A 57,671-nucleotide genomic window follows, 5' to 3' on the forward strand; every position below is an offset into this window, starting at 1 on the left:
CAAACAAACCCGTTAGACCAGCCGCTGTACCCGCTGCTTTCTTAGGCGCAAGTTCCAGTGCATACAAACCGATCAGCATTACAGGACCATAGATAAGGAAACCAATCGCAACCAGTGCCAGCATATCAACCGTTGGGTTACCTGCTGGATTCAGCCAATATACCAACACAGCGACTGTCACTAGAACCATGAACAAGATACCTGCAGGTGCACGTCGGCCTTTGAATAACTTATCTGAAATCCAACCACACAATAAGGTGCCAGGGATACCTGCCCACTCATACAAGAAGTAAGCCCAAGATGATTTATCTACAGAGAAGTCTTTTGCTTCTTTTAAGTAAACTGGAGCCCAATCGAGTACGCCATAGCGGATAAGGTAAACAAACGCATTGGCAATAGCGATTGACCACAACAGTTTGTTAGAGAAAACGTACTTAAAGAAGATCTCTTTCGCCGTCATTTCTTTCTCATGAGACGTATCGTAGTCGTCTGGGTAATCGTCTTTATGTTCTTCAATCGGTGGTAAGCCGCAAGATTGAGGTGTATCTCTTACAGTAAACCAAACAAAGACAGCAACGAGAGTGGCAAAAAATGCAGGAACATAAAAAGCGGTTCGCCAATCGTCGTTAAAAGCCCACAGCCCCAACAAGAACATTGGGCCAATCAAACCGCCACCCACGTTGTGAGCAACGTTCCATACTGACACTATCTCACCACGTTCTTTTCGTGACCACCAGTGGACCATGGTTCGTCCACAAGCTGGCCAACCCATACCTTGGAACCAACCATTCAAGAACAGCAGGATAAACATCGCAGTGATGCTGCCTGTTGCCCAAGGCATAAAGCCAAAGCAGAACATCACCAGTGCCGACATTAACAAGCCACCGCTGAGGAAGTAACGAGGGTTAGAACGGTCAGAAACACTGCCCATTAAGAACTTAGATAAGCCGTAAGCGATAGATACCGCCGCTAATGCAACCCCTAGTTCTCCACGGCTAAAACCTTGTTCAATGAGATAAGGCATCGCCAAACTAAAGTTTTTACGGACTAAGTAGTACCCCGCATAGCCAACGAAGATGCCAAGAAACAGCTGCCATCGTAGTCGTGTGTAGGTGCTATCGATCTTATCTGATGACAAGCGATCGATATGCGCCATAGGTTTGAATATTCCAAACATAGGAACCTCATAATTATTGGGCGAAGGAAGAATTTAAATGCTCGAACGAAAAAAATTTAGCGCTCATTCGAAATCAAGGGAATTGTATGTGCTTCAGGATTAATTTCTGTGATAGAGGTAGTTATTAACAAAAAATAACTTTAAATACAGCATATTAGTTTCATTTAATTAGACTGCGCTTCATATTTTTGTTTGTATCTGTTTAATTAAACATCAGAACTTTCGAGTACGAATAAATCCAAAAAGAGCGAGCGAACATAAATCAACCAACAACAACTTTGTTATTACTGCGAATGCATAGTGAATAACAACAATTTTGGTTGAATCTGTGGAGTTATGAAGGTGGTTTGGGCTATTGGTTAAAGAAGTTCGCTAAAATCAATGCAAACAAAAAGGGTCTAGATTTCTCTAGACCCTTTTAGGTAATAACGCTTGGTGGCTTGATGTTGGCTAATTAAGCAAACATTAGCTAATTACTCGAAGTATTAGCTAGCCACACGACGTGATTATGCGTCGATGTATTAGCTAGCCACACGACATGATTATGCGTCGATGTAAAAAGCTTCTACAGTGCCTTTTAGAGTAATAAGCATTGGCTGACCAAAACGATCTAGCGCTTTTGGAGAAGGGATCTTAACCCAACCTTCGCTGATGCAGTATTCTTCAACATCAGTACGCTCTTTACCATTTAGACGAATGCCGATTGGGTATTCGAAACACTCAGCAACGTGGTGTGGGCTGCGTGGGTTGCCTGCAAGATGATCTGGTAAAGCTGGTCTTGAATTAGTATCGCTCATGTTCATTACCTGTATGTACGTAAATAAAAAAAGTGCGTCATTCTAGTCAATATAGGCTTTGTGCTCAACAACTGCTGCAATAAATCGTCTTGATCGTTTTAATCAACAACTAGTTGTTTGATTTAAAGGCGATATCGGCATGAGTTTCAACGAAAATTTAACAGGTTTATGCATTATGGATGAAAGGGAGAAATTCATTACTCGAACGGCAGATAAACTAATATCAGGCTTTTATTCCGAGCTTATCGATTAAGCTCAATACTCATCACTTTATGGTTCGGTTCTGATTCCATATTTACGATTGACCAACCTAGCCCTTGGTAGAGACCCATGATATTGGTGTACGCGTAGAGTTGAGTTTGCACTGCAGAAGAAACCTGTCTGACACCACGATTAATCAGTTCACTGGCAATGCCTTGACCGCGCCATTGAGGGTCGACAAACACAGCGTTGATCCACACTACATCACGAACTTGGTGAGGTTCTTGAAAATAGGAATACGCCAAGCCACCAATGACCACATTATCGCGAAGTACTGTTATTACTGGAGGGAGTTGTACGTTTTCTTTATATGTATCTTTAAACTTGAAATCAGACCATTCACTTTGAAATAAGCCCTCTAACTCATGCCAATAAGGTGAGTTTTCATCGCAATTTCTAAAGATTACTTTCTGCATTTTTCCGTCCTTTTAAAGAGAGTAATTCGGCTATCCTAGCCTTGTTTAATCTAAGTGTAGGTAAAGCTACTCTTCTTCGTCGTAATCGTCTGCTGGGTCTTGATTAATTTCTTCGCCGCATCCTAGGCATTCACCTTGCAGATCCGTAGGCATCACAATAATCAAACCACAATGAGGGCAAAGATCGCCTTGTTGAAACATCCTGTATTCCTTCTACTTAATGGCTATTGCTTAGGATATTTTTGCTTACTCGCTTCTAGCCAGTCGTGAATCACTTGGCGAGCGGATTCCGACGGAGGTGCATTTCGTTTTCCGCAGATTTGGTCTATTTCAAAAGGAAATGCTTTGCTCGGGACGCGGCGTAAACCTATGGTTAAACGCTGAGGCTTGAGCATGCGGAACACCACATAACGATCGCTCATGATTCGGTTGTGATACACGCCAATACAGTGCTTCTGCTCGATGCCTTCGTGTTCAAGGTCGTAATAATCCGTGAGCGGATGAATGTTGTCATTGCCAAGTAAAGGAACGGGATAAGGGATGTCTTTATCCATTGGGCAGTTACCCTCCAAGCGTCGTAATTGGCGTTGCTCCGTCCAGCGGTCATGGAGTTGCTCAAACATCGCAAAAGAGTTCTGACTGGTAATCGCGCGCAGTGGATCATCCATCTCCAAATCTTGCCCTAACAATATCGCATCTTGGAACATCGCCATCTTCGACGGTGCATTAAGTCTACCCTCTTCCACCATTGCAATCCCTAATCGGCTGCCAGTTAGAAATGGATGAACTTGGTCCAAACGCAGGGCTGTGTATCCAACTTTTGAGTAATGCTTAAACTTAAGGACTCGTCTTTGCAGCGGTTCGAGAATACGAACAATGTGGTCGAGTTCATCACCAACATTGTAATGAAGCTCTAGCTTGTCGATGAATTTGAGTGTCGCCTTGCTGCCGTCTAAGCCCAACTTGGTAAGGATCTTCTTCTGCCCTAAGCGACTTAGTGCCAGTGCTTTCTTGTTGTCGACACTGTATTTCATGCAGATCAAAGCCAAAATAACAGGCCTTAATTCAAGCAATTGCGCGGCTTCATAAGTATTCGCAGCAAGCCACAACATCTGGTATTGGTATTCTGGAAAGTCGTCGGTGATTTCACGATAACGCGCAGGTAATGAATTTAGCCAACGACCATTCACGTCAAACTGTTCAACAAGGTTGAGGCTCAGCCCAATGCCTCCATCAAGCGGTCGTCTACCATCTTCAAACACATGAAAGCCGACGAGCTTTTGAGACCAGTCTCGGATCTCAATATCGTAGTCGAAACCTAATGTTCGAGTGGGAATGGTTAGTAGTGCTGTCATTGATGCCTCTTCGTTATTGGCGCATTGAACTATCAAGCCTATCTAACAGCATAAGCTAGCGCTTCAACCACTATATCAACCTTTTGTAAATTTCTTACCAATCAAAGCGATATAAATACGATAGTGCTTAGAAGAACATTGAATGATGATTTTACGGAATATGAGATCTCTTCGATATCATTTGCGTCCACAGAAACTATGCTTGTTACATAACTCACAACAAGAGGCTTTAATTATGGATTACCGACATATTCTGGTCGCACTTGAACTGTCTGACGACACCAAGATTCTCATTGATAGAGCGACCTTCTTCGCTGATAAACTGGAGGCTGGCATTTCATTTGTTTATATCGATGGTACGCATGGAGAAATTTATCCAGAGCTCGTTGATATTCAGGGAAATGACGGTGATTTACCCATCAATGAAGATGCCGTTAAGCATTTGAAAGAGTTTGAAGCCTACGCCAAACACCCAATCAAGCACATTTTCGTGGGAACGGGTGATTTGAACGATAAGCTCAAAAATGCCATCGAAGCAAACGGCGTTGACCTATTGCTGTGCGGCCATCACCATGATTTTTGGCATAAGCTCATCTCCCATTCTAAACAGATCATCGATACTTCCCCTATCGATATTCTCGTTGTTCCTATGGAATAGAAGCTCCAGTTCGACACTCAAAAATAACCGGCTTTGCCAACCTCTATCGGTATTATTGGTTGGCTTGATATCCTCTTCAACACACTCATCCTGACCGAAATCTCCTATTTCCCACTTAGAGTAATCATTTGTGATCTTGTCAGCCTATCAACTCGTAAGCGTCTAATAATTAACAAATCACGTCATTTCGATTTGAATCAACGTACTGAAATGTACGACCCAGACCATGCCTTCATCAATCATTGGACAGGCGGTAACGCAGTCACAACAAGCCTCACAAACCAGGACGCATTATGAAATTTAAAACGGTACGACTTGTATTAGGTGACCAACTCAACATTGAGCATTCATGGTTTAGACAGGTTAACGATGACGTCATTTACATCATTGCTGAGCTAAAACAAGAAACAGATTATGTTGCCTCTCACGTTCAAAAAGTGGCCGCGTTTTTCTGTGCGATGGGTTACTTCGCTAACGAACTCAAAGAACAAGGTCATCAAGTACTACACCTTACTCTTGACGACACAACGCAATTTGAAAACCTAGACACACTTTTAAAGCACTATGTACACGAATTCGGCGCAGAGAAATTCGAATATCAAAGGCCAGATGAATATCGCCTCTTAGAGCAGATGAACAAGCTCAAGCTGACCAATGCGACCAAAGGTTGTTGTGATACAGAACACTTCCTCTTTCCATTCGAGGAGATAGAACAACAGTTTCCAAAAGACAAACACATCATGATGGAACACTTCTATCGCCGAATGAGAAAACGTTTCGACATTTTGCTAGAAGACGGAAAGCCCGTTGGCGGAAAATGGAATTACGACGCGAACAATCGAAATAAGCTCAAGAAACAAGACATCGAAAACCTACCTCAGCCGCTGATGTTTACCAATGATATAACCGACATTTTGCAACGTATCGAACGTCACCAAGTACAAACCATTGGTCAAGTCGGTAACCAGTTACTATGGCCGGTGAACCGCGCACAAAGCTTGTCTCTACTCGCTCATTTCTGCCAAGTCTGCTTGCCGTTATTTGGGCTGTTTCAAGATGCGATGACGACAGAGCACGACTCTAAATGGAGCTTGTATCATAGCCGTATATCGTTCTCGCTGAACAGTAAACTGCTGAGCCCTAAAGAAGTGATTGATGCAGCACTGTCGGCCTACCAAGCATCCTGTCTTCGAGACAGCTCACCAGATAAGCCAAGCATCGATATTGCACAGGTCGAAGGATTTGTACGCCAAATACTGGGGTGGCGAGAGTACATACGCGCCGTCTATTGGGCAAACATGCCTGCTTACGCCAACAAAAACCATTACTCAGCACATAATAACCTGCCCCATTACTTTTGGGACGGACAAACCAAGATGAACTGCATGAAGCATGCGATTGACCAGTCTCTTGAGTTTGCTTACGCGCACCACATCCAAAGGTTAATGATCACTGGCAACTTCTGTTTAATCACGGGTATAGACCCTGACCAAGTCGATAGTTGGTACCTCGGTATTTACGTCGACGCGATTGAGTGGGTTGAAATGCCAAATACGCGAGGTATGGCACTGTTTGCGGATGGCGGGATCGTAGGAACCAAACCATACTCTGCCAGCGGTTCCTATATCAACCGCATGAGTGACTACTGCAAAGGCTGTCACTACAAGATAAAAGAACGCAGCGGCGAGCAATCTTGCCCTTTCAATAGCTTGTATTGGCGCTTTATGGACCAGCACCGCGATGCGTTAAACCGCAACCCACGTATGGGCATGTTATATCGCTCTTGGGACAACATGGATGAGCAATCACAACAAGCGATTCTCGATACTGCTGAACAACGAATCACAAACTTGGAGAACTTATAATGGTGGAGCAACTCAGATTACACATATTGGTGGTCGGTGGGAGCGGCGGTATTGGTTTCGCTGTGGTTAAACACCTATTATCTGAGCTCTCTCGGTTTGATTTTCTTGATGTGCATGTAGACGCGACTTACCACTCTCAACAGCCGGAACTAGAAAACAATCGCTTGAGCTGGCACAAAGTCGACGCCACCGACGAAGCTGATATTAAGCGCTTGAGTTCTGAGTTTGAACAACTTGATTGGCTGATCAACTGCGTGGGTATGCTCCACACTCCAGATCTTGGACCGGAAAAGAACTTGTCGTCCATCGACCCTGAGTTTTTCCTCAAAAACATCTCTGTGAATACCCTGCCCAGCTTGTTATTAGCAAAACACTTCACGCCGATACTTAAAGCGAGCGACAATCCAAAGTTTGCTGTGGTATCCGCAAAGGTTGGCAGTATTTCAGACAACAGATTAGGCGGTTGGTATAGCTACCGCTCATCGAAAGCAGCCCTAAATATGTTCATCAAAACCATGTCGATCGAATGGCAACGCACCATTAAGAAAGGCACCGTGTTGGCTCTGCACCCGGGCACGACAGACACAGCTCTGTCGAAGCCTTTTCAGACCAATGTCCCTGAAGGTAAGTTGTTTGAGTCAAGCTATGTCGCCCATCAGTTGGTCGATATTATTCGCACTGCCACACCGGATAACAGTGGGCACTTCTACGCTTACGATGGTGAACAGTTAAATTGGTAGTTGATACGAGTGTCCGTCTTTCATTAGTGCTAAAAAAGAAAACCCAACAGAGTTGAAGCTCCATTGGGTTTTTATTTAGAAAGAACGCCTCTGTTTTAAAAGGCGTTTGGTTGATATCTAGCTAAAGATCAAAACTGATCATCACGATTATTCAGCCCAATTGAACTTAGTATCGTCAACACCTTCTTTCTCTTCTTTAGCTCGCTCGCGTCGATGTTGTTCTTCAATTCGCGCAGCGTCTATCTCTTGCATGATGGCTTCGATATCAGCCAAGTCGTCGGTTTCCGTAAACTCACCCGTCAGTTTGCTGTCTGGCTTCAAGTCGCCTTTCTCGTACAGCGCCCACATTTCCTTGGCATACTCGGTTTTTGCCAGTTCAGGAGCAAACTGAGCGTAATAGTCACGGATGTTATTGATGTCACGAGCCAGCATCCACTCAGCGTTGTTGTTAGCCGAAGCGTCAACCGCTTGTGGTAGGTCGATAATTACTGGACCGTACTCATCCACCAATACGTTGAACTCAGACAAGTCACCATGGATCAAACCAACACACAGCATTTTAACTACGTAAGTCATCATCACGGCGTGGTCTTCGATCGCTTGCTCTGCTGACATCACCACATCGTTCAAGCGTGGTGCAACGTAACCCTCATCGTCAGTGACCAGCTCCATAAGCAGTACGCCATCAAAGCAACCATAAGGGACAGGCACACGAACACCCGCTTCTGCCAGTTTATATAAGGCATCCACTTCAGCACTTTGCCAAACCTTTTCTTGTTGTTCACGACCAAAGCCAGAGCCTTTTTCCATCGCTCGAGCGCGGCGGCTATTTCGGACTTTTCGGCCTTCACGATACGCCGTTGCTTTTTTAAAGCTGCGCTGGCTTATTTCCTTATATACCTTGGCACAACGGATCGTATCGCCGCAGCGCACAATGTACACCGATGCTTCTTTGCCACTCATTAATTGGCTTGTCACCTCGTCGACTAAACCATCGTCAACTAAGGGCTGTATTCTTTTAGGTATCTTCATGCCGCCTTTATACATTAGTTGTCTTACAGATAGAAATCTTAACTTAAGAAATGAATGACGAAACTATTAACGTGTTCTAAAAACGAACAGAAATTACGCCAAAGTTGGCTTATGACGACGACAACGTTCAGAACAGTAGATCACGTCATCCCAACAGCGCTGCCATTTTTTACGCCATGCGAAAGGCTTTTGGCAAACAGGACATATCTTAGTCGGTAAATGGGGTTTCTTGTGCATGGCCGTTCCCTTCTTGAAGCATCCACTTCCTGCGTTTACTAGAGATTCCCTATTACGCTCGTACCTCGCTTTAGAGAATGACGAAGGCAATACGAACAAAGCCTAGTTCTCTATGACGTTCGTTCCTGACTTTAAGGAGTGACTGCGTAGTGATTTGTGACTACTCCCGACTCCGTCATCCTCGAGAAGGAGGAACGACTGAGTCGGGGATCTGCTTCATCTAGCTCTGTTTCTATTTCTGCGCAGATAAATTTAGCAAGAACCAAAGTAACAACCTAAGCGACAACCTTGTACTGCTTCTCCATCTCACTCACACCTAAGCCAGAGTGTTTTGTCACTTTAAGCTGAACGGGCACTCGCTCTTTCAGTGCTTCAACGTGGCTAATGACACCGATCATCTTGCCTGATGCATTCAAGTTATCTAACGCGTTAAGGGCAATGTCCAATGTGTCACTATCCAACGTGCCGAAACCTTCATCTAAGAACAGAGAATCAATACTGGTTTTGTAGCTCACAAGATCAGATAGCGCTAATGCCAACGCCAAGCTCACCAAGAAGCTTTCGCCACCTGATAAAGTCTTTGTATCACGCATCACATCGCCCTGCCATGTGTCGAGCACTTGCAGTTCTAAACCATCGTCGGCTTTACGTTTAAGCTCGTAACGACCATGCAAACGTTGTAGCTGCTTGTTCGCAAGGTACACCAAGTTTTCCAATGTTAAACCTTGGGCAAACTTACGGAACTTGTCGCCGTTCTTAGAGCCAATAAGTGAGTTCAAACGAGAGATATCATCAAACTCGACTTGTTGCTCATCAATTTGCTTAAACAGATCTTGCTGATTACTGCGGTTCTGGCTATCCGTTTCAAGATTGGCAGAAATTGCACCGATCTTGGTCGCATGGCTTTGCTGTGCGTTTTGACACTCAGTAGTCGCTTCTTCAACTTGCTGTTGGTCTTGCTCTTGCCATGCTTTCGCATTTTCGTGATTTAGTAGATCCACTTGTGTCGCTTTGGCGGCGTTCAACCTAGCTTGCGCACTGACAATCGCTTCGTCTAAAGACTTCTTCAGGCTTTGAAGTTGAGTTCTAACCTCTTCATCTAACAACGCTGCTTCAAAATTAGCCTCATCTTCGAACGGGCTAGTTTTCAGCGCTTCTAACCAAGCATTCGACGCTTGTGTGTAGCTCGATTGCTTACTGACTAACTCGTCCGAGAAACCAGTGTGTTTGGTTTGCTCGGTTCGATGTTCAAGTTCGCTGCGGTTAAGCACTAACTGCGCGGCATCAAATGCATTTACTGCTTCAGTGACTCTTTGCTTCATCGCATTGCTGGTGGCTTGAATGTCTTTGTCACCAAACAACTCTGTTCTTTCAGCCGTTACACGAGTGAGTTCTGACACTAAAGACTCACTCTGTTGCGTCAGTGTCGCGAGCTCTTTCTCAACACTGCTTAGCTTGTCGTCTAACGTTTTCAATTCGGCATTTTGAGTAATCAGTTGCTTCTCAATATCGTCCTGTTGCTGTTTGGTTTGCTGCCATGTGCTTGATGCTTGCGATTTCGCAGTAAACCAATCATCGATATGCTCAAGTTCAGGTGCTTCGATAGAAGTTTGAACAATGCTCTCTTTCAAAGCGTTCCATTGCTGGCCTTTCGCTTGAGCTATTTGAGTCACTTGCTCGTTTGCGACTTGGTTTTGCTTATTCAAATCAGCTAAGCGTTGCTCAGCTAACTCTAAATTAGACTGCGCTTTATCAGCTTCGACACTCGCAGACAGGCGTTTTTTTTCAACTTCAGAAAAATGTGCTTTGGCATCAACTAACGCTTTGAGCTGCTGAATGGTGTAATTTAATTGCTGCTCACACTGCTCGGTGAAATAAACCACTGCCGCTTCATCACCTAAATCATCATTGGTTAGCAGCGCTAGTTCCGGATCTGCATCGTCGAAGCCAATTAAGCTCTGTTGAAGCTTGCCGACAACGCCTTGCCAATTCAGCTGAGCTTGTTGAATATCCGCTTGCGCACGTTGAATATCATCGTTCAACGCTGCAATCATAGGGGCAAGAGAATCTAACTGCTGACGATGCTCTTGGCCTTCTTTTTTGATAGCCGTTAGCTCTAGGTTTTCTCTATCTTTTTGAGCAACCAAATTTGCAATATCTTGAGACTGTTCAATCGCATGGTCTGTTGAACCACACAGTGGGCATTCAGACCCAGATTCTAGAGCTGCACGATATTTTGCTAATTCACCTTCTTGATCAATCAATCGCGTTAATCGCTCAAGCGAAGTCTCTTTCTCTTTATATCGCTCCACCAACACTTCACGCTCTTTCGAAAGCTTGTCGACCAACTGGGTGTTGGTTTGATGTGCCTGTGTTTTCACGTGCAGCTGTTGTTGGGCATTTAGAAAACCACGGTTGATCTCAAGTAATGAGTGCGTATTGCGGTTCCAAAACTCCAACAGATCTTTTTGCGAATTCAACACTTGCTCGCTGGTGTTGCCTTGCAATGCTTCCCACTGTTGCTTTGCACTACTCTCGAGAACAACCAATTCAGCTAAAGTTTTATCTTGCGTTGCTTTAGCATCTTGCGCGGATTTGATGATCGTTTGCTGTGCATCAACTGCAGACAAAGCTTGCTTCGCTGAATTCAACTGCTCTGAATGCTGGCGCTCTAGAGTACGAACTTGCTCGACCTTTGCTTGCCACTGACCTAGGTATTTTTCCAGATGTTGGTCAGCTTGATGCGTATTTAGGTACTCAGTGCTGAGTTTATCTTGTTGCTTCAGTGCATCTGTTTTTTGGACTAAAACAATCTGTTGATTACGCTGCTGCGTATGTTGCTCGTTAAGCGTATTCTCTGCACTAACGGCCGCAGTTTGCTTATCTTTGAGTACGGCAATTTGGTTATCGAGCGGACGGACAAGATCGATGATCTTATCTTGATCTTGTTGCTCACTTTTTACCTGTTCGACAATCACACCGCTTTGAGTCAGTTTAGTTTGCGCGTCTTGCATTTCTGCATCACGAACGGCAAGTAACTTGGTGCTGTTATCTAGGTGAGCTTGAGTAGTGTTCACCTCTTGTTCGCAACGCTTTAAATCTTTGTGTACTGGACGCAGCTTTTCAGCCGGCTCACTGTTTGCCAAGCGCTCTAGTGACGGTTGGTTACGGTCTAGTTCATCTTGAGCGGTTTTCAGATCGAGCTCACTGGCCGCAATAGTTTGCTCAGCTTTGGTCACGTCTTTCCACCAGCTAAGATGCACTTGCCACTCTTTTAATTGCTCGGCTAAACGCTTCTGCTCTACTTCTAGCGTTTCACGCTCTGCGGTCAGCTCTTTGATTTGCTCTTCAGACAGTAAGCTCACACCTTCAGCTTTTGCTTTAAGTTGATTAAGCGACTCTTCACTCGACTTAAAATGATCGTAGATACGCTCTGAAATCAGGCTATAAACTTCGGTTCCCGTCAGCTCTTCAAGTAGCTCTGCACGGTCGTTAGCATTGGCATTTAAGAACGCCGCAAACTCACCCTGAGACAACATGATGGATTTAGTGAAGCGTGAAAAATCGAGACCTGTTACCTGTTCTACCAACTTGGTTTTCTTAGTCAGCATGGTCTCTAAGACTTTGTCAGTATCCGCATCCGCAAATTCACACGTTGGCGTTTGTAATGCGCCATCGTGTTTTCCGCGCGCTCGCTTTTGGTGGAAGTTAGAGCGATACGTTTTGCCCTGCACTTCAAACTCCAGCTCAGCAAAACACTCACCCGTGCCACGCGTCATTAATTCGTTGTTGCCTTTAGCGATGCTTTTCAAACGCGGTGTGCGATGGAAAAGTGCCAAGCAAATCGCATCAAGAATGGTGGTTTTACCCGCCCCAGTTGGACCAGTAATTGCGAACAGACCGTTTTCTGCAAACGGCGATTGGGTAAAATCGAGCTTCCAGCGCCCTTTCAAAGAGTTCAGGTTTTCAAATTCTAGGCTTAAAATCTTCATACGATTACTCTTCTACTTTATTGGGCGCTTGAGCGCTTTCAGACACTTCGACCATCACTTGTTTGAACTTCACCGTCATGCGCTCTAAACGCGCTTTTTCAGAATCGGTTTCAAACTCTTCTAAGGCAATACGCTTCGTAAACACGTCCATCGGGCTCAGTTCAGATAAGGTCTCTGCCGACTCTTGCTCTAATGCTTGATTACGACGCTCTCTTGCTCGGCGCAGTTGAAGTACTTCCACATTCAATCCTTCGGTCAGTGCGCGCATACGTTCTTGTAGATCCGACAAGTAATCTTGCGCTTGCACTTCTATCGATAACCATACGCTTTGGTCGCTATCTAAACCTATGTATTGGTTAAGCTGAGATTCGATCTCGCTCAAGTCGCCTTTGATTTCAGCTAGAGGTTGGAATGTGGGAACAGGCAGTTGAGAAATGGTGCGCTCACCTTCAACAAACTCAACCACACACACTTGTTTTTGAGACTTAAGTTCATCAAAACTTAGTGGGATTGGAGAGCCTGAATAACGAATGTATTCACGCTTTGCCACCACTTGTGGGCGGTGGATATGACCAAGTGCAATATAGTCTGCGTCTGGGAAGCCATCAGCGGCAAAACCATCAAGGTTACCGACATAAATGTCACGCACCGAATCCGATTGTTGAACCCCCATCGCCGTTAAATGACCTGTGGCGATGATCGGTATGTGTTCGCTGTTTTCAAACGTCGCACGTTTTTTTACAGCGGCATCATAAACACTTTGGTAGTGCTGTTTGATTGCATCGCCGAGTTGTTTTTGGCGCTCAACGCCTGTGACACCCGCCTGACTGGTCAACACATCGCGAGGGCGAATAAAAGGAATGGCACAAACCAGCGCTTCTACATCGCCGTTCTTGCCTTTTAGTTCGACAACCTGAGTCGCATGATCTTCATTGGTATTAGGAATCACGTCTGCGCCCATGTATTTGAGCAGCTGTTGTGTCTCTTTTAGCACAGACACCGAATCGTGATTTCCACCTAACAACACCAGTTGACAGTCGATCTTGTTCGAGTCGACCACGAACTTGTTATACATCTCACGAGCGTAACTCGGCGGTGTGCTGGTATCGAAAATATCGCCAGCAACAATGATCGCGTCGATGTCGTGCTCTGTAACTTGCTCAAGTAACCATTGTAAGAACCGTTCATGTTCATTCTTACGGCTTTTATTGTAGAAGTTTTGGCCAAGGTGCCAATCGGACGTGTGAAGAATCTTCATTGCTGCTCACTGGAAGTCTGTAATACCTTTAATCTACCAAAATAGTCGAGATAATTCCCTTTTATAAGCTTGTGAAAACCAACTAATTTCAGGCTTTGGACCAACTCCGCCCATAGCGTGACCAATCGTTATTTTTGACATAAAAAAACCGCTCAACGTTAGAGCGGTTATAGGTGTCCATGACATTAGCTGTAAGTTATTTCACAGAGGTCATTAAAAATTGTATGAAGCACCCAGTGTTACTGTGCTAAATGCGACATCTTTGCTGCTTAGACGAACTTTATTGCCATTGATATAAGCGTAGTTTTCTATGTTCACAGCATCTGCTTGCGAGATCAGGCGAAGTGTTAAGTTCTCCACTGGGTTGTATTCCACACCAACACCAAAATGGAAACCAGCACCAGAATCGTCACCGTAAAAAGCACTGTTGCTAGAGTTCAAATCTACGTAGCTCAGACCTGCGGTTACAAACGGACGAATTGAATTATCAAATGTGTAACCTACGTTTGCTGCAACAGAAAGAGAAGTTGGTGAAAGCAGCTTAGTACCAAACTTTTCGTAGTCAGCGTAATCCGTGTAACCAAGTTCAATACCAACAATGCGGTTAAATTGGTAACCACCGTAAAGGCTGTACCCCATGCTTTCAGCATCTAAATTGCCGCCGCCATCAGTGTCTGAATCTTGATACACACCAAGGCCGGCGCCAATGTATGGACCGCCCTCGATACCAGCAGCAAATGTAGGAAGTGAAACTAAGCCAACTAGGCCCAATAGAAATGATGATTTAAGCATGAAAATACCCTTTTTTTGTCTGTCCTACAGCAACGTTGACCAACAGCCAATAGTTTCCGACACTATTCCGCCTGTTGCGTTACTGTTTAAAATAAATTAAATAACCAGCTCCTAATGAATAATAAAACACTGTTCATTTACGGAGCGAATGAGAAAGTACCACAAGATTTTTAGGTCATCAAACGAAAAATCATAGATATTTAGTTAAGTCTTATTTATGAGATAGATGTATTTCCTGAGAAGTAACGAGTACTAAAATACGTATAAACCTGATAGTAAATCTGAGCATTATCAATATTAAGTTCATTATAATCATGCCGTTACCGTACTAACTAAATTGTTACTCGTTCTCAAAAACAACCTGAATCTTCACGCCTAAACATAAAAGCCCATCCTACTCCTCTCTTTTTCCAATAAAAGATATAAAGAGAAGAATGAGTTTAATTTTGGGAGGGTATTTATTTAGAACAGCCTGCTATTAAAATATATTTCAATTTAATTCATATTATTAACGAGCTTCAGCGAGACTAGCCAAATAGTTATTCGTTAAATAAAAGCCGCTGAACTTCTCAATAAAGTCCGCAGGAACGGTTTTATCGGTCAAGCCAGATTCAATCAGCGCCACTTGCCACTTCTGTACTTTCGGGAAGCCTTCAAGCATATCAAAACCAGAGCCCTCTTTAATTACTGACGCTCGGTGCAACAGTGGTAGCCAAGCGATGTCGACGTTAGAGATGTAATCGCCTTTGAAGAAGTCGCTGTCACCCAGCTTGTTCTCGGCCTTTTGGAAGGATTTTTGAAGATTCGCTAAACGTGTCTCAAAGGTTTCTTTGTCTTTACTGCCCATCGTTCCACATTGCGGCATGTAATGTTTGCTTGCCTGATAAGACCAAGCGCGATCTAGTGCTTTTTGCTCTGCAGACACCTCTTCTATCGGCGAATATTTATCGTCTAAGTATTCAACAATTGCATCTGACTCAAACAGAACTGTGTCATTTTCTGTAATCAATACTGGCACTTGTCCGTTTGGCGAAATATCTAGGAACCATTGAGGTTTATTATTTAGCTCAATGTATTCAATTTCAAATGGGACATTTTTCATTACTAAAGCACCCATTACACGTTGAACAAATGGGCAGTTTTTAAAGCTAACAAGTTTAATCATGGTTGACTCCGAATTAGGTCATTAATTTGTATTTGTACCCCTAAGACGAACGCCAAAACCGAAAGACGAAAAATAATTCTATTTTTTTGGAAATAATTAAATGCGGAGATAATTAAAGGCAGTCACTTTAAGTCGTCACTTTCGGTAGGAACTTTAGATAATATGTTTGAATGCCTAATTACGAGCGGCTAAACGATCAAAGATATTGCAATAGACGCCATGATCATGCCTACGACAAATTCCAACACCTTCCACGCTCTCGGGTTCTTAAACATTGGAGCCAAGAAGCGTGCGCCATATCCAAGTGAAAAGAAGAACACAAACGACGCCGATACTGCACCAGCGCCAAACAACATTTGATTAGGTTGATATTGCGTTGAGATAGAACCCAGCAATACCACAGTATCCAAATACACATGCGGATTAAGCCAAGTAAACGCCAAACACATCGCAATCGCTTTGGTTAACGAGTCTTTGGTTTCAGCAGTGGCTTCTAAGGCGTGTGTTTCAGTAAATGCTGAACGGAAGCTTAAGAATGAGTAGACACCCAAAAAGATAGCGCCGCCATAACGAGCGAGCTGCTCAATTTGTGGGAACTGTTTAACGATTGCGCCAAAGCCTGTAACGCCGAAGCTAATTAGTAAGGCATCAGAAATGGCACATACAGCACAAACTGCCAATACGTGTTGATTCTTAAGCCCTTGCTTTAAAACAAACGCATTTTGAGAGCCAATCGCAAGAATCAGCGAAAGGCCAAGGGAGAAACCTGCAAAGTAAGTCGACATCTAAAGCTAGTCTCTTAACGCAACTCAATACTCATAAACTGGCTGTGCGGGTCTAACACATAATCAGCAAAGGGTTCACAGTATCCGAAGCCAAACTTTTCATACAGGTTACGCGCAGCCTTAAAGTAGTCTTCTGAGCCGGTCTCTAAACTGATTGTTTGATACTGGCGGGCGGTTGCTGTATCCAATACGTGCTGTAAAAGTTGGCTCGCAACACCTGACTTTCGAGCAAACTGTGAGGTTCTCATCGATTTGAGTTCAGCGTGTTGGGTATTTAGCTCTTTAATGGCAACACACCCAAGTAGTTGGCTGTCTTTCCAAGCACTGAAAAAAGTAATCTCTGGTGACTTGAGCCCATCTAGATCCAGTGCATGAACGCTTTCGGCTGGCGAAGTGGCGTACATATCAGCGAGGTGCTCTTCAAGTAATTCAATGACTTCCCCACCCGACAAGTCATCCACCTTAATTTCTATTGAAGCACTGCTTTCCAATGCTGTTCTATTTTCCATTGAACCCTGTGCATTTATTGCTGATGTCATTGTTTCAACTCTCCTTGTTTAGTTCGCTTATTTAGCTTGAGTGATTTGGTTTTTATCAACAGCCCACTTTCCTGAATTGTTTCCTTTTCAAGAACTCGGTTTGAATCAGTAAAATTACTGATTAATCATAAAATTATAAATGTCACACTGGGTTTACCTAGATACCATATTTTTCCTATCTCGTCTCGTGATAAAAGCGTTCCGCAAAGCCCGTATGGTCGCTGCATTGAGGGAGCAACACCTGTTTTAGTTAACGAATAAGTAGTCAGGGCAAAGTGAATAGCGATGACACGCGTACTGATGTTGTTGGCAGCTTAAACATCCCTTTAAACGGTCTCATTTAAAACGACCATAAGTTAGAAAATAAAACGCTTTCATTGATCGAATATTTGATTGCGATTTTCCAATTTCGGTATATGATGCGCCACCCTAATTTTTCAGCTTATGCTGCAGGCAAATATGTCCGCCAACGCACTCTATACCGACCTATCCGGTTACTATGATTTAATGTGTGTAGATATTGACTACCAAGCGCAAAGTAACTGCGTACGTAGACTCCATCAAATCTTTGGAAATGAAGGAAAAACACACCTCGACTTAGCTTGTGGCACTGGCCCACACGTTCGTCATTTTATTGATTTCGGTTACCAAAGCGGTGGCCTAGATCTTAACAAGCCGATGTTAGATATCGCAGAAGTTCGCTGCCCGGAAGCCAAGTTCTCAGTACAAAACATGAGTAACTTTGAGGTCACGGAACCACTCGATCTTATCACTTGCTTCCTGTATTCCATCCATTACAACGATGGCCTTGAGAAGCTTAAAGAGTGTATTGAAAGTGTGCATCGTGCGTTAAAGCCAGAAGGTATTTTCTGTTTTAACGTGGTTGATAAAGACAAGATCAGCAACGACCTGTTTGTTAGACACACAACAAACCAAGACAAAGACGATTTCACGTTCCGTTCTGGTTGGTATTACTCTGGTCAGGGTGATAAGCTTAGCATCGAAAAGACGACTGCTGGTGAAACTCAAGTGTGGAATGATGAACACCCAATGGTGGCATTCTCGTTTAAAGAGTTAATCGAGATATTGAAGCCCTACTTCGAGGTTAATATCTTCGAGCACGATTACGACAAGCTGATTCCTTGGGATACTCAGTCCGGTAATGCGCTGATCACATGTGTCAAAATCTAGATTAATAGATAAACGGCAAATTAAACCAAATCTATAGATCAAAAAAGAACCCACACTCGCCATTCTCCTTTTAGAGCATCAGCCAGTGTGGGTTCTTTTGTATCAAGCTATCAGTTACTGAACTCTAAATTAGAAGTCCGCTGTCATACCTACGTAGTAAGTACGTGGCTCTTCAACATAGCCCATGCTCTCTAGCTCTTGTGATACAGCTTCGTCAGTTAAGTTCGTGATACCTGCACGTAGTCGTACTGAAGCATTCACGTTGTAGATAGCACCTAGGTTCAGCGTTGTGTAAGCGTCTTGAGTTAGATCGCTTTCGATCTGACGTTCACCACGGTAACGCGCACTCACGAAGGTACTTAGATCGTAAGTTGGGCTCCAGTTCAGTTTAACTAAACCCGAATGCTTGTAACGCTCAAGTAATTCGTCACCAGTAGACTTATCTTCAGTGTCTAAGAATGTGTAATTACCAGACACACCCCATTCATCAGTAATTTGGAATTGGCCTGTAAGCTCAGCACCTTGAACTACAGCCTCTGATACGTTTGTATAAGTACGCTTACCATTCACATAGCCAGTTGAGCTTGAACTATCAGCGCAACCTTTACCCGATTCAAACACTCCGCCGTTCTCACAATAGGTTTCATCACGATCAATTAGGTCGTTGATTTCATTTCGGAATAAGGCACCTTCAACATTCCAACGAGGTTGGCTATAAATCGCAGCGATCTCATAGTTCAAGCTGGTTTCGGGCTTAAGATCTTCATTACCATGTAAATCACATACGCCTTTACAGCTATTAACTGTGTAGTCTGTCTGATTTTGAGTCAATGTTGGTGCTTTAAATGCTTTACCCACACCACCCTTGATGATCAGGTCATTCGTTGTTTGATGAACCAAGTACACACGTGGGCTGAACTCTTCACCGTACAGTTCATGCTTATCTAAACGACCACCAATGGTTGCCGTTAGTTGATCCGTCATTAACCATTGGTCTTGAACAAATAACGCACCTTGATAAGCTTCAGATGTACCATTGACTAAGTTTTCTTTGTTGGTTAATTCACTCAACTGGTAGTCCATACCAAACGTTACGGTGTGACTATCACCAAGATAAGTGGTCGCCGAAGCTTCAACAATTTGAGTCAGCTCTTCGATGTCACTGCTATAGTTAGTATCTGAGTCCGCAGCATCATTATCTGTCACATTTTCACGTGAATAACGTACTTGCGTGTCACCCCAGCTCCAAAAACCACTATGTGTGATCGCTTGGCTCTGACGTACAACACGTGTGTCAGACTCAATCACAGATGATACGTTTTCCGCAGATGACTCACGTTCGTCGTCACTGTAACCAAAATCGAAATCAATGGTTTGGTTGTCTGTTGCATTCCATGTCAGGCTCGCGAGTAAGCTTAATGTCTCTCTTTCTTCTAACGCAGTAATGTCTGAACGATCGTAACCAGAGCTATGCGTACCAGAATAGGGTTGCCAAGCATCACGGCTAGTTTGGTTAACAGATAGGCGAGCAAACAACTCGTCTTCAATCAACGCACCAGATGTCGTGAAGCCCATCGAATACTCTTCCCCTCCATCACCATCAAGTGGAGATGAAGTGTCCATGCTCAGTGTAGAGCTCCAATCGTTTTCTGGAGCCTTAGTGATGATGTTGATTGTACCGCCCATACCATCTGAACCGTAAAGTGCAGACATTGGGCCACGGATTATTTCAACACGTTCGATCGAATCAGCAGGAATCGTTGATAGGTCAAAGTCGTTACCACGGATGATGGCACTTGCAGAGCTTAAACGACGACCGTTCACCATGATAAGAGTGTAATCTGAATCCATACCACGAATAGAGATCATCTGACGGCCAGCACGTGTGCTATCAAAATCAGACTCAACACTCGTTGATTCGGCAACGATGTCTGCCAAGGTAATACCAGGGCTGTCTTCAATGTCTTGCGCGGTGATAACCGACATTGAAGCTGGCGCTTGTTTTAGTGCCATCTCGGTACGAGTTGCCGTAACAACCATTTGCTCATCTGTTGCTTGCGCTTCTTCTTGCGCCAACACGTTAGCTGAAAGTGAGGTACAAATAACAGCGACTGCGATCGAAAGGGGTTTACGAACCAAAAGAGGTTTGCGAATCAAAAGAGATCTCTCAGACATGATATTCATTCTTATATGTGATTGGTAATGATAATGGTTTGCATTAAACAACCAACTACCACTCTTATCAACGAAAGTTTCATACCAAAAATCGATTCTCGTTATTCACCATTCAAATAATGAAAGAGATCTATATCCAACTCGATAGGTATTCGTAATTTTCATTCACCCTGCAGATGGATTATGTATAAAGCTCTTTGAATATATTGCGAACCCAGCGACACATCGGGTCGTTATGAAAGCGCTTATGCCAGTATAAGTAGACGTCTTCTGATGGGTGGCGCAACGCTTTAGGCACGCGTTTACAAACAAGATCTCTTTGCGTAGCGGCTTGTTGAGCAAAAGGTGTCGGTAAATGAAAGATGATGTCGGTTGCTTCTGCCATATCCGGCGCGACGTTAAAATTGGAAAGCTGAATTGGAATGGACAGCTGGCGCTGCTTATCAATCAAGCCAAGATCTTTAAATCGACTTTCGATCGAGAGCTTCTTATCCCCTTGCAGTGAGATTTGACCAAGTTGGCTATTCAACAAGTCATCAACCGTGATCTCTTTGTCCGCCAAAGGATGTTTTTTACTCATCAGCAAACGGTAATCGCGGCTAATCACGAACATTCGATACAAATTTTGCTCTGAACTTAACGGCTCGTGGGTCGACAACACAAAGTGCGCATCACCGGATAACAGAGGCTCAAAGTGTCGTTTAGGAATCGAGTCGATATCAACAGTCATGTTTGGCGCTTGTTGACGTATCTCCGCAACTACCTTGGGCAGCAAGTGCGCGACATTAGGCACTAAACCAAAGAAGCGAACCGTACTGTCACTGCTTTGCGGTTCGAATACATCGCCATGTACCAGCTTTTCTAAACGTGTCAGTACCGAATTGAGATCTTGCTTAATGGCTTCTGCTTTTGGCGTTAACTCATAGCCATAAGCCGCTCGCACCAACAAATCATCGTTAAATACAGTGCGCAGTTTTTGCAGCGAACGACTCACCGTAGGTTGGCTCATATCCAACGCTAAGGCTGTGTTTGAGACGTGCTTTTCTTCGAGAAGATGTTTGAGGATGACTAAGAGATTGAGGTCGACTTGAGCAAGATTCATTATGCAAATATTAACAATATATAAAATTCAATGTGCGCATAGTGCTATTTCTTAACATGTAATACAATTGATAATCACTCCTATTTTGATCTAGAGCAATATGCAGAGCAGAGTTTAAGGTTAAGTGGGTTTTAAAGCTCTAAGTCAGAACTGTTTAAACATAAAAAAGAGAGGTACAATGGCCTCTCTTTGATCGTCTACTTTATATTGCTAGCGTTGAGCTATCAGACTACAGCTTTGTCCAAGCATCTTGCCAGTATTGGCTATCTGCTGGAGCGTAAGACGCGCTTGCACACCATGCCGTGTATGGCCAAGGCTTACATTCGTACAAGCCATTATCGCTGCCGACCACAATGTCACCCGCTGCGTAGTTGGTGCCCGCTTCATATGGAGGATAATCACCTGGAGGAGGTGTTGTACCACCACCGTCTTTAACAGCGAACGAATCGTTTACCATCACCATTTCACCGTCAGATGCTTTACCGACCACTTCAAGTCCATATTGCCCTTCCGCTACATCGTATAAGTCGATGGTAATGGCGCGGCTGTCCGTTACGTTAACCTTAGTTTGCTCAACCACAGTACCTGCACTGTTGATCACCGTAGCGGTAACATCTAACGCTTCATTTGATGTCAGTGTTAGATCTAAACGAACATTGCCGTTATCTGGCGCATATTCTGATTGAAGCCCTGAAACAGCAAGCTCTAAGTCATCGCCCGGATCTGGGTTACCACCACAAGAAGAATCTGAAACTTTTCTCCAAACGCCCCACTCACCTGTCGTTCCAGGTTCTTCGCCGCGAGTGTACCACCCTGCTCCCCACGTTGAACCGTCATGAGATACTTGGTCACCTTCAACATAAACGGTGTCGGCATCCCATGCAGCAGCACAGTTAGAACCATCAGTTACAGATACCTTACGGTCAGCGGTTACAGTTTGGTTCGCGCTGTCTGTTACGCTATACACAAGTGTGTAGTTGCCGATTTCATTTACATCGACACTGCCAGTGTGTGTGATGGTGCTTGTCAGGTCGCCATCTTCTGCATCATTCGCCGTCACGCCTGCCATTGCATCAAACGCAGTTCCCAACACAACAGTCGTGTCAGACACACCATTAAATACTGGCTTCTGGCTGTAAACCTCTACCGTTCTCGCTTTAGTGGCTTCGTTGTTATCGCTGTCTTTCACTCGGTAAGTCAAAACGTAAGTGCCAATAACACTGGTTTCAACGTAACCTTCAACATCGATTGATGACGTTAGATCGCCGTCTTCTTTGTCTGTTGCCGTCACGCCATCCATAGGATCAAACGTTGTGCCGTGAAGAACACGCGTATTTTCGACACCTTTAAGAACGGGCTCGCCCTCGACTGGTGGTGGCGTTACCTGACCGTGTACAAACGGGCCGTAGTCTTTAATGAACTGCTCGTTGTATTGTTGGCCGTTTTTGTTGGTGCCCATGTCCCAGTTAATAGACCAAGTCATTACACCACGTAGCGGTTGACCTTGCGCCGTTAGGCTATCAAATGCGTCGTATAAATCTTGTGGCTCTTGTACAAAACCGGTTGCTGCAGCATCGATGCTTGAAGGAATACCAAACACCAGCTTGTCATGTGGGATCTTGTGGAAACCACGCGTTCCGTTGATAAGAGAATCAGAAATGTAGTAGATGAACTCTTCTTTTAACGCATCGTTGTTTTGAGCAATCCAACCCACGCCTTCAACCCAGATACCATCGCCACCTTGGTTGTAGAATTGTGGGTTAATCCAGTCGTAATAGCCTTCTAGATTATCGATATAAGGAACGTACTTACCGCCTGTCGTGAGATACGGGAACTCAGGCGCCATAGTAATAAGGAAGTTTTTACCTTCAGCACGGTAGTGGTCTTTTACCAACTTAAGAGCATCAGGAATCACGGTTTGATTGTTTGCTGCGGTTACGGCTGCTTGTTCAAGGTCGATATCTAGGCCATCGAAACCGTAACGCTCAGTTAGACGGATAATCTCATCAGCAAAGGCTCTTTCATCACCGGTTTCTAGCTCTACGTGTGCATCCGCACCACCTAAAGCCAACAGCACAGAGCGACCTTGCTTGTTGAGTTCCGAGATTTGGTCAATAAATTGTTCTTCTGAAAGCCCAATGGTTGGGTCCAGTTTAAAAGTTGGGATTCGACCATCAGCCACATCGTAGACCTTCATGAATGACACATTCACGATGTTGTACATTGGGTTCACTTCATCCAGCGTCACACATGGCGCATTACCACCTTGGTAGCCGCCACCGTCACACCAGTTATGCCAATAGCCAACCACCACGCCAGAGTCTGGATTCGTCATATCTGAACCATTCGCATAAACAGCGCCAGACATTGCCGCCATGCCGAGCGATACTGCTAATTGTAGAGCTTTACGTTTCAACATTAGTCCCACTTCCTTACTTAACAGCTGTGCCAATCACAACCGAACCAATTCATTGTAATCATGAATATTTATAGAAAAGTAATGGAATTTTTAGGAAAAGATGACCTTTGATTTAACTTGTGATTTTAAGTCACAGATTGAATATCAGAATCAATATGACTTTGACTTTTCATTCAAATTGAAATGCTAAAAACTGTTATTTTCGGTCAAATACATTGACCATGAAAATACTTAATCAATCTTAATTCACTAAGATAATTAACCAAAAATATAAAAAATCACCGATAGGAAAAAATAAACTTTAAATCGGCAAAAATCACCCCAAATACGCCGTAATTACTGACCTAAGACCAGATACCATTGCGAGTGATATCACTAAAACAGCCTGGATATAGCCATCATACATGTGCTAGCAATACACACGTATAACGGAATATAGGAGCAAGAATTTGTAGGATTTTGAATGTATACGTCGGGAGTTTTTCAGTTAACCGTCAGTGCCAGATGAATAATATGCATCCAATAGTGAAATAAAATTCACCTTATCAAGTTCATTAAGTTGATTAATTCCAGCCGCTGCTTTTCTTCCTCCGCCAGTCGCAAAACTTGAGCAAATTTCGTCTGCACCCGTTCTATTTGATAATGGCGCACGTAAGCTCACCGTGTAAGACTCGCCGTCTTGGTTTTTCGTTAATACTGCTAGCGCTCGGTTTGGATCTTGATTAACGATTTCATTACCAAATACGCCACTGATGCGCCTTGCCCAAGTCTCGCCTGGTAGTTCAAACACACGTGCGACTTCACTTTCATAAACAGGAGCAAGGTTTGATAACTGCTGGCAATCATTTTGATAAGCAGCTCGCAGTCGATAAAACACAGAGTCTTTATCATCCAAAAGATCAAACGGATTCGGGTATTGATAAAGGGTTTTGTAGAGCTCAGCTGGCGTGAAATGCAAATCACTCAGTGACGAACCGTAACCGTTGTAGTTAACCAAGGTACCTAGCTCTTCTAGAAACTCTTTTTGAGATTGAGCGAATCCATTTTCATCCGCTAGCCGCGCCGCCACCGTTTTTAGATTGTCGCCAAAGGCAGCTGCGATTGCCCAAGCCACATGCGCACCATTCAGCTTCTGGTTAATCAGCAAGCTCGTGCAGCTCTCTGGCGCGGTATCAATCAGAGTATCTAAATGACTAGAAGTTGGGACATCCCCTGTTCGGTGGTGATCGCAATAAAATACATTGATGTTTGCGTCTAGCAGTGAGTGCAGTGCAGGCAGGTTTTTCTCCATCGATACATCTAAAACGGTAACGGAAGAAACATCACCTTGCTTACCCGGCTCCATAGTTTGAGTAACAACTTGAGAGACCAACTTAATATCACGCTTAACACCAGTAATGAGCACGCTCTCTCTTGGCTCACTTAATCGCAGCTGTAACAACGCGATTATGCCATCTGCGTCTCCGTTGAATACGTCGTAGTGCATGTTGTTCCTTTTACTCTCAATCAGATTAGGCTTGAAGTTTATATCTGTATTTTTACAAGCACCGTTGTTTATTATCAATATCAACTTGTTAGGTGATATAACTCTATTGAACATAGCGGTTATTCACGGCTTGTGCTATTGATCAAAAACTCAAGATTATACGAAATACGCTTAATCTCACTTCAAAACTATGAGCGCGTTCCTTGTATGGCTTTTGAAAGTTTAATATCGAAGTTGATAACCTTTTGTTCATGTACATAAAAGTGACCACAACGAACCGTTACGCTTTGATACAATTAGAGTTGGATTAGTTAGGTTTTTACTCGAATTGACATTTATAAGCGTTTAAAATGACTTTCGAGTTAGCGAAAACTTTCAATTCAAACCACAGATCCAAAGGTACACTGCATTTCCATGATCAACTTCGAACCCAAACGCCCTTATCAAACCCTCGGTCTTATCTTGAGAAAAGAACTATCTGATGGTCTTTACCCGATTGGAAGTCGTTTACCGCCCGAGCGAGATATTGCTGAGCGTCTATCCGTGAGCAGAGCTGTGGTTAGAGAAGCAATCATCATGCTGGAACTTGAGGGACTCGTTGAAGTAAAGAAAGGCTCGGGAGTGTACATCGTTAACTTACCGACTACATCAACAGTGGCACAAAATGAAGATGTAGGTCCTTTTGAAATGCTTCAAGCAAGACAGTTATTGGAAAGCAGTATTGCTGAGTTTGCTGCAACACAAGCAACCCCTGCTGATATCGAAAAAATGCGTGAAGCTCTAGAAATTGAGCGCCGCGAAATTGAAAACAATGTCCAAAATCCGGTTGGTGACAGAATGTTCCATCAGTGTATTGCCGAAGCGACACAGAATTCTGTGCTGGTCGATATTCTAAAGGAATCGTGGGAACGTCGTGAGTCTAGCCCTATGTGGAAGATACTGCATACACATATCGAGATCCAAGACTATAGGAAAGAGTGGCTAGATGATCATGCTGCTATTTTGCTAGCAATGAGACGCAAGAACCCAATCGAAGCCAAGCAAGCGATGTGGCAACATCTAGAACATGTGAAGATTAGGCTTTTAGAGCTTTCTGATTTTACCGACCCTAATTTTGATGGTTATCTGTTTAACTCCATTCCCGCTATCGCGACATCAAAAGACAATCTTTAGAAAATTGGTGACATAAAATACTTATGTCACCTGATTTTTACGGAGTGATCTCCTCACCAGTTTCTACATTGAGCTTAAAAGACTGGCCCGCATGGGCAAGTATCAAAGTATTTTCGTCAGTTAACACGTAATCTATTGGTTGTTTTAAGCAACTCATAACCACTTGATGTTGCTGCTGTTCTTCTATGAACCATTCTAGATGTTTAATATCTTTCTGAGCGTCAGATTCAACATTCCCTTTGAAACCATCACCGTCATCAATTTCACTTGTTAACTTAACTACACAAGAAGGATCACTCATCATTCCAAGATAATAAGTTTCTTGTTCATGGTACAAATCAACACTCCCCCCCTTAATAACAACTTCGAGCGGGGTATGGGCTCGCCATTGCATCGATTTGGGTTCAGATAGCCTAATGTTGTCGACAATAACGACCCCGTTATCTGCAACTTGTATTATTGTTCGCACAAACGACTCACAACTCTCATAAGCATTCGCGAGATCTAGAACGACACATTGAAACTCATTGCTATCAATTCGAGTGATTACTGTTGCTTGAGCTGTTGCGCAATCTATCTTCTGACCTTCAGTCGCGTTGGTAACGCTATCGTCTAAATTGACACCACCAAATAAGGGTAAATTATGCGCCTGCGTAGTTCGAGTCCATAAACTATGATGTTTGCTACCAAACCTATAGCCATAACTGCCACTCGGAGTAAGAACATTAACGCCATCATCGACTAGTGCAACATTCCCTTGATCAGCATGGCGATGAGAACTATTACCAAACTTACTTGCTCGGTAGTACACCGACATTTTACTATGGGCAGTTTTACCTAACCCTGCGTATGAATAGTAAATGTTGTTCGACGCAGGGCTCACACACAGAGCAGTCTCGTCAGAAACAAACGCCTCATTTGAAGTCATTAACGTATTAGAAACGGTTGAATGTTGACCCGATTTTTCAAATTGTAACTGCGGATACGTCGGTACTATATCTAATAAATGGAGCTTGTAAGTCTCAATATTGGACTCTAACTTCTTGGACTCTAATATCGACTTCGTACAACCATACCGTGGTGCATATATTCTGAGTGGATTTTGCGCAAAGAAACCAGGCCACTCTTTACCTTCTCTCTTGCACCAGAAGCCATCACCAAAGGGATGAATTCGATCGTTATTCGCCACAAAGTCCAAAGCAAACTTAACGTAATTCTTATAAAACGGGTGATTATAGAAAGAAAAGCCACTTAAACGCTCAACCGACAAGAAAAACGGATGGTGCCACTTGGTATAGGAAGAAGAATAAAAAGGCCCCTCAACCCAACTGCCATCTTTTCCGCCATAGAAAGGCAACACACCTCGGTAAATCATTAAGGCGTAATTAAGCCAACGTTCACAAGTTTTAAGTTCAAACTCTTTGTGTAACACAAGGGCAGCAACGCCTAAGTAAGCAGGCAAACGCGATGTATGTGAATGTCCCGGGTACTGTTTAAACTTATCTTGCTCTAAGCGCTCTTCCATTTGATAGGCATATCGAATTAAGAGCGGCCTGACGAATGAACACTCGTCGGTCGTCAGCAATGGAGACAACCAATGATAGGCAAGATACAAATTTCGCGTCATTGACAGGCCAATTTCATCTCCCCACGTACAAGGCCTTAACAGTGACGCCGGGCCTTCAGGGCTCCACTCGGATAAGCGCAATAAAATTTGGCATGCCTTATGTCCTGCCACCTCATCACCCCACACCTTATATAGTAATGTTAGTGCGATAAGATCGCGATCAATCCAACGTCTTACGTTAGCGATAGCTGTACGCTTCCCTTCTTCATTACCACGGCGATAATGATTAGAATATAAAATGTCATCTATATCAGTTAGTTCAACACTATTGCGTAACTTGTCTCTTGCACTTAATGAAGCATTGCTGACTGCGTCAATATCTTCATCGAGATACATCATAAACTGGTCTTTATTAGTACACAGTGAGAATAGTGACATAGCGTCCGGTGCCAAGTAGTTTTCTGACTCCGTCGTGATTTCAAAAACAATCCAATCAGATTTTGCTAGAGTATTGAGGCAAGTCACTCTCCAGCGATAGCTACCTTGAGGTAACTGAAATGTCGGTTGTAAAGGAGACTGCACCGATTTCCAATCCCATTTTTGCTCACCGTCTTTGTCTTCAAGTTCGATGTTATATGCAGAACCATAATCTCCTTGAGGCCAATTGAAACTTGGGGGATTGACTGAGGAAATTTCGTTACAAGGCGACAAAAAAATTTGGAAATCATGCGTTCTTTCTAGTTGTAGCATGTGTTACTCCTCTATTTCGACCAATGATATTGCCCTGTCTCTGCATCAATATGACCAATTTGCTTCGCTGGGGTCCCTGCAAAAATCGAATATGGGGGCACATCGGATGTCACTACCGAATTAGCACAAATCAATGAACATTTACCGATGCTCACTCCTGGAGTGACAACAACACCAGATGTCAACCAAACACCCTTTGCGATTGTGACCTTTCCGCTTTCCAAATCACTACGACCACTAAAGCTCTCTGAAGTCGGGTCAAATAAATGATTAGACGCAACGACAGAAACATGTGGCCCTACCAAAACGTCTTCACCAACCTCCACATCACCATTAATGTAGCTGTATAGGCCTATATAACTTCGTGTTCCGATTTGGTTTTCACCAATGCGAACGATAGCTCCTGGAGCAACTCGAACATTATTGTTGGTGAAGCCTAAGATTTGAGCTCTCGACTCGTCATCATGTTTATTATTACTTTGTGTTGTATATAGGGTGAATTTTCTAAATTCCTCATCCGAAAGTTCACCGCCAAATTTTTGTTGAACCGACATATCATCACCTATAAATAAAGGGAAGTAACAGTAACGACTTCCCTTATTGATTATCAATATTTTCACTGACACTAAATAAGCTAATCCGATAATATCCCTGGGTTAGCTTAATTTAAAAACCCAATATCGAATTGAAAACACATTAATTAAAATTAGACCGAGTCAATGCATACTCGACACCACGAATCTCAGCTAAGCCTTTTAAACGGCCTATGCAAGAATACCCTGGGTTTGTTTTTTTATTTAAGTCGTCAATAATTTGGTGACCATGATCAGGCCGCATTGGAATTAAATCACTTTGTCCATTATTAGTACGACGATTTTCTTCTTTAAGAAGTGCAAATATCACTTCATACATATCAACATCACCATTGAGATGAGCTGCTTCATGGAAGTTGCCGGGTTCTTCTTCGCGCTTTGTTGAACGCAGATGCGTGAAATAAATTCGATCACCAAAAGTTTCAATCATCTTCACAAGATCGTTATCGTCTCGCACGCCATAAGACCCGGTACACATAGTAATACCGTTCATTTTGCTCGGTACACGATGCGTCAAGAATTCGATATCTTCAATCGTAGATACCACTCGCGGTAAACCAAGAATTGGCCGTGGTGGATCATCAGGGTGAATGGCCAACTTCACGCCGTACTCTTCACACACTGGGGTAATTTCGTTTAGGAAGTAAACTAAATTTTCACGTAACTTATTGCCGTCAATGTGTTGGTACTGATCCAGTTGCTCTCTAAACTGCTGAAGAGTATAGCCTTCTTCCGCACCTGGTAGACCAGCGATGATATTCGATGTTAGCTGTGCAATTTTGTCATCAGGCATGTTAGAAAAACGAGTTCGAGCAAGTGCAATGTCTTCTTTTGAATACTCTTCATGTGCACCTTCTCGTTCTAGTATGCATAGCTCAAAAACAGCAAAGTCAATATGGTCAAACCTTAATGCTTTTGAGCCATCTGGGAGTACATACTCTAAATCTGTTCTCGTCCAATCAAGAACTGGCATAAAGTTATAGCAAACTGTATCAACTCCGCATTCAGATAAATTGATAATAGATTGCTTATAGTGCTCTATCCATTGAATGAAATTTCCAGTTTGAGTCTTGATCTCTTCATGAACAGGGATACTTTCGACAACTTCCCATGTAAGTGAATTTTCTTCTATTAACTTTTTACGTTTTAGTATTTCTTCTTTAGACCATATTTCACCATTCTTAATATGATGTAATGCCGTTACGATTCCTGTTGCCCCAGCCTGACGAATATCATTAAGCGTTACAATATCATTTGGACCATACCATCGCCAAGTTTGCTTCATAAGTTATTACCTATTATTAATTTTTTTGATGAAGCCTTATTAAGGCTTCATCTGATATTTTATTTAATTAGACAGTGTAAGCTTTTAGTTTTACATCATTTAACTTACCAGCTCGTAGTAATAGCCAAGATATAAACCCGACAATCGCTGCCATTAATACAAATAACATTCTTCCCCACATAGGGTTTGGTATCAGCGTTAATAGGAGAAGCGCTGCACTTGTCGCCAATAACACTCGACCAAGTAAAATGTACTGTTGTCTATCAGCTTCGAAGCTTTGAGGCGAATCTTCTACAATTACTGGAGTTTCTGCATTACTAAAGAACTCTGCGATTTCTTCAGCACGCTTACCTGTTGGCTCTTTATAGAAAAGTTGAGTCAGCAAGAAGAAACCACCTGTGATAATAATGTGCCCTGTTACGCCCATGGTTATCGATTTCATTTCAGCGAATTCACGACTAGACAATGGTTCAGATAAATTAAACAGGCTTTCGATCATTGGTGCATTTGTTGAAGCAATAACGGCTGAAACACAAGCGCCTACGGTAATGGTTGCCCAACATGACCAATCTGGAGTCTTCTTGATAAAGAAACAAAGCAGTGACGGAATAAGCACAGGGAACGCGACAAGCGTACTCACCATCATAAGTGCATCAAATAGACCAAAATCTTGCAGTTTGCTCATGAACAAGCCACAAACAATAATCAACAAGCCGAATACCACGGTAGAAACTTTACTTGCAAACAAGATCGATTTATCTGATTTGTCTTTTGCCATGTAAGGTTCATAAACGTTTTTAATGAATATGCCGGCATTTCTATTTAATGCAGAGTCCATTGACGACATGGTTGCAGCAAACATAGCTGACATCATCAAGCCAACCATCCCAACGGGCATCTCGTTACGAACGAAGACAAAATAAGTGGCATTAGAAATATCTTTGCCTAGAACATCGAGGCCCCATGTAGACATATCTGGGTAATTTCCGCTTACATACCAAGCAGGAAGGAACCAAATGAAAGGTCCAAACGCCATTAGACAACACGCTAGGATTGCAGCTTTACGTGCATTATTAGTATCTTTTGCTGCAATATAGCGGTAAGAATCAATCATATTGTTTGTACTGAAGAACTGTTTGATGAAAATACAGATAAACCAGCCAACAAATAAGTAGGTATAGCTATACCCTTCTCCAACAAACCCTTGATCAGGCAAACCCGCTTCTAGGATTGGTGCTACACCACCAGATTTGTATATCGCTACGATTGTCGCTATGAAGGTAACAACAGTAATGATGATCATCTGTATAAAGTCTGATGCAACTACAGCCCAACTTCCGCCGACCAGAGACATAAGAAGTACAACCATACCCGCAGCAACTATCGTTGTTTCAATTGGGATATTAAATACCGCACTTGCAAAGATCGCTAATGCATTCAGCCATAGCGCAGCCTGAAGTACACTCGACGGTACCGTCGCCCACGTTACAACTTGCTCGCTAACAGGACCAAAACGTTTGCGAATGCCTTGGATTGGACTGATAACTCGCATCTGTCGAGCTCTTGCAGCAAAGAATAAGTAGTTACAAAAGTAACCAAGAGCATTCGCAAAAAAGATAACAGAGATGGATAAGCCAACATCAAGAGCTTTTCCCATTACGCCAGTAAACGTCATAGCACTCAGTGCTTGAAGAAATGCTGTGGACCCAACCATCCACCACAACATTTTGCCTCCCCCCCTAAAGTAATCACTTGTCGATGACGTTGCTGATCGAAACATCCAACCTACTCCGAGGAGGAAAACGAAGTAGCCTATAACTATAAGTATATCGATATTCATAATGATCCCTAACCGTGATATTTAAAAACTAAACACCTTTCGCTTTCTTTTATATCGCCCCTAGATATTGGCTGTCAAAATTGGTCTACCAATTGGTTGACACTTCTCACAAAAAAATAAATCTTTGATGATATGCCGTTTAAATAATACAAATGAATGTTACTCTCTAATGGTAATTTTTATAGCCGTCTGATTTTAAAAATTGGAGTGAGAGTGCGGAAATATGAATAAAAATGTTTTAAATCAATACTTAAAAGAAGAACAGAGAATTGTTCACATTGGCTTAGGGGCTTTTCATCGAGCTCATCAAGCTTTATATACAAGCGAATTGTTAGACAATAAAAAGTCTAACTGGACGATCTGTTCCATTAACTTATTTGGTTCACAATCGCTTATTCAGCAGTTAAGAGAGCAAGGTCATTGCTACACTGTTTTGGAGAGAGGTGCGACAAGCGAACAAATAAAAATATCAAAGGCAATCACTCAATCCTTACATCCAGATCTAGACGGTCAGTCGACTATCATCGAAAAAATTGCGAATCCAAACGTTCGTATAGTCTCAATGACTATCACAGAAAAAGGCTATTGCATTGAACCAAGTACTGGCTCTCTTGATGTTAACAATCGTCTCATCCAGCTCGATCTCGACTCACCTTCTCGTCCAGTGTCCGCCATCGGTTATATCGTTGAAGGTTTAAGACTCAGAAAAGAAAGGAATATTAACGCGTTCACCGTATTGTCTTGCGACAATATTCAAAACAATGGAGAAGTAGCGAAGTCGGCTATTCTTAGTTTTGCAAAATTGGTCGACTTGGAGTTGTATTCTTGGATAGAGGCTAATGTCACATTCCCAAACACTATGGTAGACCGTATTGTTCCAGCGGCGAGTAAAGAAAGCTTATCTTATATAGAAACAGCTATCGGCTACTCGGATCCATGTGCCATCGCTTGTGAACCTTTTCGACAATGGGTAATAGAAGATAAGTTTGCAATTGGTCGACCAAATTGGGATGAAGTGGGCGCGCAATTTGTCGATGATGTCATACCTTTTGAAGAGATGAAGCTACGCATGCTAAATGGTAGTCACTCACTTCTTGCGTACTTGGGATACTTGAGTGGTTATAAGTATGTGTCAGAAGCGATTTCAGACCCATATTTTAAGAAGGTGATTCTAGACTTCATGATGAATGAGCAAACGCCTTCATTGTCGTTACCAAAGGAAACTGACATTGCAGCTTACGCAGATTCGCTGATTGAACGTTTCTCTAACCCAAATTTAAAACACCTTACCTCTCAGATAGCAATGGACGGAAGTCAGAAATTACCACCACGATTTTGTGAATCTCTCAAATATAACCGTGAAAATGCTGTTCAAACAACTTGGTTAGAGTTGGGCATTGCAGGGTGGATGGCTTATGTGATTGGCATGGATGACAACGGCGATGCTATCGAGGTTCATGATCCAATGGCTGGCGTGTTCAAGCAAATCAAACAAGAAAGTAAAACGCCTCGTGAAGCTGTCATTTCTTTATTAAGCATTGATGGTATTTTTGAATCTAGCCTTCTTGCAGATGCCGAATTCGTAAATAAGATAGTCGACCTTTTCGAATGTATTCAAGAGGTTGGTGCAATGCAAACTTTACATAACTTAACAAAAACACTGAACTTAAAGGGCTAGGCATGGAATACAAAAATAAGTTGATTCGATTTGGTCAGAACCGCGTTTGGCGCTCTTACAGTGGTGGTAAGGTTTTAGACCAAATTAATAACGAAAGCGTTCCGGTCGACTCTCATTTTCCTGAAGACTGGATTGCATCGGTCACTAAAGCCGTTAACCCAGGTCGAGAAACAATCAGTGAAGGTCAATCAACTGCGATTATCGGCGATCACTCACTCGATTTCGCCGAATTATTAGATCTAGATCCTGAGTATTTTTTAGGTAAAGAGCACTTCAGTAGATTCGGTCCTAACCCTATGGTTTTGATTAAGTTTCTAGACTCTTCAATTCGCTTACATTTCCAAGCACACCCAACCAGAGAGTTTGCCCAAAAGCACCTAGATTCAAATTCAGGCAAGGCTGAAGCCTACTATATTTTACAAGTTCGTGAGGAGATTGATGATCCTTATATTTATCTCGGATTTCAGACGCCTCCGACTAAAGAAACGTTGAAAGAGATCATTGTTGAACAAGACATTAACCGACTGAAAACTTGCTTCGAAAAAATCAAAGTATCTCCTGGTGAGTGTTACTTTATTCCAGGAGGAATGCCTCACGCGATTGGCGAAGGCATTCTAATGATTGAGATAATGGAACCATCGGACTGGGCTGTTCGATTTGAGTTTGAACGAGCTGGTTATACACTTCCTGAAGAAGCTCGCTACATGAAGCGAGATTTGGACTTTTGCCTTGATGTTTTTGACTATTCAGAGAAGTCGGTTGAAGCTGTGGCAACTCAGAACAAAAAGACACCTCAACTATTAACAGCTTATGCTGACGGATCGGTAAAAGAGTCTCTCATTGACGACAAAACAACCGACAGATATCGAGTTTGTCGCACAAAAGTCATTAGCAGCATCACCAAATCTGAGAACGACTTTTATGTCGGTGTTATTGCTGCTGGCAGTTGTACGATTAAATTAGACGAAGAAATTTTAGTACTCAATAAGTACGATAAATTTTTCTGCCCGGCTGGCATTGAAAATATCACGATAGAAACAGACGATGGCGTCGAGATTATTGAATGCTACCCACCATTAACGAATTAATCCTGAGTTAACGTATTGAAATGGAACCAATAAAACTTTATTACGACGCCTTTATCTTTGATATGGATGGAACATTAGTAAACTCCGAGCCGCTCAAAGGCCAAGCATTAGCGCTGACCTGTAAAGACTATGGTTCCATCGTTGACCACCGTATTTATCAAAATGTAATGGGTATGAAATGGGAAAATGTCGTTCAGTATTTTTTCAAAGTTGGAGAAATCGAACCAGAGAGACAAGAGTTTAACGATAAATTTAAGGAACATTATCAATTACTCCTTTCACAAAGATTATCTATCAATAAAGGTGTCGTTGGCCTCCTACAGCAACTAAAATCTTCTGGGAAGCGATGTGCGGTTGTAACTTCTGCGCAACAGTGGATGGCTAACCAAATACTGGAAGCTTGTAAACTTGAGCACTTGTTTGATCTTGTCATCGCTAAAGAGCATGTTTCAATGCACAAGCCAGATCCGGAAGCTTATTTGTTGGCGCTATCTAGATTAAATGTAACCGCAAGTAAAACCATTATCTTTGAAGACTCGGCTCCAGGACTTCAGGCTGGTTTAGCTAGTGGTTGTGAAGTCATTGCATTTCAACATTCTTTCAACATAAACAATGATTTTTCAGGTGCGTTAAAAATCATTGATGATTTCTCACTTGTCAGTTAAGACCAAAATGCTCACCCTAAGTTTATTTGACTTATTGTATGACATATATCACAGCAACTTGTACCCAAATGATATTAAAATAGAAATCCCCCACTCAAAGATAAAGAGACGAATGAACACTACCACCACTCTTGTTTATGACACTTTGAAAAGCCTTGCTGCTCACGCTCCTGAGCAACATGCCGAGATTCGCCAGCGTTTATATGAGCAGTTGAGCCTGCCATTTAACAAGCAGCTCTCGTTATACGCGAATGTGCTTGGTCCTATCAGCTCAGGTAAGTTAGCGGGATGCGACAATATTGATAAAGCGGTTGAACTGGCACTGGATGTGCTGGAAGGCCGAAATAAGTAGTCCCCCCCTTTAATACGTAATATAACGGCCCAGATCTTCCCCCAGATCGGGCCGTTTTTTTATTCTCGTCATTTATCTATTTGAATTTCAGGCACAAAAAAGGCGTAGATGATCCACGCCTTTTGTTTTAGTAAGTTCTATGTTGTTTATGAAGTCTTGAACTGCGCGACCGCTTGGTCCATATCGTTCGCTTGCTCTGCTACCTTGTCCACTTCAACTAAGCAATGCTGCGCCGAAGCGTTATTGTCGTTCGAGATAGTGTTCAGCTCAGTAATTGAGTCACTCACTTGCGCCATTACTGCGCCCTGCTCTTCAATCGCTGAAGCAATACGTTCTGAATTACCTTGGATGCTTTCCATGTCGCTCAAGATAAGTTGCAAGCTCGCATCCAGCTCTTCCGAATCTTTCAGCGTTAGTTGACCTTGTTGATTACACTCGCCAATCTCTGCCATCGACGCCTGCATCTGGCTTTGAATTGCACTCACCACGGAAGTTATCTCTGTGGTCGATTGATGCGTTCTGCTTGCTAGTGCGCGTACTTCATCGGCAACTACCGCAAAGCCACGACCTTGTTCACCCGCACGTGCTGCTTCAATTGCTGCGTTCAATGCCAATAGGTTAGTTTGTTCTGCAATGCCTTGGATGATGTTTACTGCATCGCCGATCTGGTCAACATGATGGTTCAGTGAACTGATCGAATCTTGGCTGCTTGAAAGACGTTCAGACAACTGGGTGATGTTGCTGATGGTTTCAACCACCACTTCACGGCCTTTATCGGCATTCACTTTCGCTTGATGTACACCTTCAGCGGCAACCGATGTGCTTTCAGAGATCTCGCCAATGGTGAGTACCATCTCTTGAACTGACATTGTCATTGTAGATGTGTGATTTGCTTGAACTTCAAACTGTTTGATTACTGACTCTAGCTCATCATGCATGTTCGATGTGCTTTGTGTCAGTTGCAGTGACTTAGATTGAGAGGCAGCGATAAGCCCTTCCAGTTGATCCAACAGTTGGTTGAAGTATTGGCCTAGCGTGCTGAGTTCGTCTTTACCATCTAGGTGAGAGCGAATAGACACGTCGTTTGAGTTAACGATATTACGGATAACCGAAAGCAGTGACTCAATTTTGCCAATGATAGAACGGACGATTAACCAGCTGAACAGAATGATCGACACAAGTAGTGTGACGCAAAGGATGTTGTTGATCAGCGATAGTTTGTCCATCTCTTGCTGCGTTTGTTGGTCTAGCACCGCCGAGAATTCTTTAAACTGAGTCTCGATAACGTGCGAACCAGAACGCGCTTCGCCTAGCAGGCCTTCGTTATGCTTCAAACCGATCACGCGCTTTTGCTCAACCACTTGGCGAGCAGCGTCTATCAAAGCAGCTGAGCTACTCATATTTGAAGTTATAGAAAGAACACTCGGGTCAAACTCCCCCTTCTCAATTAAGTCATTGAACAGGTAAAGCTCGATTTTTTGTTCCGCACTGGCTGTCGCGCTGATGTTATCGAGCAAAACATGAAACTCGCCTAGCATACCTTTGTCACGTGATAGCCCATAGACTTCGCTCGCTTTTACTAGGTTAACAAAGCTGGTGTGGTAAGTTTCGATGTCTTCACGTAGGTGTGTGCTGTTGGCTAAGCCTAAATCACTGAGCACTGTATCTAGCTCAGATTCAGACGCTAAGAATTTGTTGTAGTTTACGTCGAACTTGGCGAGGTACTTCATATCACTACGTAATAGGAAATCTTTCTCGTTACGGCGAAGATTGAGTAGTCGCACTTCAAGTTCTTTGGTGATTTGTTTGGCTTCGCTCATTTGAGCGGTGGTGTCTGCAAATTGCGATGTGGTAAACAACAATGAAATCATGCCGAAGATGGAGAACATCCCCAACGAATAGAGCTTTTTCTTTATATTCATATACGTGGCTCGTCTTTACTAAATTAACTATGAGTATCTAATTGATCGCATCGAAGCATGGAATACAACTCGTGCGACCTGGTTATTGTTATGGTTATGGTTTTTGTATCAGTAATGAGCACCAAATCTAGCGACTGTTCAGCCCACCAGCAGTGACATTCTCAATGGTATTCAAACAGAGAATGAATCTTTTCACTAAAGATAAAAGCATCAATAACACAAATTGAATACATGTACATTAGTTGAATGATAAAAGTGAGAGACAGCTATTTGACGGAACATAAATAGCCTGAACACCATGGTATACAAGGCATTGAATTAAAAGACTTTGACGCACATTTGGATGCATTATTTATGATGACATTTTTTTGGCTATCCAGAAGAGCACGAGCGAAGCGCAATATTGGAGGTTTTGACTTGGTTTTTAAACAGTGAATCCGTCTATTGATGATTGTACAGTAGAGCGTAAACGGCGAAAAAAATGGACCTACTCAATTCGAGTCAGGTCCATCTTTTGATTTTCTAGTCAATCGCTTTGCAGCTAAAGAGTTAGGTGCGAATTCAAGGCTGGCTAAAACGCTTTTACCATCTTGGTTAGGCACTTCAATAACACCGCTTTCTCGTCTTCTTCGATATCTTGCGTCAGCTCATTAACCAAATTCAAGTGAAGCTGATTGTGGTGAACGTGTATCTTCTGCCCTTCATCCGTCAAGGCAACCACAATCGCACGACGATCTGTTGGGTGTTCATGGCGCTCAATCAATTCAGCTTTAACCAACTTTTCTATTTGAACAGTAAGTGTACCCGTGGTAATACCCAACTTTTCAGCGAGCTCTTTCATTCTTAACGCACCATGCATACCAAGTACTTCAATGGTGTGTACTTGAGCCAGGGAATAACCCGTCTCTTTGACAACAGACTGCTCCCACGAAGACATTTTATCGTAGAACTCAGTCAGTATTTGGTTAAGCTGTTCTATATTTCGCATGGTCGTTTGAATGCACTTCAAGAGTTAGATGATTAATCTTATCAAACTTGGCGAGCATTTGTTTATATTCAGAGACGGTTTTATCACTGTTTGATTCAAGAGTAATCGCTGCTGAATAGTGATGCCCACTCACCTTCCACATATGGAAATCGGTGACCGACGCATAAGGCGTTAAGGTTTTGGTCACTGAGTCACGATAATCTTGGTCGATATTCTCATCCAGCAGGATTGGGCTGGTTTGTTTCATAAGGTTCATCGTCCACTTAGCAATCACGAATGCGCCAACCATTCCCATTGCTGCATCTAACCAGTTCCAACCGTAAAACTTACCAAATAGCAGCGCAACAATCGCAAGCAGCGAAGTTAGAGTATCCGCCAACACATGCATGTAGGCTGCGCGTAGGTTGTGATCATGATGGTGTCCGTGATGCTCGCCATGTTTATGACCATGGTCGCTGTCGTGCTCATGGCTATGTGAATGACCGTGATTCTTACTATGATTGTGGCCATGCTCGTGTCCGTGATCATGATGGTGATCGCCAAGTAAAAACATACTCACCACATTCACAGTTAAACCAATACAAGCAACGATGATCGCTTCATTGAACTGAATCGCTTGTGGGTTAAACAAACGATGTACTGACTCCACCAGCATCAACAATGCCACAATCCCCAATGCAATCGCGCTGGTGTAGCCCCCTAGCACACTGACTTTACCGGTACCGAAAGAGAAACGTTCGCTCTCGGCATGTTTCTTCGCATAACGGTATGCAAATAAGGTGATACCAAACGCTGCGGCGTGCGTCCCCATGTGCCAACCATCGGCAAGCAATGCCATCGAGCCGTAAATAGTACCTGCAACAATTTCGACAACCATGGTAACGACGGTCAATAACAGGACATAGAACGTGCGTTTCTCACCTTGACTGTTATGTGAAGAAAAGTTGTGTTGGTGACGTGTTGGAAAACTCAAAATGGCGTCCTTAGCTTGTGTTTGTGGTTAGATGATCGTTGCAAATAAAAGCCCTTTGATTGACAAGTAATTTGACAATCAAAGTAATTATTTGAAATTTAGTTTGATTATCAAACTTTGTCAACGATGAATTTTGAAACTCTGATTTGTGGGACGAATAGTTGATGGTGAGCGCTAGTTTGTTCCAAAGATTATTGATTCAGTAAAAACGAGGCTTTCCAGGGACAAAAAAGCCCACTCGAGGTGGGCTGATTGAGTCAAACTCAATGATTGTATTTATTTGTTTTGCAATGAAATAATCTCATCATTCACCCAACCTAACAGCTGCTTGGTTGCTTTCGACAAGACTTGGTTCTGCCGAACAATATAACCAAGACTGGTGCTCGAGAAGTTGGTCAATGGTGTCACTTTCGAATGCAGGTGCTGCTTGGTTGATACCGCAAACTCCGGGACAATAGCCACACCAAATCCCGCTTCTGCCCAGTCGATTTGAGCATCGACACTCCCTACTTCCATCACCCTATAATTAGGTAGATTAAGGCTTGGTAAACCTTCATCAATAAAGTCACGCGTTCTCGTATCATGACCTAGTAGAATCAAAGTGAGCTCTGCATCAGAGTCTCGGATATCAAACCCATCGCCAAGCGCACACCAAGAAAGCTCTTGCAGCTTAGTGAAATACAAAGACTCGTTGTGCTGCTCTTTGGCGATAACAAAACCAATATCCGCTTGAGCATTTTTAACTAAATTCGATGCCTGAGATGACGTGGTATTCAAGAGCGTAAGGTCAATACCGGGATACTGCGCTTTGAACTTCTGGAACGGACGAATTAGCAAAAATCGAGAAATGATGTCACTTACGGCAATGGTTAACGTCCCTATTTTAAGGTCGTTAATGGCATTGAGATCGGCCTGACAAATCTGCAGTTCGAGTAGCGTTCTTTGGCTTGTTTCCAATAGCCGTTCACCCGCTTGAGTCAATTGAAAAGGGCTTCTCTCTATCAACTTTATGCGTGTTTGTTGTTCCAGTTGTTTTAGGTGCAAACTCACATTGGGTTGTGTCATGTGCAGTGCATTGGCCGCTTTCCCAAAATGCTTGTACTCCGCAAGCGTCACAAACGTCTTCAACAAATTAATATCGAGCATCATGTCCTCTCTCTCGTGTCACTAATATCATTCCCTAAAAGTAAAGAATGCCCAATCGTCATTCCCTACAGTGAGGAACGAACGTGATAGGGAATCTCGTTTGTAGCTTAAGACTTTAAGGATATATGAAATCCTTATCAAGATAATAAAGATAATTAATTTCTCTTATCCACCTTGTAGGCCTAACATGATTCCTCAATCAGTTAGGAGAAAAATTATGCCATCTATCGTTGTTGTGGGCGCAAACTGGGGTGATGAAGGCAAAGGCCGCATCGTCGATTTTTTAGCAGACCAAGCTTCTGCTAGCATTCGTTTCCAAGGCGGAAACAATGCAGGTCATACTGTGGTAAATGACTTCGGTACATTCAAACTGCACCAACTGCCTAGTGGTATTTTTAATCCTAATTGTACGGCGGTTCTTGGCCCTGGCATGGTGATCAGCCCTGCTGCGCTAACTGAAGAGATTGCAGAAGTTCAAGAGGCTGGCATCAAAGTGAAAATGGCGATCTCAGATCGTGCGACACTGTGTCTCCCTTTACATGCTCTTGAAGATACGCTTGAAGAAGAGCGTTTGGGCGATGGCGCTTACGGCTCTACACGTCAAGGCATTGCACCAGCGTACGGCGATCGTGTAATGAAGAAAGGCATTCTTGTCGGTTGGCTGAATCAACCTGAAATTTTAGAGCAGCGTATTCAATTCCTACTTGATTGGAAGATGCCTCAGCTTAAAGCGCTCTACCCTCAATGTGACTTCTCCCAGACTGCTTCTGAAATGACAGAATGGCTACTTGAAGTAACTAAAGCGTGGCGCCCGTTCATCTGCAACGTAACTGAGCCGCTTAAAGCGCTGCAATCACAAGACGCAAACCTACTGTTTGAAGCTCAGTTAGGCGCAGGTCGCGACCTTGTCTACGGTGAATACCCTTGGACAACATCTTCGAATGTAACCGCAGCTTATGCTGGCATTGGTAGCGGTTTACCTGCACTTCGTCCTGAACGTGTTATCGCTGTTGCTAAATCATTCAGCTCGTCTGTTGGTACTGGCACGCTAGTAACTGCAATGGAAGAACAAGACAGCTTCCGCGAAAGCTCTAACGAATACGGCGCAACTACGGGTCGACCACGTGATATGGGTTACTTTGATGCAGTGGCAACTCGCAACGGTGTTGACCTACAAGCTGCAACGGAAATCGCACTGACTAAGATTGATTGCCTGTCTGGTTTGTCTGAACTTAAAATCTGTACCGCTTACTCAGGTGAACATACTGAGAACCCGATTTGGCCACAAACGGCTGAGCTAAAGCCCGTATATGAAGATATGGCTGGCTGGGATGAAGACATCACGGGTTGCCGCACGTTTGAGAGCCTTCCTCAAGCAGCGCAAGATTACGTTACTCGTATCGAAGAGCTGATGGGTGTGCCAATCGTGATGGTATCGGTAGGTCCTGAGCGCGAGCAAATGATCATTCGAGCTTAGCTTAGAAGACGACAAGATCTACATCAAAGCCCACATTCAGTGGACTTTTTTGATTGTTCATAAAGAACGAGATAACACAAGGAATTACAGACAAAAAAAAGCCCACACTAGGTGGGCTTTTTTGCTTGTTCATAAAGAACGAATTTGGTGCCGCTACTGGACTCGACTATCCAATATATCAAATTGATTAGTATGGGAATTATAAAAATAGAATTTAAAAATGTTACTTCTGGTGTTACTTTAGTAAAGATTGACTATAGTTGACAGGCCCAACAACTTCATTCCCACGCAACCAAAAAGACAAAGCCTCACCGATTTAAAGGTAAACCTAAGAATTAACCAAAACAGAAAACCTTGCAAAGCCAGTAAATAAAAAATTCATTCACTTTGTAGGGCTACTAAATCACAAACCCACTGTATGCTCCATGCTTTGTGTCCAGGACGCTTTGAAAGCTGAGTCCCCCGCAAATAGCTTATAAAGCTCAAGCTCGTCCTTACGCCTCGCAAGCATGACCTCTTTTAGCATTTTCTCAAATGCTAAAGCCCGATTATGAGGATCGGGATTATCTTGATATTTTGCCTTAAAGTCTGGGTGTGACTTTACGCTTTCAGCAATGTTGATGAATTTTATCTTTTGCTCTTCAGGAGTGGCGCTCCAGCCCTGGAACCAACGCTCATTAAAGTTACGAATAATGTCATCAAGAGGATCTCTCTCCTCTTCAACGCCATGAGCTCCTCGAGGGTTAGGATTCTGTGGTTCTAGTTCTGTTCCTGCTTCATCTAATTCAATAGAATGGTTGAGCTTAACGCGCTGTAAACCATATGAGCTCAGATCAATAGAGTTAAGCAAAGCATCTAAGGCTTCAGAATCAGGATCTTTCACAATAAGCTTCGGAATAAGGAACTTGAGGAACCAGAAAAGCTTCTCCCATACAACCACTTCATACGGCATGATAGATGCCATCTGACCATAGATTTTTACAAATTGCTTAGCCTTAATTTTGAAGTCAACTTTAGCATCGTCTTCTAGGTCTAACTCAACGTTGAAGCGGTTTGCGGCAACATCAATAATTGGACTAAGCGTTTGAGCATCTTCATTATTAAAGTAGCGCTCAATAAAGCTTTCTACTTCATACCACTCATACACACCAACATCATCCATTGCATCTTTAAGTTCATGCAATACATTGACATCCGTAGCTTCAGATAAAGTAGTTGATGTGTAGAAAGGATCAAATGAAGTTTTAATATCATCAGTGCTATTAAAGAAATCCAAAACAAAAAGGTCTTCTGTTTTTTTACCTAGATTAGGCGCTGAACGGTTCAAGCGAGACAACGCTTGTACACACAAAACTCCGGCAAGCTTTTTATCTACGTACATAGAGCACAATTTTGGTTGATCAAAACCTGTCAGATATTTGTTTGCAACGACTAACAAACGATAATCATCGGTATCAAATTTGTCCTTGGTTTGACTCTCTGCAAACCCATTCATCTCAGCTTCAGTGTACTCAATACCATCTACTTCTTTCGTTCCTGAGAATGCAATAGCAACCTTAAAAGGGTTACCTTGTTCATTTAAAACACGAGTAATTGCTTTATAGTAACGAATAGCTGCTTCAATATTTTGAGTTACCACCATCCCTTTTCCTTTACCTCGTAACTTCTTAGCGTTCACGACTTGAGGAATAAAATGGTCTAGCATTATTTCGGCTTTAGTATTAATGGTTTGCTGACTCGACTCTAGATATGCACGTAGGCGTTTTTGAGCTTTTTTTGAATCAAACTCTGGGTTTTCTTGGATTGATTTCTCAATCTCGTAGTAGCTTTTATAAGTTGTGTAATTAGCTATAACATCCAGTATGAAACCTTCTTCAATAGCCTGCTTCATTGAATACAAGTCAATCGGTACATAAGTACCATCTTCTTGTCTTTGCCCAAATTTTTCTAACGTGCTATTTTTCGGCGTCGCAGTAAAAGCAAAATAGGAGGCATTACCACGCATCTTTCTAGACCGCATGGCCTGAAGAACCTTGTCTTGCGCGTCCTCAGCTTCTTCAACCTCAGACTTACCCATCGCTTTGTTCATGTTGTCATGCGCTGAGCCAGACTGAGAGCTATGAGCTTCATCAATAATTACCGCAAAGCGTTTATCACTTAAATCGCCAATACCATCGATAATAAATGGAAATTTCTGAATGGTCGTAATTATGATTTTCTTACCATTCTCTAAAGCTGACTTGAGCTCTGATGACTTTAATGCCGGAGCGACGATGTTTTTAACTTCAGAAAACTCTTTAATATTATCTCGTAACTGTTTATCCAAAAGACGCCTGTCTGTAACGACAATCACTGAGTCAAATAGTGGCTGTTCGACACCTTTGCTACCGGGAAGATCGGCTTTCACTGGATAGGCTTCTATCAGTTGGTAAGCTGCCCAAGTAATCGAGTTAGACTTACCAGAACCTGCAGAGTGCTGAATTAAGTAGGTTTGTCCTACACCATTAGTTGCTGCATGATCTATTAGCTTCTTAACGACTTGCATTTGGTGGTAACGAGGAAAGAATAACGTACGCTTTCTCAAGTCGTCTTTAATGCCGCCATCCAATCGCACAAAGTGCTGAATGATATTGGCCAAGCTTTTTTTGGTGAATACATCTTCCCATAAATAAGATGTTTTGTGCCCACCATTTCCAAACAAAGAACTATTAGGAGGGTTACCTTGTCCATGGTTATGACCTTTGTTGAAAGGAAGGAAAAAAGTGCTTTTCCCTGCTAGCTTAGTGGTCATATAGACTTCATCGGTATCTACAGCCATGTGAACTAAGCAACGACCAAACTGTAATAAGGGCTGAGCTATATCTCGATCATTACGATACTGTTTTTGGCCATGATAACGTGCTGTTTGACCTGTCCAGGGGTTTTTCAACTCAAGCGTTATTAATGGAATGCCATTAATAAAAAGCACCATGTCGATCTCTTGGAGTGGGTTAGCTGTTGAGTATCTAACTTGACGGGTAGAACTAAAAATATTCGCATCAAAGTTTTGTTTAATCTTTTCACTACTACTTGCTAAAGGGGCTGGAAATAACAAGCTAAAGTGTGCATCATCTACACTTAAACCCTTCTTCAACAAGTATAAAACGCCATGTTTTTTGATTAGACGGTCAAAACGTTCAAGTACTTTTCGCTCCCAGTCATTAGGGCTATTTCGTTTGAGCTTTTCCAACTCATCTTCTTGTGTTTCTTTTAAAAACTGCCAGAAAAAACGGAGATCCAAAGCATACTGCATATCAAAGTCGGTGGCGTAGCCAAGCTTATATAATTGGCTATAATAATCTGGTATTGACTCGTTCACACCAGACTTAATATCTTCTAAACAAACACCTGTTAAATGCTTTTCAATTGCAGCTTCTAGAGCTTGTTCATTCGTATGACTGACCATAATTCACCTTTGTATGTAGCCATTAAATACACATTTTACTGCTGATATAAATGGGCTTAGCATTTCTTTATCTTCAATATATTTGTTAACAAATTCTGCTAACTCTTGCTCTGATAAGTCTGGATCAAGAAAAGGATCTAAGGCATTTGCTCTAAGGTCATTTAACTTTCCAAGGTCTAATGCAAGTACCCTAATAGAATTTTTCGCACCTACGTTTTCACCTTGAATTTTGCCATCTGCTGTAAAGGTAAAGTAATCCTGACAATTAGGTTGAAGGGGGTGCACTTCCAATATCTCATCTGCTTTCTCTTTACCGCAATGCAGAGGGTCGCCTTTAGACGTATTTTTAAGGCATGAACATAAAAAGTTATTAAAATCTAAGTCATCCCCTTCTTCTGCAGATTGCGGGTTGAGGTGCTCTAAATGATAATCACCATTAGTAATTTCAGACTCACAATAGCAACAAATAAAACCCTGGTCTCTCAATAGAGCGTTATAAATATCTTTTTTCTCTGGATTAGAAAGCTCACTATAACTCGGTTGCCACTCTTCATTCTCTAATGCCTTCCATATAGCGAACGACTCAGGTTCCTCCCCCTTGTTAATAAATTTCATCGACCAATCATCTCCATACGTTTGATCAGCGTACTCGCTTTGACTAGCTGGCCATCTTCGCCAATAACATCCTTAAGCTCTCCAATTTTACATCGAGCTTCAGTGAGATCCTTTTGTTCAATCATTAAAAAAATCTCATCCAGCTTATCTTGGATAGCTTTGGGCCGAGATGAAACGTTCATATTATCTTCGTATATTCGGTCTGTATTTTTCCCATATGTATCTTGTACTGGATACTTTCGTACTTGCCCATCTATGCTTCTTAACCCTGTAATCGTGCTTTTTGAACCTATATGACTAAGCACTTGCGGGCTATGAGTGGTGACAATAAATTGAATATTCGAAAATACTTTTTGAAGGCCAGATAACACCTCTTGCTGCCACTTGGGGTGCAAATGAAGTTCAATCTCATCAATCACAATAATCCCATGACCGTTCAACGGATTATCTGAGTCAGGATTTAGCGTTACTAACCTTCTCGCAATATCCCCAGTCAAGGCGACCAAAGTTTTTTGGCCTTCAGATAATTGGGATATATTCACTTTGCATCCAAAGTTTGAAACCATTAACTTTAGCTTGCCTGAAGTCCGATCTACTTCAAAATCGGAGACATCTGGGACTATAGATTCAATCGCTCGGTTAACTAATTCGAGTTGTTTTTGATGTTTGGTCGAGCAATTTGTTTTTAGGGCTTCTGCTAACTCAGTTCTCTTCGTTTCTATTGCTTTAACTATAACATCATCACGAGGAGGCTCTTTGTCTTTATAGGCATCAAGTATTAACGATTCATAGCTAGCTATTTGTTCCCTAAGTTTTTTCACTTCGACACTAGACTCACCTTCAGCCAAGTTAACAAGCTCAATATATAACTCGGAGAAATCTTCAAGATTCCCAGTACCATCCAATGCCTCATCCAGAGCACTGAACCTATTTGTAGATGTATCTCCTGTGATTTTCTCGGAAATGGATTGAGCCAATTTAAAATTCGAACGTTTAACAGAATAATAAGCTAAAAGTGGAATTAAAATATCCTTTCTCTTAGCCATATGACGATACATTAAACCCGCTAATTTAATATCGTTAACTTCGCTAGACTTAGTCCCAGGGTGACCTGGAACTGTTTTTGTTAAACAGGTTTCAAACTGACTATTTTTATTAAACTCAAGAATAGTCGTAATTTCACTGCAATCACATGAATTAACATTGATGTCAGCCAACGTTACAGGCCTAGCATTTGAACTTTTGTCTAAGTTATTATTAAACCAAGAAAAGGTTTTCGCCATTGCATCAACAATGCTAGTTTTTCCAACACCATTACTTCCAATGATTACCGTTAAGTTTTCATTAAAATCAATATCCAAAGCTCTAAAACGACGAAACTCATATAGTTCTATGGATTTTATTTTGAACTTTGTGTTAACCAACTCATTTGATAAGTCATCGAAATACTTCTTAGCCAACACTTCATCTTTTTCTTCAACATGCTTTCCTGAAGAGTAGTTGTCATAAAGTTGAAACATAGACAGCAAATTGCCTTTCTTAGCATTTTGAGCAAGATTCTTAATTGTCTTACTAGTTTCTTTATGTTTCTTAGTCATTTGATTCCCCGACAATTTGAGTAATTAACTCAGCTGAATATTTTCGTATCAATGATTGAATAAATATTGGCTCTATATGCTTAGCAAAAGCAATAAGACCTCTAAGGTGTTGCCTATCCTCTGTATCAAGTTTATTGAGCTGAACTTGGTGTACTAAATGCTTGATATATCTTTTACGCTCTCTTCCGAGGGACAGTTTTCCATCGTTATTAATGGTGATGCCTGTGACATGCCTGTTATGCGCTTTTGATGAGAATTTTGTTTTTTTTCTATTGATTCTTATCGATCCACCAAACAAGTCAGCTAGCTTTTCTTTTACAAGTAAGGGAAGTTCAAAGAGTATGTCTTTATGCTTTGTTGAAAAAGTCAGGTCATCTGCATACCGCGTATATGCGATACCTCTCTCAAGACATATTTTGCTTATGACACTATCAAATTGGTACATGAAGAAGTTAGATACTAGAGGGGAGCTTGGCGCACCTATACTGAGAACCAAAGCACCACCAGTTGTCTTGCTCGGACACCAAAAAAGCAAGTTTTCTAAAGTTTGCTTATCTTGGATTGAAGGCAGAGGCTGTATCGACTCCCAAACTTGCCAAAACAATTTATCAGAGATGGAATTGAAGAAGTTTTCGAGATCTAGCTTAAGTAAGTAAGGGTTGTTTTTATGAGCAATTGCATTCTGCTTAATACTCATACCTTCTCGATAAGCCATCGCAGCCTCATGGATAGGTAACTGTTGAAGTCCCAAATACTTACGCTGATATTCTTTCAGTTCTTTAGAGGGTTGAGCAATAACTCGGTGTCCAGAGGTACGCTTAGGAATGGTATAGACTTTGTACCGTTTGGGTGCACTCAGCAGAAAGCGAGTAACTTCGTCTTCACTCTTTTTCAACTCTAATGCTAGTTGTTCTATCAAAGTCATTTCTAATCCCATTAAAAAAGCCCAAGAGCATTGCTCTTGGGCTTAACTCTTTACTAGAGGAAGCGATAGGTTCGCAACCTGATTGACGAACGGAGTGAGGAGATCAGGTTGCGAACCTATCGCAACCATAAAACCGTTCAATAAATTAGAGTCTGGCTAAACACCCGACTAGACGAATTCGTCCTAAGCTAAAGAGCTCTTTAAGTATATAGTAAGTCCATGAGGTTATTCAATTTATTGTTGTGCCTATCTATTCCTCATAATGTGTGGCGAAAACATCGAGCATCTGGCTTTGATGAGATTCAATTTCTTGCTTACTCCAAGGTTTAGACCCCTTTTGCGTAAATATTTCGAACAGTTTTAACGAGTCAAAGTGCGCTTTTCTGTCAAAGTCTATCTGCTTTTTATCCACATCTTGATTGCTATATGATGAATTTTCACCCGGGCTAAGTAGTACCAAGTTACCAAATGCATTCAAGATTTCTCCTGGTAACGTACTTTTATACTCTTCATTTTGTGGATGAACATGTTCAACTGAGTTTTTTGAAGTGATTCGATATTTTTTAAATTTTTGGGCCTCTACAGCGCTCAGTTCTGACTCTGAACCACTAAGGCGCTTCCAGAGTAAGTATTCAAGCTTTTGAAACCAATAGTGCTCAAAGCTGGTTCCGTTCGACTCAGTGAGGTAATCAGCCTGTTCAGTCCACTCAATTCTCTTGGGCTTTTTCGATCTAGCTTGTTTAAAACTAGCCTCTTTTTGAGAGCAAATGGCTAGTGACATCCTGTTATCTATTCTTTCAAGTAGCTTAAGAGCCTTCGTCTCCTCTTTACTGCCGATGCCTTTCTTCATTAGTTCAGCAATAAAAGGGGTTATCCAGTACTGAGCACTTCTCTCACCGGTAAAGTTACGAACACTCTGCAGCAACACTATGCCACTAAGCTCTTTGGGCGTTCTATTGATATAGTAATTGCCACTAGACTGGCTTCTAGATTGATACGTTAAGCCTAAATGAGACTCTGTTGAATCATCTCTATTTACCCATTTAACAACCCAATGGTCAAACTGATACCGCACTTGCCATAGCATTTCGATAAAGGATTTGATGGACTGTTCATCAGACTCAATCAAAGGGTTAAATATTTCCAGTAATCGATCACTGTGAAGCCTGACTTCTATATCCGCTTTGTTGTTTAAAGCTAAGTAAACGCGATAAGCATGTATCAAAAAAAGTGGGAACTTGATTATCGGCTCACAATAAACAGTTTCAACATCTAAATCATGAGTTTTAAAAGAGTCTAGCTTAAGGTTATGGGGAGCATCATTCCCATTTAACTGTTCAGCCAACTCTTCGATACTAAGACCTGCTAACTGCTCACTCTTCAGGTCTTCTGTTTTATGTGATTCTAGCGAGTGTAGAAACCGGTTGGGATCAAAACAGGCTAAATCGTTAGGTTTAATAGCATTCCAATCTGAGTGATTAAAAACTTCTCGAACATTACGTTCAAAATAGTTCTCCATATGTTCACAAGCGACCCATATCGCATCATATTGAGCTTTATCGGACTGTAACTTCTTAAACAATTTAGCTTTAAGGATATCGGCTTGCTCTAACTGAATTCCTCCAGTATTCATGGTCGCAAACAGGCGGTTTAAATCCATTTGTGTTGGAACCATGTTATTAACCCATTGCACATTACTATAAAAATACTCAGCAAACTGCTCAATCGTTACGTCAGCATCTTTATTGAGCTTTTCAATCTCTTGAGTCAATACGTTCAGTGCAACACCAATCTGTTTTAGATACTCATTGCTATCTATCTTTTCTTGAGAAGGTATTTGGTAGTCTTTAAGGCCCGCTAAGCCACCTAAGAGCTGTTGAACTTGATCTCGAATAGCAAATTGTAAGCGTGGTATTACTTTCCCATTACTAGTCGTAATAACCGCTAATTGAGAAAGTTTCGACTTAACTCCTGCGAAGTTAAATGCAATAGCGATGAGCATCAAAGTTGTGGTGCGCTGCTGTCCATCAATCAACTCATAGATGGCATCACCGTTTGTCTTCAATACCGATGAAAGAATGGTGCCAATAAAGTAATTATGATCCGTTTGCTTATTTGACTCATGATACCTTTTGCAAGCTTCTTTAATATCATTGAACAAAAGCAATACATCATCATCAGCCCAAACATAAGGGCGTTGATAACTAGGGATTGAAAACTGGTAGTCACCAATCAAAATCTTCTCTAAGGTCAATATTTCCGTCTGAACAGATAATGTAGACAAATTACAGCCCTCCTAGCAATCTGACTTGAGCTGTAAAGTCATTTGAAAACTTAGCGGCGTATTGCTCTTTGGTTACTTGCGTTTCAATTTTGATAGAAAACTCTTTTTTTACTTTATTTATAAAGTCCTGCTTGCGACTGCTTTTTTGATTTGTTGGCGACAATTTGGCATCAATTATCCCTTCAGCATTTACGTTAAGTTCAAATGCATCCAATTTTACAAAGCACTGCTTAGGTGTATAGCTCATTGATATCCAATCCAATATTGGAGTTTCACGTAAAAATGCAGGAACCGACTTTTCTTTCACTGCAACTTGGTTTTCCACTCGCCTTGAATATACGACCCTAAAGAGTTTTTTCGCCACAACTTCAAGCTCTTGCTGCCCAAACTGGCTTATATATAACAATAAGCTCGCATCAAAAAGCTGCTTTAGATAACCACAACCATGGAGGTTACATATAAGCCCGTGATAGAAACGATGAAATTCTGTGCTTGTAATATTTTCAGTTTCATTAGCTATTAGATAAGTTTGACGAAGCTGCTCAAAGTATTGAAGATAGTGAATAGTATTAGCGCCACTATTCAGCGGTTGACGCAAATCATAACCGACTTGAGGCTGCGATAAACTCTCGCCTCCATTTTCGAAATAGGTTCGCTGAATGCGTCCAAAAGCAATATCTTCCCCCGTTGCCTTCGGAGAGAACTCATCGACAACGGAATCAACAAGTAAGCGCTTTTGATGGTGTAATGGCATCGTTCGCCGAGTACGATCTTTTAAGTCTTTCTTTAAATTAAAGTACTCCCAATAACGCCCCCTTAACAACAAATCAATTACAGGATTTATGTTATTTAAACTCTCCCACAAAGCAGCAAAGTGACGAGTTTTGGAGGGCATGTTCTTGTCTATCACGTTTAGGTGGTGAGCCTTGATGATATCCGGCCCTTTTAAGCGTACTCCACCAGTGTTCTGGGTTTCAAAAAAACGATAGGCTTCATCCTCATTATCAGTCACAACTAATGTGACATTGACTAATGAAAAATCAATAGTAGCAATTTGCTCACGTTTATCCGACAGCCAAGCCAAGTTATGTTTAATCTGTTGCTGACTCTCAGGTGCTTCATAACGTAGAGTTAAATTTTGATAATCATCTTTTAAAAAGGCAATCAGTGCCATGGTGGTTATGCGCTGCTGTCCATCGATGATATTGAGCAGATTATCTTGCTGATGCAAAATAATGCTGCCCAAATAAAAGGGGCATTTTTGAGTACCTTTATCGCTTTTAAAGCCTGCTTGATAGTCTTTAAAATCTTGCAGTAAGCGCAGTATCTGTTCCTCTGTCCAGCGGTATGGGCGCTGATACTCAGGTATGGCAAGCTGACCATTAATTGTTGAACCATCCGAGGCTATAATCCCCTGATGGTCAAAAACCTGCGCTAGCGTTGTACTGGCAACGGATACTGACATTTTACTTCCCTGTTAGCTGAGTACGCTTTCTTGGTTTTCTGGCACTTTAATTTTGCCTGTTACTGCACTGTTGATCAGCGTGGTTTTGTACTCTTTGAATTTCTCTATCTGAGATTTCAAATGCTCAATACCATCATCAATTTTCTTCGATTCATTTTGAATATGTTGCACAATCAACTCTTGTTCCTCTATCGGGGGAACCACCATAAAACGAGAAGCTAAGTTATTAAATCGAATACGAACAGCTCGTTGGCGAACAGCATTACATATCACCTGTATATATTTAGCTAATGCCATTTCTCTCAGTAAATATGCGAAGAAATGCTGCGAGATATTGTTCACCTTTGGATCACAAATGACATATTCAGGTGTACATTTACCATCTGAGTCTGATACACCTATGGCACCTTCAAACGCATCCATAGAATTCAGTACTAATTGTCCTTTTCGAATGCCTTGATAACCCCCTTCAATTACCGCTTCAGTAAAACCTGTAAGCCTTCTGTTTGACCGCAGAGTAACTTGTCCATCTCTAAATGAAGTAACAACACCATCATCTGCACGCACAGGAAGCCTACTTTGTGTAAATAGATTCTTGAACCTTATGACTTCCCAATGATCTGGAATTTTACCAATCCAATCAACACCTGAATCTTTCATCGGAAAATCACTTCCTTTAGGTGAAGGTAAACCTTGAGTGACGGCTTGCTGAATTATGATTTTCTTACGTTCTTTTAATAGCTCAATCTGCTGTTGTTTGATATCGACGGCTTCATCAATTTGAGCTGTTTTTTTATCAAGGAAATTGGCTATAGCAGATTGCTCAGCCACAGAAGGAACAGCAATTAATGAGTTCTTTAATTCATCACTATCGACGTGAGGAATCCCCATTCCTACAGTAGAGCCTCTTAATAACTTTTCAACAATGGAAGATGCATACCAAGCAAACGACTTATTAATATTTTTAAATTTCACACTAGCTACTGTTGAAGAAATAACTCCCTGTTTGCTTTTAATAAACTCTCCTGAATTACTACCATCCCAAAGCAACAAAATGTCATTTTCATCAACGACTATGCTATCTTTATCCATAACGAATTGTGTGGCTTCGCCACCGCGTAAGTAATCCATACTTAGATATGGTGGTAAATTATCATTATCCTCTGAAGTCATCCTCTTCGGTAACTTGCCTTTTTGCACACTAGCCAAATACTTAAACTTTATTAATTGCCAATGTTCAGGTACTTCGCCTAACCACTTATTTTTTGAATCTTTTAAGATCGCATACTTTGGCATTACTACTGACTTGCCCATATTAAGCTCCATGTACTTCAGCTAGTTCAATACCTAAAATATCAGCAATCAAACCTTCGGCTTTTGTCTCTAGCTTTATAATTTCTTTAGCAACCTCACTCATCGAGCGTAGTAACTTATGCTGATAGAAGTACTTGTTAAAGCTAATCTCATAGCCAATTTTAGTGCTATCAAGATTTATCCACGCTTCATTTACATGAGGCTGCACTTCATCAAGGAAGTATTGATGGATTTCACTGTTATTAGCGTTAGCTTCTTGGTTGGTTGAGGCATAATTAAGCGGAACAGATTCTGCGTCACGAAGTTCGGAGTTACTCTCGTAGGTAGTAAACTCGTTTTTGTTACTAGTGGCATAGTAGCCAAAGTCACTCAAGTCAGTTTGTTCACAGCCTAAATGGTGTAACAGCTCATCAAGTTTATCTTGCTTAAATTTAACCACCTTTTTAATCACTTTGTGAGCGTTTTCGTCATACCAACTCACCGCGTCTAAAATGGTCTTCTTCTCAGCAGGGGTTATTTTGATAACCTCTTGTTTCAGAACTTTCTTTAGTTCTGCTTGGCTCTTTATTTTAAGTTCAACGTCTTCCTTGAAGTCATTGAAGTTATCGTATTGCTTATCGCCAAATTCAGTGAGAAGCTCCGCTGCCATTTGATAGATATTGCGTAATTTCAACCAATTTTCGATATCCAATAGCTTCTTCTTGGCTTTGGTATTTAAAGTAATGTCGTTTTCTTCACACCAAGCAAGAGTGGTGTTTTCAACGGTTTTTAAGAAGCCTTTTTGATAAACACTTTCACCATACTGTGCATACAGGTATTCCATTGGCTCACGTAGTGCTTTATCAAAACGCAGTGGTTCTATTAGTTCTTGCTTGAATTGAGCGCTTCGGCGATCTGGTCGTTCAATATTGACTTTGTAATAGCCAAAATCTTTGTTATTGAACACTTTCGAGGCTAGTCCAATAGGTTCATCATTGTCGTTTTTTGTTCGCTCAATCGACTTGCCACATAGGTAAGCCTGAGTTATTTGAGCAATATGCTCTGGAAGGAATTCGCAGTTCTTGTCGCCCAAGTTTTTGCGCAGCTTTTTAAACAGCAGACTAGCATCAATTAATTGTACTTTGCCTTTTCTGTCTTCTGGTTTGTTATTGCTTAATAGCCATATGTAAGTCGTTATACCTGTGTTGTAGAACAGGTTATTTGGCATTTGCACGATAGCGTCGAGCATGTCGTTTTCAATGATGTAGCGACGAATATTGCTCTCGCCAGAACCAGCGTCACCAGTAAACAGGCTAGAGCCATTGTGTACAGATGCAATGCGAGCGCCCAACGGACTGTGAGCCGTTGATTTCATTTTGCTAACCATTTCCATAAGGAATAGCAATTGGCCATCGCTAGAGCGCGGCGTGGCATCAACAAAGCCGTCTTTAGCGGTGGCACCCCAGTAATCGTTTAATGGAACACGGAAACGGGAGTCGATAACATCGGCGCCGTCTTTAATAAATTTCTGCTCACTTGCCCAACTTTTTCCGTAGGGAGGGTTAGATAAACAAAAGTCAAAACGATTGGCCGCAAATTCATCGGTAGATAAAGTCGAACCAATCTTAATATTCTCAGGGTTATTACCCTTGATCATCATGTCTGACTTACAAATAGCGTAAGTCTCATCATTGATTTCTTTACCGTATAAGCGAATATCACGCTTAGAAGTACCATCACCTGATTCAACAGGGTACTTCTCTTCTATGAAGTTTTGCGCTTCGGTTAACATGCCACCACTACCACATGCAGGATCATAAATGGTGAGTGGATCTGGTAAACCACCTTTGATTGGGTCAAATACCAAGTGAACCATGAGTTCAATTACTTCACGTGGAGTGAAGTGCTCGCCGGCCTCTTCGTTGTTGTCCTCGTTGAACTTACGGATAAGCTCTTCAAACACATAACCCATGCCCAAGTTACTGACAGGCGGTAGCTTATAGCCATCAGGATCTGTCTGCTCTATAGGAGTAAGGTTTATATTCGGGGAAACAAACTTTTCCAAGACATCGAGCAGTACATCTTTACCTGCCATATGACGAATTTTTGCTTGTAGATCGAAGCAAGTAACAATTTCTTTAACGTTGTCACTAAAGCCATTCAAGTACTCTTCAACGTTGGCTAGCAAGATTTGCTGATTGTTAGTCGCAGTGCTGTGCAAAGTGCTTAATGTCCATTTCGACGTGTTGTAAAACACATAACCAGACTCTTGCATTAATGGCTCATCATCTAGCTCTGTCGATTCCATTTCTTCTGTTTGGAATTTCACTTCAGCTAACACAGCTTTTTTGGTTGGTTCAAGCAAAGTATCTAAACGACGTAATACTACCATTGGCAAGATAACATCGCGGTATTTACCACGAACATAAACGTCACGCAGGCAGTCGTCAGCAATAGACCAGATAAATGAGATAAGTTTGTTGTGTACGCTGTGATCCATAGTTTTCTTCTTATAGCGATAGCTGCTTGAAAATCAAACAATAAAAGTAAGGGTAATTGGGTAAGATTTTACTGATTTTTGGCGCTAGTAGCGAATAAAACATTAGATTTCATTCGCTGCTAGACCATTTCCTCAATCTGTTATTAAGATTTAAAACGCTGCATTCCAACATACTCACGTAGATGCTTAAATGGATAAGGCGTTACGGTTGGTAGACGATGCCTTAAGTGATAAACGTCAAACAAGTTTTCTACCTCTTCAGGTAGTTCATCAAACGAATGTTTTATCACGTATAAATGACTAAAGTTTTCGATTTTGCTTTGTGGGCTACCTTTGCCACCAGCAAAATACATCCCCTGTTCCCGGTTATAGAAAAAACCTAAAGATGCATTAAAGAACCCTTCACTTTGTCCTCTTATTGACGTTTTGAAAAAGAATCCTTGCTCGCGCAGCCAATCGTAAAATTGTTTTTCATCATTACCTTTGTAAGAGATTGACGAAAACTCATCAAACGGTAAAGGGGCTGTATCATCCCATTCAGACAGTATTGCTCTGAGCTTATTGACTACTTTACTCTCTGGGTTTTCTTCAATGAACTGAATCAATA

General features: G+C 42.1%; 44 protein-coding genes (2 of these 44 cut by a window edge). 10 read left to right on the plus strand and 34 right to left on the minus strand.

The genetic code is table 11. The features are described from left to right. The 5 genes from glpT to AB6D93_RS11980 all read right to left on the minus strand — a co-directional run. Positions 1–1,177 carry the 5' portion of a glycerol-3-phosphate transporter gene (gene glpT, locus AB6D93_RS11960; protein ID WP_029235174.1) on the minus strand. The gene continues 197 nt to the left of window position 1, outside the view, so 1,177 of the gene's 1,374 nt are visible here — the first part of the coding sequence; it begins with the start codon at positions 1,175–1,177; its stop codon lies beyond the left edge, outside the window. A gap of 542 nt (positions 1,178–1,719) precedes the next feature. Then, positions 1,720–1,974, minus strand: coding sequence for a DUF3297 family protein (locus AB6D93_RS11965; protein ID WP_017059204.1), 255 nt, complete (start codon positions 1,972–1,974; stop codon positions 1,720–1,722). Positions 1,975–2,216: 242 nt separating this feature from the next. Continuing rightward, on the minus strand, positions 2,217–2,651 hold the full coding sequence (locus tag AB6D93_RS11970; RefSeq protein ID WP_102333286.1) for a GNAT family N-acetyltransferase: 435 nt from the start codon (positions 2,649–2,651) through the stop codon (positions 2,217–2,219). 66 nt (positions 2,652–2,717) lie between these two features. After that, positions 2,718–2,852, minus strand: coding sequence for a hypothetical protein (locus AB6D93_RS11975; RefSeq protein ID WP_017059202.1), 135 nt, complete (start codon positions 2,850–2,852; stop codon positions 2,718–2,720). Between the two features lie 23 nt (positions 2,853–2,875). Then, positions 2,876–4,006 carry a PcfJ domain-containing protein gene (locus tag AB6D93_RS11980; protein ID WP_017059201.1) on the minus strand — a complete coding sequence of 377 codons (1,131 nt, stop codon included), beginning with the start codon at positions 4,004–4,006 and terminating at the stop codon, positions 2,876–2,878. Between the two features lie 235 nt (positions 4,007–4,241). Between AB6D93_RS11980 and AB6D93_RS11985 the strand changes: the two genes are divergently transcribed. The 3 genes from AB6D93_RS11985 to AB6D93_RS11995 all read left to right on the plus strand — a co-directional run bounded on the left by AB6D93_RS11985 (position 4,242) and on the right by AB6D93_RS11995 (position 7,269). Continuing rightward, a complete protein-coding gene (locus tag AB6D93_RS11985; RefSeq protein WP_017063967.1) occupies positions 4,242–4,664 on the plus strand; it encodes a universal stress protein in 423 nt (140 codons plus the stop codon). A gap of 293 nt (positions 4,665–4,957) precedes the next feature. Then, the gene (locus AB6D93_RS11990; protein WP_102333284.1) at positions 4,958–6,529 is read left to right on the plus strand and encodes a cryptochrome/photolyase family protein; all 1,572 of its coding nucleotides are present in this window, start codon (positions 4,958–4,960) and stop codon (positions 6,527–6,529) included. Then, positions 6,529–7,269: an SDR family oxidoreductase gene (locus tag AB6D93_RS11995; protein WP_065583629.1), complete on the plus strand. Its 741-nt coding sequence runs from the start codon at positions 6,529–6,531 to the stop codon at positions 7,267–7,269. The genes AB6D93_RS11990 and AB6D93_RS11995 overlap by 1 nt, the downstream gene beginning before the upstream one ends. Positions 7,270–7,416: 147 nt before the next feature. On the opposite strand, the gene AB6D93_RS12000 is transcribed toward AB6D93_RS11995, so the two are convergent. The 8 genes from AB6D93_RS12000 to AB6D93_RS12035 all read right to left on the minus strand — a co-directional run bounded on the left by AB6D93_RS12000 (position 7,417) and on the right by AB6D93_RS12035 (position 17,069). Further along, a complete protein-coding gene (locus AB6D93_RS12000; RefSeq protein WP_029235559.1) occupies positions 7,417–8,301 on the minus strand; it encodes a PA4780 family RIO1-like protein kinase in 885 nt (294 codons plus the stop codon). Between the two features lie 93 nt (positions 8,302–8,394). Further along, positions 8,395–8,538 (minus strand): DUF2256 domain-containing protein, encoded by a 144-nt coding sequence (locus AB6D93_RS12005; protein WP_102333283.1) that lies wholly within the window; start codon positions 8,536–8,538, stop codon positions 8,395–8,397. Positions 8,539–8,813: 275 nt separating this feature from the next. Then, the gene (locus tag AB6D93_RS12010) at positions 8,814–12,530 is read right to left on the minus strand and encodes an AAA family ATPase (RefSeq protein ID WP_102333282.1); all 3,717 of its coding nucleotides are present in this window, start codon (positions 12,528–12,530) and stop codon (positions 8,814–8,816) included. 4 nt (positions 12,531–12,534) lie between these two features. Continuing rightward, on the minus strand, positions 12,535–13,788 hold the full coding sequence (sbcD, locus tag AB6D93_RS12015; RefSeq protein WP_102333281.1) for an exonuclease subunit SbcD: 1,254 nt from the start codon (positions 13,786–13,788) through the stop codon (positions 12,535–12,537). 213 nt (positions 13,789–14,001) lie between these two features. Further along, positions 14,002–14,580 carry a porin family protein gene (locus tag AB6D93_RS12020; RefSeq protein ID WP_017083561.1) on the minus strand — a complete coding sequence of 193 codons (579 nt, stop codon included), beginning with the start codon at positions 14,578–14,580 and terminating at the stop codon, positions 14,002–14,004. Between the two features lie 508 nt (positions 14,581–15,088). Further along, positions 15,089–15,745, minus strand: coding sequence for a glutathione S-transferase family protein (locus AB6D93_RS12025; RefSeq protein WP_065681884.1), 657 nt, complete (start codon positions 15,743–15,745; stop codon positions 15,089–15,091). 188 nt (positions 15,746–15,933) lie between these two features. Beyond that, a complete protein-coding gene (locus AB6D93_RS12030) occupies positions 15,934–16,530 on the minus strand; it encodes a LysE/ArgO family amino acid transporter (protein ID WP_102333280.1) in 597 nt (198 codons plus the stop codon). A 14-nt stretch (positions 16,531–16,544) separates the two neighbouring features. Beyond that, on the minus strand, positions 16,545–17,069 hold the full coding sequence (locus AB6D93_RS12035; RefSeq protein WP_017059192.1) for a GNAT family N-acetyltransferase: 525 nt from the start codon (positions 17,067–17,069) through the stop codon (positions 16,545–16,547). Positions 17,070–17,528: 459 nt separating this feature from the next. Here AB6D93_RS12035 and AB6D93_RS12040 point away from each other — a divergent pair, with 459 nt between their 5' ends. Continuing rightward, a complete protein-coding gene (locus AB6D93_RS12040; protein ID WP_102333279.1) occupies positions 17,529–18,260 on the plus strand; it encodes a class I SAM-dependent methyltransferase in 732 nt (243 codons plus the stop codon). Positions 18,261–18,389: 129 nt separating this feature from the next. Here AB6D93_RS12040 and AB6D93_RS12045 read toward each other — a convergent pair whose 3' ends face one another. From AB6D93_RS12045 to AB6D93_RS12060, 4 genes are all read right to left on the minus strand, one after another. Then, positions 18,390–20,435, minus strand: a complete 2,046-nt coding sequence (locus AB6D93_RS12045) for a TonB-dependent receptor domain-containing protein (RefSeq protein WP_102333278.1) — start codon at positions 20,433–20,435, stop codon at positions 18,390–18,392. A gap of 181 nt (positions 20,436–20,616) precedes the next feature. Further along, complete coding sequence (locus AB6D93_RS12050; RefSeq protein WP_017059189.1) at positions 20,617–21,537, minus strand: LysR family transcriptional regulator; 921 nt, start codon at positions 21,535–21,537, stop codon at positions 20,617–20,619. A 229-nt stretch (positions 21,538–21,766) separates the two neighbouring features. Further along, positions 21,767–23,956: an immunoglobulin-like domain-containing protein gene (locus AB6D93_RS12055; RefSeq protein ID WP_102333277.1), complete on the minus strand. Its 2,190-nt coding sequence runs from the start codon at positions 23,954–23,956 to the stop codon at positions 21,767–21,769. A gap of 487 nt (positions 23,957–24,443) precedes the next feature. Then, positions 24,444–25,442, minus strand: a complete 999-nt coding sequence (locus tag AB6D93_RS12060; protein ID WP_102333276.1) for an acetyltransferase — start codon at positions 25,440–25,442, stop codon at positions 24,444–24,446. Between the two features lie 414 nt (positions 25,443–25,856). Between AB6D93_RS12060 and AB6D93_RS12065 the strand changes: the two genes are divergently transcribed. Beyond that, complete coding sequence (locus AB6D93_RS12065) at positions 25,857–26,615, plus strand: FCD domain-containing protein (RefSeq protein WP_083190198.1); 759 nt, start codon at positions 25,857–25,859, stop codon at positions 26,613–26,615. Between the two features lie 37 nt (positions 26,616–26,652). On the opposite strand, the gene AB6D93_RS12070 is transcribed toward AB6D93_RS12065, so the two are convergent. The 4 genes from AB6D93_RS12070 to AB6D93_RS12085 all read right to left on the minus strand — a co-directional run bounded on the left by AB6D93_RS12070 (position 26,653) and on the right by AB6D93_RS12085 (position 32,650). After that, positions 26,653–28,932: a heparinase II/III family protein gene (locus AB6D93_RS12070; RefSeq protein WP_102333275.1), complete on the minus strand. Its 2,280-nt coding sequence runs from the start codon at positions 28,930–28,932 to the stop codon at positions 26,653–26,655. An 11-nt stretch (positions 28,933–28,943) separates the two neighbouring features. Next, on the minus strand, positions 28,944–29,486 hold the full coding sequence (locus AB6D93_RS12075; protein WP_065101257.1) for an acyltransferase: 543 nt from the start codon (positions 29,484–29,486) through the stop codon (positions 28,944–28,946). Between the two features lie 142 nt (positions 29,487–29,628). Continuing rightward, positions 29,629–30,810: a mannonate dehydratase gene (gene uxuA / locus AB6D93_RS12080; RefSeq protein WP_102333274.1), complete on the minus strand. Its 1,182-nt coding sequence runs from the start codon at positions 30,808–30,810 to the stop codon at positions 29,629–29,631. A 67-nt stretch (positions 30,811–30,877) separates the two neighbouring features. Then, positions 30,878–32,650 carry a sodium:solute symporter family transporter gene (locus AB6D93_RS12085; protein ID WP_102333273.1) on the minus strand — a complete coding sequence of 591 codons (1,773 nt, stop codon included), beginning with the start codon at positions 32,648–32,650 and terminating at the stop codon, positions 30,878–30,880. A 223-nt stretch (positions 32,651–32,873) separates the two neighbouring features. Between AB6D93_RS12085 and AB6D93_RS12090 the strand changes: the two genes are divergently transcribed. The 4 genes from AB6D93_RS12090 to AB6D93_RS12105 all read left to right on the plus strand — a co-directional run bounded on the left by AB6D93_RS12090 (position 32,874) and on the right by AB6D93_RS12105 (position 36,433). Next, positions 32,874–34,328, plus strand: coding sequence for a mannitol dehydrogenase family protein (locus tag AB6D93_RS12090; protein ID WP_102333272.1), 1,455 nt, complete (start codon positions 32,874–32,876; stop codon positions 34,326–34,328). 2 nt (positions 34,329–34,330) lie between these two features. Further along, entirely contained in the window at positions 34,331–35,416 is a 1,086-nt protein-coding gene (locus AB6D93_RS12095; protein WP_065583617.1) for a class I mannose-6-phosphate isomerase, read from the plus strand. A 20-nt stretch (positions 35,417–35,436) separates the two neighbouring features. Continuing rightward, positions 35,437–36,081, plus strand: a complete 645-nt coding sequence (locus tag AB6D93_RS12100) for an HAD family phosphatase (protein ID WP_065583616.1) — start codon at positions 35,437–35,439, stop codon at positions 36,079–36,081. 112 nt (positions 36,082–36,193) lie between these two features. Then, a complete protein-coding gene (locus AB6D93_RS12105) occupies positions 36,194–36,433 on the plus strand; it encodes a PAS factor family protein (RefSeq protein WP_004733935.1) in 240 nt (79 codons plus the stop codon). Between the two features lie 146 nt (positions 36,434–36,579). Here AB6D93_RS12105 and AB6D93_RS12110 read toward each other — a convergent pair whose 3' ends face one another. The 4 genes from AB6D93_RS12110 to AB6D93_RS12125 form a co-directional block, all read right to left on the minus strand. Further along, positions 36,580–38,304 carry a methyl-accepting chemotaxis protein gene (locus AB6D93_RS12110; protein ID WP_102333406.1) on the minus strand — a complete coding sequence of 575 codons (1,725 nt, stop codon included), beginning with the start codon at positions 38,302–38,304 and terminating at the stop codon, positions 36,580–36,582. Between the two features lie 622 nt (positions 38,305–38,926). After that, positions 38,927–39,343, minus strand: a complete 417-nt coding sequence (locus AB6D93_RS12115; protein WP_017059185.1) for a MarR family winged helix-turn-helix transcriptional regulator — start codon at positions 39,341–39,343, stop codon at positions 38,927–38,929. After that, a complete protein-coding gene (gene dmeF / locus AB6D93_RS12120) occupies positions 39,321–40,316 on the minus strand; it encodes a CDF family Co(II)/Ni(II) efflux transporter DmeF (RefSeq protein WP_017059184.1) in 996 nt (331 codons plus the stop codon). The genes AB6D93_RS12115 and dmeF overlap by 23 nt, the downstream gene beginning before the upstream one ends. Before the next feature lie 276 nt (positions 40,317–40,592). Beyond that, the gene (locus AB6D93_RS12125) at positions 40,593–41,465 is read right to left on the minus strand and encodes a LysR family transcriptional regulator (RefSeq protein WP_017059183.1); all 873 of its coding nucleotides are present in this window, start codon (positions 41,463–41,465) and stop codon (positions 40,593–40,595) included. Between the two features lie 214 nt (positions 41,466–41,679). On the opposite strand from AB6D93_RS12125, the gene AB6D93_RS12130 reads away from it, so the two are divergent. Beyond that, positions 41,680–42,939, plus strand: coding sequence for an adenylosuccinate synthase (locus AB6D93_RS12130; RefSeq protein WP_017059182.1), 1,260 nt, complete (start codon positions 41,680–41,682; stop codon positions 42,937–42,939). A 403-nt stretch (positions 42,940–43,342) separates the two neighbouring features. Here the strand turns inward: AB6D93_RS12130 and AB6D93_RS12135 are convergent, their stop codons facing one another. From AB6D93_RS12135 to AB6D93_RS12175, 9 genes are all read right to left on the minus strand, one after another. Continuing rightward, positions 43,343–46,384: a type I restriction endonuclease subunit R gene (locus AB6D93_RS12135; protein ID WP_372050147.1), complete on the minus strand. Its 3,042-nt coding sequence runs from the start codon at positions 46,382–46,384 to the stop codon at positions 43,343–43,345. A gap of 3 nt (positions 46,385–46,387) precedes the next feature. Further along, positions 46,388–46,999 (minus strand): retron system putative HNH endonuclease, encoded by a 612-nt coding sequence (locus tag AB6D93_RS12140; protein ID WP_102562478.1) that lies wholly within the window; start codon positions 46,997–46,999, stop codon positions 46,388–46,390. Continuing rightward, positions 46,996–48,597, minus strand: a complete 1,602-nt coding sequence (gene ptuA / locus AB6D93_RS12145; RefSeq protein WP_102562477.1) for a retron Ec78 anti-phage system effector ATPase PtuA — start codon at positions 48,595–48,597, stop codon at positions 46,996–46,998. The genes AB6D93_RS12140 and ptuA overlap by 4 nt, the downstream gene beginning before the upstream one ends. Then, a complete protein-coding gene (locus AB6D93_RS12150; protein WP_372050148.1) occupies positions 48,590–49,522 on the minus strand; it encodes a retron St85 family RNA-directed DNA polymerase in 933 nt (310 codons plus the stop codon). The genes ptuA and AB6D93_RS12150 overlap by 8 nt, the downstream gene beginning before the upstream one ends. 250 nt (positions 49,523–49,772) lie before the next feature. Beyond that, positions 49,773–51,806 carry a DUF262 domain-containing protein gene (locus tag AB6D93_RS12155; protein ID WP_372050149.1) on the minus strand — a complete coding sequence of 678 codons (2,034 nt, stop codon included), beginning with the start codon at positions 51,804–51,806 and terminating at the stop codon, positions 49,773–49,775. 1 nt (position 51,807) lies between these two features. Continuing rightward, positions 51,808–53,271, minus strand: a complete 1,464-nt coding sequence (locus AB6D93_RS12160) for a DUF262 domain-containing protein (RefSeq protein WP_372050150.1) — start codon at positions 53,269–53,271, stop codon at positions 51,808–51,810. Between the two features lie 12 nt (positions 53,272–53,283). Continuing rightward, entirely contained in the window at positions 53,284–54,585 is a 1,302-nt protein-coding gene (locus tag AB6D93_RS12165) for a restriction endonuclease subunit S (protein ID WP_372050151.1), read from the minus strand. Position 54,586: 1 nt separating this feature from the next. Continuing rightward, positions 54,587–57,064 (minus strand): N-6 DNA methylase, encoded by a 2,478-nt coding sequence (locus AB6D93_RS12170; protein WP_372050152.1) that lies wholly within the window; start codon positions 57,062–57,064, stop codon positions 54,587–54,589. A 143-nt stretch (positions 57,065–57,207) separates the two neighbouring features. Further along, on the minus strand, positions 57,208–57,671 hold the 3' end of the coding sequence (locus AB6D93_RS12175; protein WP_372050153.1) for a hypothetical protein. The gene runs 1,600 nt beyond the window's last position; the window shows 464 of its 2,064 coding nt (coding positions 1,601–2,064); the start codon falls outside the window, past its right edge; the stop codon is at positions 57,208–57,210.

The sequence above is a fragment of the Vibrio sp. 10N.247.310.23 genome (genome assembly GCF_041467155.1).
Classification (GTDB): domain Bacteria; phylum Pseudomonadota; class Gammaproteobacteria; order Enterobacterales; family Vibrionaceae; genus Vibrio; species Vibrio crassostreae_C.

Excerpts from the sequence above, each read along its gene's own strand:
- AB6D93_RS11980 (WP_017059201.1), bottom strand. The coding sequence starts at position 4,006 with ATGACAGCACTACTAACCATTCCCACTCGAACATTAGGTTTCGACTAC.
- AB6D93_RS12125 (WP_017059183.1), bottom strand. The coding sequence starts at position 41,465 with ATGATGCTCGATATTAATTTGTTGAAGACGTTTGTGACGCTTGCGGAG.
- AB6D93_RS12000 (WP_029235559.1), bottom strand. The coding sequence starts at position 8,301 with ATGAAGATACCTAAAAGAATACAGCCCTTAGTTGACGATGGTTTAGTC.
- AB6D93_RS12135 (WP_372050147.1), bottom strand. The coding sequence starts at position 46,384 with ATGGTCAGTCATACGAATGAACAAGCTCTAGAAGCTGCAATTGAAAAG.
- AB6D93_RS12050 (WP_017059189.1), bottom strand. The coding sequence starts at position 21,537 with ATGAATCTTGCTCAAGTCGACCTCAATCTCTTAGTCATCCTCAAACAT.
- AB6D93_RS12045 (WP_102333278.1), bottom strand. The coding sequence starts at position 20,435 with ATGTCTGAGAGATCTCTTTTGATTCGCAAACCTCTTTTGGTTCGTAAA.
- AB6D93_RS12115 (WP_017059185.1), bottom strand. The coding sequence starts at position 39,343 with ATGCGAAATATAGAACAGCTTAACCAAATACTGACTGAGTTCTACGAT.
- ptuA (WP_102562477.1), bottom strand. The coding sequence starts at position 48,597 with ATGACTAAGAAACATAAAGAAACTAGTAAGACAATTAAGAATCTTGCT.
- AB6D93_RS12130 (WP_017059182.1), top strand. The coding sequence starts at position 41,680 with ATGCCATCTATCGTTGTTGTGGGCGCAAACTGGGGTGATGAAGGCAAA.
- AB6D93_RS11970 (WP_102333286.1), bottom strand. The coding sequence starts at position 2,651 with ATGCAGAAAGTAATCTTTAGAAATTGCGATGAAAACTCACCTTATTGG.
- AB6D93_RS12065 (WP_083190198.1), top strand. The coding sequence starts at position 25,857 with ATGATCAACTTCGAACCCAAACGCCCTTATCAAACCCTCGGTCTTATC.
- AB6D93_RS12090 (WP_102333272.1), top strand. The coding sequence starts at position 32,874 with ATGAATAAAAATGTTTTAAATCAATACTTAAAAGAAGAACAGAGAATT.
- AB6D93_RS12020 (WP_017083561.1), bottom strand. The coding sequence starts at position 14,580 with ATGCTTAAATCATCATTTCTATTGGGCCTAGTTGGCTTAGTTTCACTT.
- AB6D93_RS12170 (WP_372050152.1), bottom strand. The coding sequence starts at position 57,064 with ATGGATCACAGCGTACACAACAAACTTATCTCATTTATCTGGTCTATT.
- AB6D93_RS12110 (WP_102333406.1), bottom strand. The coding sequence starts at position 38,304 with ATGATTTCATTGTTGTTTACCACATCGCAATTTGCAGACACCACCGCT.
- AB6D93_RS12030 (WP_102333280.1), bottom strand. The coding sequence starts at position 16,530 with ATGTCGACTTACTTTGCAGGTTTCTCCCTTGGCCTTTCGCTGATTCTT.
- AB6D93_RS12005 (WP_102333283.1), bottom strand. The coding sequence starts at position 8,538 with ATGCACAAGAAACCCCATTTACCGACTAAGATATGTCCTGTTTGCCAA.
- uxuA (WP_102333274.1), bottom strand. The coding sequence starts at position 30,810 with ATGAAGCAAACTTGGCGATGGTATGGTCCAAATGATATTGTAACGCTT.
- AB6D93_RS12060 (WP_102333276.1), bottom strand. The coding sequence starts at position 25,442 with ATGCACTACGACGTATTCAACGGAGACGCAGATGGCATAATCGCGTTG.
- AB6D93_RS12070 (WP_102333275.1), bottom strand. The coding sequence starts at position 28,932 with ATGCTACAACTAGAAAGAACGCATGATTTCCAAATTTTTTTGTCGCCT.
- AB6D93_RS11995 (WP_065583629.1), top strand. The coding sequence starts at position 6,529 with ATGGTGGAGCAACTCAGATTACACATATTGGTGGTCGGTGGGAGCGGC.
- AB6D93_RS11975 (WP_017059202.1), bottom strand. The coding sequence starts at position 2,852 with ATGTTTCAACAAGGCGATCTTTGCCCTCATTGTGGTTTGATTATTGTG.
- AB6D93_RS12140 (WP_102562478.1), bottom strand. The coding sequence starts at position 46,999 with ATGAAATTTATTAACAAGGGGGAGGAACCTGAGTCGTTCGCTATATGG.
- AB6D93_RS12025 (WP_065681884.1), bottom strand. The coding sequence starts at position 15,745 with ATGATTAAACTTGTTAGCTTTAAAAACTGCCCATTTGTTCAACGTGTA.
- AB6D93_RS12010 (WP_102333282.1), bottom strand. The coding sequence starts at position 12,530 with ATGAAGATTTTAAGCCTAGAATTTGAAAACCTGAACTCTTTGAAAGGG.
- AB6D93_RS11985 (WP_017063967.1), top strand. The coding sequence starts at position 4,242 with ATGGATTACCGACATATTCTGGTCGCACTTGAACTGTCTGACGACACC.
- AB6D93_RS12160 (WP_372050150.1), bottom strand. The coding sequence starts at position 53,271 with ATGTCAGTATCCGTTGCCAGTACAACGCTAGCGCAGGTTTTTGACCAT.
- AB6D93_RS12040 (WP_102333279.1), top strand. The coding sequence starts at position 17,529 with ATGTCCGCCAACGCACTCTATACCGACCTATCCGGTTACTATGATTTA.
- AB6D93_RS12085 (WP_102333273.1), bottom strand. The coding sequence starts at position 32,650 with ATGAATATCGATATACTTATAGTTATAGGCTACTTCGTTTTCCTCCTC.
- AB6D93_RS12055 (WP_102333277.1), bottom strand. The coding sequence starts at position 23,956 with ATGTTGAAACGTAAAGCTCTACAATTAGCAGTATCGCTCGGCATGGCG.
- AB6D93_RS12105 (WP_004733935.1), top strand. The coding sequence starts at position 36,194 with ATGAACACTACCACCACTCTTGTTTATGACACTTTGAAAAGCCTTGCT.
- AB6D93_RS12095 (WP_065583617.1), top strand. The coding sequence starts at position 34,331 with ATGGAATACAAAAATAAGTTGATTCGATTTGGTCAGAACCGCGTTTGG.
- AB6D93_RS12100 (WP_065583616.1), top strand. The coding sequence starts at position 35,437 with ATGGAACCAATAAAACTTTATTACGACGCCTTTATCTTTGATATGGAT.
- AB6D93_RS12035 (WP_017059192.1), bottom strand. The coding sequence starts at position 17,069 with ATGACATCAGCAATAAATGCACAGGGTTCAATGGAAAATAGAACAGCA.
- AB6D93_RS11990 (WP_102333284.1), top strand. The coding sequence starts at position 4,958 with ATGAAATTTAAAACGGTACGACTTGTATTAGGTGACCAACTCAACATT.
- sbcD (WP_102333281.1), bottom strand. The coding sequence starts at position 13,788 with ATGAAGATTCTTCACACGTCCGATTGGCACCTTGGCCAAAACTTCTAC.
- AB6D93_RS12165 (WP_372050151.1), bottom strand. The coding sequence starts at position 54,585 with ATGGGCAAGTCAGTAGTAATGCCAAAGTATGCGATCTTAAAAGATTCA.
- AB6D93_RS12150 (WP_372050148.1), bottom strand. The coding sequence starts at position 49,522 with ATGACTTTGATAGAACAACTAGCATTAGAGTTGAAAAAGAGTGAAGAC.
- AB6D93_RS12075 (WP_065101257.1), bottom strand. The coding sequence starts at position 29,486 with ATGTCGGTTCAACAAAAATTTGGCGGTGAACTTTCGGATGAGGAATTT.
- AB6D93_RS11965 (WP_017059204.1), bottom strand. The coding sequence starts at position 1,974 with ATGAGCGATACTAATTCAAGACCAGCTTTACCAGATCATCTTGCAGGC.